At 66.9% G+C, this 44,269-nt stretch carries 55 protein-coding genes, 1 tRNA gene and 1 pseudogene (1 of these 57 only partly in view); 5 read left to right on the forward strand and 52 right to left on the reverse strand.

Annotated features, from left to right (window positions below):
* On the forward strand, positions 1-209 hold the end of the coding sequence (locus CJ014_RS11875) for an ABC transporter ATP-binding protein (RefSeq protein WP_100080698.1). It extends 793 nt beyond the left edge of the window; 209 of the gene's 1,002 nt are visible here — the last part of the coding sequence; its start codon lies beyond the left edge, outside the window; its stop codon occupies positions 207-209.
* A 16-nt stretch (positions 210-225) separates the two neighbouring features.
* On the opposite strand, the gene gor is transcribed toward CJ014_RS11875, so the two are convergent.
* From gor to CJ014_RS27835, 3 genes are all read right to left on the reverse strand, one after another.
* On the reverse strand, positions 226-1,593 hold the full coding sequence (gene gor, locus CJ014_RS11880; protein ID WP_100080699.1) for a glutathione-disulfide reductase: 1,368 nt from the start codon (positions 1,591-1,593) through the stop codon (positions 226-228).
* 70 nt (positions 1,594-1,663) lie between these two features.
* On the reverse strand, positions 1,664-2,170 hold the full coding sequence (locus CJ014_RS11885; RefSeq protein ID WP_100080700.1) for a DUF2059 domain-containing protein: 507 nt from the start codon (positions 2,168-2,170) through the stop codon (positions 1,664-1,666).
* A 69-nt stretch (positions 2,171-2,239) separates the two neighbouring features.
* Positions 2,240-2,377: a hypothetical protein gene (locus CJ014_RS27835; protein WP_165790823.1), complete on the reverse strand. Its 138-nt coding sequence runs from the start codon at positions 2,375-2,377 to the stop codon at positions 2,240-2,242.
* Positions 2,378-2,482: 105 nt separating this feature from the next.
* On the opposite strand from CJ014_RS27835, the gene gph reads away from it, so the two are divergent.
* Positions 2,483-3,151, forward strand: a complete 669-nt coding sequence (gene gph / locus CJ014_RS11890) for a phosphoglycolate phosphatase (protein ID WP_100080701.1) — start codon at positions 2,483-2,485, stop codon at positions 3,149-3,151.
* Between the two features lie 17 nt (positions 3,152-3,168).
* On the opposite strand, the gene CJ014_RS11895 is transcribed toward gph, so the two are convergent.
* Together CJ014_RS11895 and CJ014_RS11900 are read right to left on the reverse strand one after the other, a co-directional pair.
* Positions 3,169-3,807: a DUF6766 family protein gene (locus tag CJ014_RS11895; protein WP_100080702.1), complete on the reverse strand. Its 639-nt coding sequence runs from the start codon at positions 3,805-3,807 to the stop codon at positions 3,169-3,171.
* 134 nt (positions 3,808-3,941) lie between these two features.
* Positions 3,942-4,427 (reverse strand): MgtC/SapB family protein, encoded by a 486-nt coding sequence (locus CJ014_RS11900; RefSeq protein WP_100080703.1) that lies wholly within the window; start codon positions 4,425-4,427, stop codon positions 3,942-3,944.
* A gap of 204 nt (positions 4,428-4,631) precedes the next feature.
* Between CJ014_RS11900 and CJ014_RS11905 the strand changes: the two genes are divergently transcribed.
* Positions 4,632-5,429, forward strand: a complete 798-nt coding sequence (locus CJ014_RS11905) for a HesA/MoeB/ThiF family protein (RefSeq protein ID WP_100080751.1) — start codon at positions 4,632-4,634, stop codon at positions 5,427-5,429.
* A 186-nt stretch (positions 5,430-5,615) separates the two neighbouring features.
* A complete protein-coding gene (locus CJ014_RS11910) occupies positions 5,616-6,338 on the forward strand; it encodes an HAD family hydrolase (RefSeq protein ID WP_100080704.1) in 723 nt (240 codons plus the stop codon).
* 113 nt (positions 6,339-6,451) lie between these two features.
* Here the strand turns inward: CJ014_RS11910 and moaA are convergent, their stop codons facing one another.
* From moaA to CJ014_RS11965, 11 genes are all read right to left on the reverse strand, one after another.
* Entirely contained in the window at positions 6,452-7,450 is a 999-nt protein-coding gene (moaA, locus tag CJ014_RS11915; protein ID WP_100080705.1) for a GTP 3',8-cyclase MoaA, read from the reverse strand.
* 66 nt (positions 7,451-7,516) lie between these two features.
* The gene (locus CJ014_RS11920) at positions 7,517-9,112 is read right to left on the reverse strand and encodes a helix-turn-helix domain-containing protein (RefSeq protein ID WP_165790824.1); all 1,596 of its coding nucleotides are present in this window, start codon (positions 9,110-9,112) and stop codon (positions 7,517-7,519) included.
* 380 nt (positions 9,113-9,492) lie between these two features.
* Positions 9,493-10,803, reverse strand: coding sequence for a DVU_1553 family AMP-dependent CoA ligase (locus tag CJ014_RS11925; RefSeq protein WP_100080707.1), 1,311 nt, complete (start codon positions 10,801-10,803; stop codon positions 9,493-9,495).
* Complete coding sequence (gene trsS, locus CJ014_RS11930; protein ID WP_100080708.1) at positions 10,800-12,194, reverse strand: radical SAM (seleno)protein TrsS; 1,395 nt, start codon at positions 12,192-12,194, stop codon at positions 10,800-10,802. Before trsS ends, CJ014_RS11925 begins: the two co-directional genes overlap by 4 nt.
* A 2-nt stretch (positions 12,195-12,196) precedes the next feature.
* Positions 12,197-13,357: a DVU_1551 family NTP transferase gene (locus CJ014_RS11935; RefSeq protein ID WP_100080709.1), complete on the reverse strand. Its 1,161-nt coding sequence runs from the start codon at positions 13,355-13,357 to the stop codon at positions 12,197-12,199.
* Complete coding sequence (locus CJ014_RS27840; RefSeq protein WP_100080710.1) at positions 13,354-13,809, reverse strand: DVU_1555 family C-GCAxxG-C-C protein; 456 nt, start codon at positions 13,807-13,809, stop codon at positions 13,354-13,356. Before CJ014_RS27840 ends, CJ014_RS11935 begins: the two co-directional genes overlap by 4 nt.
* Positions 13,806-14,480 (reverse strand): DVU_1556 family methyltransferase, encoded by a 675-nt coding sequence (trsM, locus tag CJ014_RS11945; protein ID WP_100080711.1) that lies wholly within the window; start codon positions 14,478-14,480, stop codon positions 13,806-13,808. Before trsM ends, CJ014_RS27840 begins: the two co-directional genes overlap by 4 nt.
* Entirely contained in the window at positions 14,480-14,692 is a 213-nt protein-coding gene (locus CJ014_RS11950; protein ID WP_100080712.1) for a DVU_1557 family redox protein, read from the reverse strand. The genes trsM and CJ014_RS11950 overlap by 1 nt, the downstream gene beginning before the upstream one ends.
* Positions 14,689-17,013, reverse strand: a complete 2,325-nt coding sequence (locus CJ014_RS11955) for a pyridine nucleotide-disulfide oxidoreductase/dicluster-binding protein (protein ID WP_165790825.1) — start codon at positions 17,011-17,013, stop codon at positions 14,689-14,691. Before CJ014_RS11955 ends, CJ014_RS11950 begins: the two co-directional genes overlap by 4 nt.
* 112 nt (positions 17,014-17,125) lie before the next feature.
* On the reverse strand, positions 17,126-19,891 hold the full coding sequence (locus CJ014_RS11960; RefSeq protein WP_100080714.1) for a molybdopterin-dependent aldehyde oxidoreductase: 2,766 nt from the start codon (positions 19,889-19,891) through the stop codon (positions 17,126-17,128).
* Between the two features lie 41 nt (positions 19,892-19,932).
* On the reverse strand, positions 19,933-20,781 hold the full coding sequence (locus CJ014_RS11965) for an XdhC family protein (RefSeq protein WP_100080715.1): 849 nt from the start codon (positions 20,779-20,781) through the stop codon (positions 19,933-19,935).
* Positions 20,782-20,858: 77 nt separating this feature from the next.
* Here CJ014_RS11965 and CJ014_RS27845 point away from each other — a divergent pair, with 77 nt between their 5' ends.
* The gene (locus tag CJ014_RS27845; protein WP_165790826.1) at positions 20,859-21,032 is read left to right on the forward strand and encodes a hypothetical protein; all 174 of its coding nucleotides are present in this window, start codon (positions 20,859-20,861) and stop codon (positions 21,030-21,032) included.
* 88 nt (positions 21,033-21,120) lie between these two features.
* Here the strand turns inward: CJ014_RS27845 and CJ014_RS11970 are convergent, their stop codons facing one another.
* The 36 genes and pseudogenes from CJ014_RS11970 to CJ014_RS12145 form a co-directional block, all read right to left on the reverse strand.
* Entirely contained in the window at positions 21,121-22,308 is a 1,188-nt protein-coding gene (locus tag CJ014_RS11970; RefSeq protein WP_100080716.1) for an FprA family A-type flavoprotein, read from the reverse strand.
* A 38-nt stretch (positions 22,309-22,346) separates the two neighbouring features.
* A complete protein-coding gene (locus CJ014_RS11975; RefSeq protein ID WP_100080717.1) occupies positions 22,347-23,396 on the reverse strand; it encodes a methyltransferase domain-containing protein in 1,050 nt (349 codons plus the stop codon).
* A gap of 199 nt (positions 23,397-23,595) precedes the next feature.
* Positions 23,596-23,904: a HigA family addiction module antitoxin gene (locus CJ014_RS11980; protein ID WP_100080718.1), complete on the reverse strand. Its 309-nt coding sequence runs from the start codon at positions 23,902-23,904 to the stop codon at positions 23,596-23,598.
* Between the two features lie 10 nt (positions 23,905-23,914).
* Positions 23,915-24,085 (reverse strand): annotated as a pseudogene (locus CJ014_RS11985) (type II toxin-antitoxin system RelE/ParE family toxin); the annotation flags it as partial.
* A gap of 83 nt (positions 24,086-24,168) precedes the next feature.
* Positions 24,169-24,243 (reverse strand) — tRNA-Val (locus CJ014_RS11990).
* A 212-nt stretch (positions 24,244-24,455) separates the two neighbouring features.
* Positions 24,456-25,421 (reverse strand): hypothetical protein, encoded by a 966-nt coding sequence (locus tag CJ014_RS11995; protein ID WP_100080720.1) that lies wholly within the window; start codon positions 25,419-25,421, stop codon positions 24,456-24,458.
* 221 nt (positions 25,422-25,642) lie between these two features.
* The gene (locus tag CJ014_RS12000) at positions 25,643-26,959 is read right to left on the reverse strand and encodes a replication-associated recombination protein A (protein WP_100080721.1); all 1,317 of its coding nucleotides are present in this window, start codon (positions 26,957-26,959) and stop codon (positions 25,643-25,645) included.
* The gene (locus tag CJ014_RS12005; protein WP_100080722.1) at positions 26,956-28,380 is read right to left on the reverse strand and encodes a DegQ family serine endoprotease; all 1,425 of its coding nucleotides are present in this window, start codon (positions 28,378-28,380) and stop codon (positions 26,956-26,958) included. Before CJ014_RS12005 ends, CJ014_RS12000 begins: the two co-directional genes overlap by 4 nt.
* Before the next feature lie 131 nt (positions 28,381-28,511).
* Positions 28,512-28,946: a 50S ribosomal protein L17 gene (rplQ, locus tag CJ014_RS12010; protein WP_100080723.1), complete on the reverse strand. Its 435-nt coding sequence runs from the start codon at positions 28,944-28,946 to the stop codon at positions 28,512-28,514.
* Positions 28,947-29,039: 93 nt separating this feature from the next.
* Positions 29,040-30,062: a DNA-directed RNA polymerase subunit alpha gene (locus tag CJ014_RS12015; RefSeq protein ID WP_026791927.1), complete on the reverse strand. Its 1,023-nt coding sequence runs from the start codon at positions 30,060-30,062 to the stop codon at positions 29,040-29,042.
* Positions 30,063-30,174: 112 nt separating this feature from the next.
* Positions 30,175-30,567, reverse strand: coding sequence for a 30S ribosomal protein S11 (gene rpsK / locus CJ014_RS12020; protein ID WP_026782401.1), 393 nt, complete (start codon positions 30,565-30,567; stop codon positions 30,175-30,177).
* Positions 30,568-30,819: 252 nt separating this feature from the next.
* Positions 30,820-31,188 (reverse strand): 30S ribosomal protein S13, encoded by a 369-nt coding sequence (gene rpsM / locus CJ014_RS12025; protein WP_100080724.1) that lies wholly within the window; start codon positions 31,186-31,188, stop codon positions 30,820-30,822.
* A gap of 323 nt (positions 31,189-31,511) precedes the next feature.
* Complete coding sequence (locus CJ014_RS12030) at positions 31,512-32,090, reverse strand: adenylate kinase (protein WP_100080725.1); 579 nt, start codon at positions 32,088-32,090, stop codon at positions 31,512-31,514.
* On the reverse strand, positions 32,087-33,421 hold the full coding sequence (gene secY / locus CJ014_RS12035) for a preprotein translocase subunit SecY (protein ID WP_100080726.1): 1,335 nt from the start codon (positions 33,419-33,421) through the stop codon (positions 32,087-32,089). Before secY ends, CJ014_RS12030 begins: the two co-directional genes overlap by 4 nt.
* Positions 33,422-33,804: 383 nt before the next feature.
* Complete coding sequence (gene rplO, locus CJ014_RS12040) at positions 33,805-34,272, reverse strand: 50S ribosomal protein L15 (protein ID WP_100080727.1); 468 nt, start codon at positions 34,270-34,272, stop codon at positions 33,805-33,807.
* Between the two features lie 28 nt (positions 34,273-34,300).
* Complete coding sequence (gene rpmD, locus CJ014_RS12045) at positions 34,301-34,504, reverse strand: 50S ribosomal protein L30 (RefSeq protein ID WP_100080728.1); 204 nt, start codon at positions 34,502-34,504, stop codon at positions 34,301-34,303.
* Positions 34,505-34,570: 66 nt separating this feature from the next.
* The gene (rpsE, locus tag CJ014_RS12050; RefSeq protein ID WP_100080729.1) at positions 34,571-35,149 is read right to left on the reverse strand and encodes a 30S ribosomal protein S5; all 579 of its coding nucleotides are present in this window, start codon (positions 35,147-35,149) and stop codon (positions 34,571-34,573) included.
* A 30-nt stretch (positions 35,150-35,179) separates the two neighbouring features.
* On the reverse strand, positions 35,180-35,539 hold the full coding sequence (gene rplR / locus CJ014_RS12055; RefSeq protein ID WP_026782408.1) for a 50S ribosomal protein L18: 360 nt from the start codon (positions 35,537-35,539) through the stop codon (positions 35,180-35,182).
* Positions 35,540-35,549: 10 nt separating this feature from the next.
* On the reverse strand, positions 35,550-36,086 hold the full coding sequence (gene rplF, locus CJ014_RS12060; protein WP_100080730.1) for a 50S ribosomal protein L6: 537 nt from the start codon (positions 36,084-36,086) through the stop codon (positions 35,550-35,552).
* 27 nt (positions 36,087-36,113) lie between these two features.
* Positions 36,114-36,509: a 30S ribosomal protein S8 gene (gene rpsH / locus CJ014_RS12065; protein ID WP_100080731.1), complete on the reverse strand. Its 396-nt coding sequence runs from the start codon at positions 36,507-36,509 to the stop codon at positions 36,114-36,116.
* A gap of 13 nt (positions 36,510-36,522) precedes the next feature.
* Positions 36,523-36,828, reverse strand: a complete 306-nt coding sequence (gene rpsN, locus CJ014_RS12070) for a 30S ribosomal protein S14 (protein WP_100080732.1) — start codon at positions 36,826-36,828, stop codon at positions 36,523-36,525.
* Between the two features lie 20 nt (positions 36,829-36,848).
* The gene (gene rplE / locus CJ014_RS12075) at positions 36,849-37,406 is read right to left on the reverse strand and encodes a 50S ribosomal protein L5 (RefSeq protein ID WP_100080733.1); all 558 of its coding nucleotides are present in this window, start codon (positions 37,404-37,406) and stop codon (positions 36,849-36,851) included.
* Entirely contained in the window at positions 37,399-37,716 is a 318-nt protein-coding gene (gene rplX, locus CJ014_RS12080; protein ID WP_100080734.1) for a 50S ribosomal protein L24, read from the reverse strand. The genes rplE and rplX overlap by 8 nt, the downstream gene beginning before the upstream one ends.
* A 2-nt stretch (positions 37,717-37,718) precedes the next feature.
* The gene (gene rplN / locus CJ014_RS12085; protein ID WP_026782414.1) at positions 37,719-38,087 is read right to left on the reverse strand and encodes a 50S ribosomal protein L14; all 369 of its coding nucleotides are present in this window, start codon (positions 38,085-38,087) and stop codon (positions 37,719-37,721) included.
* A gap of 527 nt (positions 38,088-38,614) precedes the next feature.
* A complete protein-coding gene (gene rpsQ / locus CJ014_RS12090; RefSeq protein WP_100080735.1) occupies positions 38,615-38,857 on the reverse strand; it encodes a 30S ribosomal protein S17 in 243 nt (80 codons plus the stop codon).
* A gap of 11 nt (positions 38,858-38,868) precedes the next feature.
* A complete protein-coding gene (gene rpmC, locus CJ014_RS12095; RefSeq protein WP_026791941.1) occupies positions 38,869-39,069 on the reverse strand; it encodes a 50S ribosomal protein L29 in 201 nt (66 codons plus the stop codon).
* A 90-nt stretch (positions 39,070-39,159) separates the two neighbouring features.
* Positions 39,160-39,573, reverse strand: a complete 414-nt coding sequence (gene rplP, locus CJ014_RS12100; protein ID WP_100080736.1) for a 50S ribosomal protein L16 — start codon at positions 39,571-39,573, stop codon at positions 39,160-39,162.
* 22 nt (positions 39,574-39,595) lie between these two features.
* Positions 39,596-40,381 carry a 30S ribosomal protein S3 gene (gene rpsC / locus CJ014_RS12105; RefSeq protein ID WP_100080737.1) on the reverse strand — a complete coding sequence of 262 codons (786 nt, stop codon included), beginning with the start codon at positions 40,379-40,381 and terminating at the stop codon, positions 39,596-39,598.
* Complete coding sequence (gene rplV, locus CJ014_RS12110; RefSeq protein WP_036789942.1) at positions 40,381-40,761, reverse strand: 50S ribosomal protein L22; 381 nt, start codon at positions 40,759-40,761, stop codon at positions 40,381-40,383. The genes rpsC and rplV overlap by 1 nt, the downstream gene beginning before the upstream one ends.
* A gap of 2 nt (positions 40,762-40,763) precedes the next feature.
* Positions 40,764-41,042, reverse strand: a complete 279-nt coding sequence (gene rpsS, locus CJ014_RS12115) for a 30S ribosomal protein S19 (RefSeq protein WP_026791945.1) — start codon at positions 41,040-41,042, stop codon at positions 40,764-40,766.
* Between the two features lie 15 nt (positions 41,043-41,057).
* Entirely contained in the window at positions 41,058-41,897 is an 840-nt protein-coding gene (gene rplB, locus CJ014_RS12120; protein WP_100080738.1) for a 50S ribosomal protein L2, read from the reverse strand.
* Positions 41,898-41,916: 19 nt separating this feature from the next.
* Positions 41,917-42,210 carry a 50S ribosomal protein L23 gene (locus tag CJ014_RS12125; RefSeq protein ID WP_100080739.1) on the reverse strand — a complete coding sequence of 98 codons (294 nt, stop codon included), beginning with the start codon at positions 42,208-42,210 and terminating at the stop codon, positions 41,917-41,919.
* Complete coding sequence (gene rplD / locus CJ014_RS12130) at positions 42,207-42,827, reverse strand: 50S ribosomal protein L4 (RefSeq protein ID WP_100080740.1); 621 nt, start codon at positions 42,825-42,827, stop codon at positions 42,207-42,209. The genes CJ014_RS12125 and rplD overlap by 4 nt, the downstream gene beginning before the upstream one ends.
* The gene (gene rplC / locus CJ014_RS12135; protein WP_100080741.1) at positions 42,827-43,534 is read right to left on the reverse strand and encodes a 50S ribosomal protein L3; all 708 of its coding nucleotides are present in this window, start codon (positions 43,532-43,534) and stop codon (positions 42,827-42,829) included. The genes rplD and rplC overlap by 1 nt, the downstream gene beginning before the upstream one ends.
* A gap of 29 nt (positions 43,535-43,563) precedes the next feature.
* On the reverse strand, positions 43,564-43,872 hold the full coding sequence (gene rpsJ / locus CJ014_RS12140) for a 30S ribosomal protein S10 (protein WP_026782425.1): 309 nt from the start codon (positions 43,870-43,872) through the stop codon (positions 43,564-43,566).
* Between the two features lie 65 nt (positions 43,873-43,937).
* The coding region (locus CJ014_RS12145; RefSeq protein ID WP_483428688.1) for an elongation factor Tu at positions 43,938-44,269 on the reverse strand (332 nt) is incomplete at its 5' end.

Genomic DNA, 44,269 nt, shown 5'->3' on the forward strand with positions numbered 1-44,269 from the left:
CCACCGAGGGCCGCTTCAAGGGCAAGGTGATCCACGCCGAGCATCTCGGCGCCGACACCAATCTCTACCTAGAAACCGAGACGGCCGGCCTCGTCACCGTGCGGCTGTTCGGCGAGCATCGCTACGCGCCCGACGACATCGTCTACGCGACGCCGGACCCGGCCAAGATCCACCGCTTCGACGCGAACGGCAAGACGATCGTCGGCTGACGAGCGATAATACCGCCTACCTGTGCCGCGCCGACGGCGTCCGCAGCGTCACCAGTTCCTCGGCGGCGGTGGGATGGACGGCCATGGTGCGATCGAAGTCGCGCTTCGTGGCGCCCATGGTCATCGCGATGCCGATGGTCTGGATCATCTCGCCGGCTTCCGGACCCATGACGTGGACGCCGAGCACCCGGTCGGTAATGGCGTCGACCACCACCTTCATGAAGGTGCGCTCGTCGCGGCCGGCGAGGATGTTGCGCATCGGCCGGAACTCGGCCTTGTAGATGTCCACCGCCTTGTAGGCGGCGCAGGCCGCTTCCTCCGACAGGCCGACGGTGCCGACCTCCGGCGTGGTGAAAATCGCCGTCGGGATGGTCGAGTGGTCGGCGAAGCTCTCCTTGCCGCCGAACACCGTGTCGGCGAAGGCGTGCCCCTCGCGGATCGCCACCGGCGTCAACTGGGCCCGGTTGGTGACGTCGCCCACCGCATAGATGGAGGGCACCGATGTCTCCGACAGCGCGTTGACGACGATGGCGCCGTCCTGGTCGAGCGCCACGCCCAGGTCCTCGAGGCCCAGCCCGGTGGTGTTGGGCCGGCGGCCGGTGGCGGCGAGGACGAGGTCGGTGTCGAGGTCGGCGCCGTCGACGAGTTGCACGGCGAGACCGGCGGCCGTCCTGTCGATCCGTTGCACCTGCACGCCGGTCCGCACGTCGATGCCGCGCGCCCTCAGCGCGTCGGCGAGCTTGTCCCGGACCTCGCGATCGAAGCCGCGCAGCACCTGCTCACCGCGGTAGAGCACGGTGGCGGTGACGCCGAGACCGTTGAGGATGGAGGCGAATTCGAGGGCGATGTAGCCGCCGCCCACCACCACCGCCTTTTCCGGCAGGGTCGGCAGGTCGAACATGTCGGTCGAGGTGACGGCGTGTTCCATGCCGGGAGTTTCCGGCAGCACCGGACGGTTGCCGGTGGCGATCAGAATGCGGCCGGCCGTCACTTTCCGTCCCCCTGCCACGAGGCGGATCTCGTTGGGACCGGTGATGACGGCGCGGTCGCGGATCAGCTCGGCGCCGGACCGCTGGAGATTGCCGGCGTAGATGCCTTCGAGCCGGGTGATCTCCCGCTCCTTGGCCTCCCGCAGCGCCGTCCAGTCGAAGCTCCGGTCGCCGACCGTCCAGCCGAAACCGCCGGCGTCGTCGAATTCGCCGGCAAAGCGGGAGGCATAGACCAGGAGCTTCTTCGGCACGCAGCCGCGGATGACGCAGGTGCCGCCGATGCGCGATTCCTCGGCGATGGCGACGCGGGCGCCATAGCCGGCGGAAATGCGAGCGGCGCGGACCCCGCCGGAGCCCGCGCCGATGACGAAGAGATCATAGTCGAAGGATGCCATCACCAACCGCCGTATCGAGGAACCAACGTCCTCATATCACGACATCGGCCGGTGGTGGCAATCGCATCGCCTAGAAGTTATAGCCGCGCTTGTTGAGCTCGTCCCGCGACCGGGTGACGATCTCGGTGGAGATGGCGTCGCGCCAGATGCCGGCCGAGCGCATCGAATCCTGGATGATCACCGGCGCCAGCTGGCCGTATTTCTCGCCGATGGGCGACTTGAAGAAGGCGGTGATCTGCTTGAGCTCGTCCTCGCTGAACCGGCCGGCCCAGACGCGCTCGAGTTCGCGATCGAGCTCGGGGCGACGCTTGGCAAGGTCGAGAGCGACGGCGCTCACCACTTCCTCGATGTCCTTGGCGGCGCCGGGGTTGGAGCGCTGGAACAGCGCCTTGGTCTGCTCGGCGAGCGCCAGAAGAATTTCGTTGAACTGCTCGGAGGCGTGGGCCGCGGCGATGGTCTCGCGGGCCGCAGCGATGTGGGACTCGGTGAAGTCCTCAGAAAGTGCCGGAGACGCCAGCGCGGCGATCACCATGGCCGCCGCCAGCGGGCGGCGGAGAAGGTTCAGGGTCCGGTGCATAAACAAATCTCCGATATCGACTTCGTCGTTGGCTTCGTTGGTGGTTTCATTGGTCCCGGGGGCAAGCCTTCACGACAATCCGCCACGGCGCCAACGCAACTCCATCATGGAATCGTTGGCGGTGCCGATCGCCCCGAAAGCGCCGTCGCCCCAGCCTGTGAAACCGAATTCTGGCAAAATGATGCGCCCGCCGCGATCGAGCCCCATTTCCCCGAAACGGTCCCCGCTGGTTTGCCGCAATATGGGTCCTGCCGCAAGCCCGTCGGCATGCTAAATCCTTTGCCGCGGTGCGTATGAAAAGCGGGGTGGGCGATGCGTCCGGTGGTGGTTTTCGATCTCGATGGCACGCTTCTCGACACGGCGCCCGATCTTCTGCGGGCGCTCAACCGCATCCTCGGCGACGAAGGCCTTGCCGCCGTCGAGCGCGCCGACGTGACGGACCTGTTCGGCCATGGCGCGCGGGCGCTGATCGGCGAGGGGTTCCGCCTGGCCAATCGGCCGCTCGACGCCGTCCGGCTGCCCGAACTGGTCGAGCGATTCGTCGCTGTCTACGCCGCGGAGATCGCGTCGGAGACGCGCCCCTACCCCGGCCTCGTCGACGCCCTCGCCCGCCTGTCCCGTCGCGGTTTCGGCTTCGCCGTCTGCACCAACAAGCGGGAGGTTCTGAGCCACGCGGTGCTCGAAGGCACAGGTCTTTCTTCGCTGTTCGCCGCGGTGGTCGGCGGCGATAGCCTGCCCGAGCACAAGCCGCATCCGCGCCCGCTCCTCGAAGCGATCGCCCGTGCCGGCGGAACGCCGGAGGCGGCGGTGATGGTCGGCGACAGCGAAACCGACATCGCCACCGCCCGGGCGGCCGGCGTGCCGGCCATCGCCGTCGATTTCGGCTATGGCGGACGGCCGGCAACCGAGTTCGGCGCCGATCTGGTCATCGGCCACTATGACGAACTGGACCAGGCGATAGAGGCGCTGCTGCCGAGCTGAACACCTGCCCGAGCGGGCTATTCGCCGGTTTCGGCGTTTGTCGCGCCGACCGGCTTCGATTCCGGCGAGCCCTTCTGGCGGAGGAAGATCGACAGGACGACCAGCACGGCGGTCGACAGAAACTCCGACTGCCAGTTCTGGAAGGATTCGAACCACAACTGGGCATCGAGGAAATAGGCGCCCATCGACCGGGGCGCCGCGCCATGCCGCAGCGCCTCCTCGTTGGCCGCGGCAAAGCTCGCCGACCAGTGCAGGATGAACGACAGCACGAACAGCGCGGCAAGCGCCAGGCCCAGCCCGTTGGTGTACAGCCACGACAGGATGGGATGGCGCTGCCTGAGATCGGCCGGCAGTTCGTCGTTCGGCCGGTCGGGATCGTCGGGATCCCGCGATTCCGACGAGCCGCGCTGGAACAGCATCGCCGTCAGGATGACGTAGGCCGACATCTGCAGGAACTCGCTTTCCCAGTTCTCGAACAGCGCCGACAGGAAAGCGCCGCTGCCGAGATAGGCGAGAAGGCCGATGGCCGGCGCGCCGTGCTCGGTAAGTTCCTGGTTGTGGTGCGCATGACCGGTCCAGATCATGCCGGCAACGCTGACCAGGAACATCGCCATCAGCGCGACCGTCAGTCCGTTGTCGCGGAAAAAGATTCTCACGATGCTCCCCTTCTCCAGCGCTCAATGGTCGGCGGATCGACTTGGCGGCCGGCGTCCGTTCCCACGCCCGGAAGAAACGCCGGCCCGTCCGTTGCGTTCCGATCGGGCCCCGCATTGCCGGTGCCCGCAGCCGCTCATTCGTCCTTGAGGCCGGTGGCATATTGCAGGTGGCGCAGCAGCCAGAGGATGACGACGCCGGCGAAACTGGCCAACAGCGCGACGGACCATACTCCGAGGCCGCAGGCCAGCCCGATGGCTCCGGAGAGCCACATGCTGGCGCCGGTCGTCAGCCCTTTCACATCGCCCTTGGTGAAGACGATGACGCCGGCCGCCAGAAAGGTGATTCCCGCCGTGACGGCTTCCACCAGCCGGATCGGATCGAACCGCATGACGGCAGTGTCGTCCGCCAGCGTCTCCATCATGTAGATCGTGATCATGCAGAAGGTGGCGACGGCCAGCCCGACCAGCATGTTGGTCCTGAGGCCGGCCGGATTTTTTTGCGCTCCCCTTTCGAGCCCGATCAGGCCGCACAACAGGGCGGCGCCGATCGTTCTGATCAACAGGATTTCCATCGGCAGCGGGAACTCGAAGTCGAATTCCTCGATAAGGCTTTGCGGCATCGTCCTTCTCCAGGTTCTCCGACAAACAAGTTCCCGAACGGGGAAAGGTTCCAGACCCGTGGCCTTCGCCCCTCAAGACGCTGGAAACCGCTGCGCCGATACGCGATGATCCCCTCGCCGACCGGCCGCCAATTCGGCAATCGGAGCGATCGCTTCGATCCGGCCGCCACCGCGGACCGAGAGGTCCCATCGAGGACGCCGCCCATGACCTCGCCTCTGAGCCAGGACGAAATCCGCCGCTACTCGCGCCATCTGCTGCTGCGGGACGTCGGCGGGCCCGGTCAGCAAAAGCTCAAGGCGGCCCGGGTGCTGTGCATCGGGGCCGGCGGGCTCGGCTCCCCCGTCATCGAATATCTGGCCGCCGCCGGCGTCGGCACGCTCGGCCTCGTCGACGACGACGTGGTGTCGCTGTCCAATTTGCAGCGGCAGGTGGTCCATTCCACCGCCAGCCTCGGCCGGCCCAAGGTCGAGAGCGCCGCCGAGCGCGTCGCGGCCCTGAACCCCAACGTGGCGACGGAGCTGTTTCCGGTTCGTCTCGATGGCGGCAACATCGCCGAGATCGTCGGGCGCTTCGATATCGTCGTCGACGGCACCGACAATTTTCCGACGCGCTTCCTGGTGGCGGACACCGCCTACGCGCTGCAAAAGCCGCTCGTTTCGGCGGCGGTGCAGGAGTTCTACGGCTCGGTGACGACGCTTCGGCCCTATCTGCCGGACGACGACGGCCAGCCCGCACCGAGCTGGCGCTGCCTGATGCCGCGCGAGCCGGAGGGCGACGTGCCGACCTGCGAGCAGGTCGGAATTCTCGGCGCGGTGGTCGGCGTGCTCGGCACCCTCGCGGCCTGCGAGGTGCTGAAGCTGATCACCGGCGTCGGCAAGCCGCTGATCGGCCGCCTGCTGATGGTCGACATCCGCGACATGCGGATCGACACCATCGGCTATCGGCGCCGGCCGGACACGGTGACGCCCGCACTGCCAGGCCGGCGGGCGGAAGCGGGATAGCCCGCCGACCGGAAATCGGTCTCCGGCGCGGCCGGGCGACGCCTTTTTCTCCGACATCGACCATATGGGCAGCGCGCCTGTCGCCCAGGTGACTGAGACCGTCCCTCACGATGTGGTTTTCTCCGACAGGGAGCCGGCCCGGGCAGTCGTCCGTGCCCGCCCGAGGAGGCACCGAGGGCCCTTGGGATGTCCGTCACATCGAATATGCCGTCCCTGAGATCCGGTGCGCAATCGCTGGCCGGCCTCAGGGCCCTGGCCGCCGACTACGACGGCACCCTTGCCGAACACGGCCGGATGAGCGCCGATACCGAGGCGGCGCTGCGGTCGCTGCGCGGCGTCGGCTTCCGGCTGATCCTGGTGTCCGGCCGCCGGCTCGAGAACATCAGGAAGCTCTGCGACGCGCTCGATCTGTTCGACGCGGTTATCCTGGAAAACGGCGCCGTCTCCTTCTGCCCGGCGACCGGGATCGAGCGGTTGATCGCGCCGCCGGTCGACGAGCGGTTCCTCGCCGACGCGGCGCAGGCGCTTCCGGGCCAACCGCTGTTCGTCGGACGGTCGATGGCGGCCACCGGCGCCGAGAACGCGGCCCGCGTCGAGCTGGTCATCGCGCGCGGCGGCTATGACCTCCACGTCGTCGGCTGCGGCGGCCGGGTGCTGGTCCTGCCGGCGGGGATCGACAAGGACAGCGGCCTTTCCCACGCCCTCGCCGGCCTCGGGCTGCGGCGGGATCAGGTGGTGGCGGTCGGCGACGAGGAAAACGACGTCGAGCTGTTCAGAGGCTGCGGCCTGACGGCCGCCGTCGGCAACGCCGCGCCGAGACTGAAGGCGACCGCCGACCTGGTGCTGCCGGGGGAGTGCGGGCAAAGCGTCCGCCATCTCGTCGACATGCTGCTCGCGCGCGCCGCCTGAAGCACTAGAGCGTTTCCGTGTTTCATGGAAACGCAGAAACGCTCTATCTTCTTGAATTGGCGCATTTTCTTCACGCGAACCGGTTTCCACTTCGCTCGAAAATGCTCTCGACCTCAGCCGCCCAGAACCGACATCGGCCGTTCGAGGGCCGGCTCGCCGTGGCGCCGGATTGCGAAATCATGCCCCTTCGGCTTGCGCAGGATGGCGCGATCGATCGCCGCATTCAGAGTGTCGTCGCTTTCCGAGCCGCGAAGCGCCGCGCGGAGATCGGCGCCGCCACGCTCGCCGAGGCAGGTGTAGAGCCGGCCGGTGGCGCTGACGCGGATGCGGTTGCAGCTTTCGCAGAAATTGTGGCTCATCGGCGTGATGAAGCCGATCAGGCCGCCCGTTTCGCGGACGCGCGCATAGCGAGCCGGTCCGCCGGTGCGGTCGTCGACATCGATGAGCGTCCAGCGCTTTGCCATGCGGCGGCGCAGGTCGCCAAGCGGCAGGTACTGGTCGGCCCTGTCGACGTCGAGATGACCGAGCGGCATGGTCTCGATCAGCGTCAGATCCATGCCCCGCCCATGGGCGAAGGCGATCAGGCCGTCGATCTCGCGTTCGGTGACGCCGCGGAGAGCCACGGCGTTGAGCTTGACCTTGAGGCCGGCCGCCTGGGCGGCCGCGATGCCGGCAAGGGTTCCGGCGAGATCGCCGTGCCGGGTGATGGCCGCGTAGCGGGCCGGGTCGAGCGTATCGAGCGACACGTTGACCCGCCGCACGCCCGCGGCGGCCAAATCCGGGGCGAAGCGGGCGAGCCGCGTGCCGTTGGTGGTCAGCGTCAGCTCGCGCAGGGCGCCGCTGGCGAGGTGGCGCGACAGGCCCTGGAAGAGCTGCAGGATGTCCTTGCGCAGCAGCGGCTCGCCGCCGGTGATGCGGATCTTGTCGACGCCGCGTCCGATCAACGCCGACGCCAGCCGGTCGAGCTCCTCGAAGCTGAGCAGCTCGTGCCGGGGCAGGAAGACGACGTCGTCGGTCATGCAGTAGACGCAGCGAAGGTCGCAGCGATCGGTCACCGACAGGCGGAGATAGCGGATGGCTCGGCCGTAGCCGTCGGTCAGGAAAGCACTCATGATCGTTGCTGGTACGCCTCGAACCTGATGTTCGGACCGGCCTGTTGCCGCCGGGCGGGATATGCCTCAGCGCAGAACGCGCAGTTCCTCCTTGAGATTTTCGATATCCGGGATGACGAAGGTGCGCGGCGACGGCCGCTGGACATCGCCCGTCCGGATCAGCTCGGCCAACACCGTCGACACCGACTGGCGCGCCGCGCCGATGGCCATGGCGAGGTCGTCGCCATGCGGCGCGGCGTCGATGACGACTCCGGTCGAGGTTTGGCGACCGTCGTGCTCGGCCATCTCGCAGAGATAGCGGATCAATCGATAGCGCACGCTGCGGAAGGCCATCTCGCCGACCATGGTGAGCGACCGGTTCAGCATCTTCTCGACCGCCGGCAGAATGCACATGCCGAACTCGGGATGGTCGCGGGTTAGCCGCCGGAACGCCGCGCGCGGGATCACGGCCGCCTCGCCTTCCTTGCGCACCTCGACCACCATCTCCGGCTGAAGCGGCACGGCGTCGCCGGGCCCGAGGGTGAACAGCGTCAGCTCCTTGCCCTCGTGCGAAGCGAAGCAGCGGTAGCGGCCCGACGCGACCACGAGGATGGCCTCGCCGGTGTCGTCCATCAGGTTGGCGCCGTAAACGAGATGGCCGACTTTCATCTTGCGCAGCTTCGGGCCGCCCTCGATTTGCAGGGTCTCGAGCACGACATGCGGCAGCGCGTCGCCGCCGGCCGGCTCGGCGAGCACCGGCCGCGCCGGTTGCCGCTCGATCGCCCGCCCCGGCTCCGTGCCGCCTTGCACCTTGCGGGGCATCTGCAGGCGGGCGAAGAAGGTCGAGCCGTGGGCGGACTGCACCACGCATTCGTCGGCCGACGCCTGCCGCGTGACGCTGGCGTGCTGCACCGAGAACAACTGCCGGAAATGCATGACGCCGATTGCCGACCAGCTGAGGCCGATCAGCTCCACGGCCATGCGGTTGGCACCGACCAGACGGTCGTTGTCGAAGGCCAGCAAGCCCTCGTTGGGGCCGCCGAGCAGGCGGGGATTGGAATGCAGGTGCATCTGCTCGAAGCGTCCATACCGCCGCTCGAACAGGCGTCGTTCGATTTCGTTGGCCGCCCGCTTCAACAGCGGCAGCGAATAGTCGTGGGCGACCGTCACCGACGTCGAAAGATCGATGATGCCGGCCAGCGCGCCGCACGGATCGATGATCGGCACCGCCGAGCAACTGATGTCGGTGTTGCCGTTGCAGAAATGCTCGGCTCCGATCACCGACAGGGCGAAGCGTTCGGACAGGGCCGTGCCGATGGCATTGGTGCCCATCGCCTGTTCCGACCAGTCGCCGCCGGCGCACAGGCCGAGCCGCTCCGCTTCGTCGCTGAAGGTGTTGTCGCCGAGGCGAACCAGCACCACGCCGTTGGGGTCGGTCAGCACCACGACGCCGCCTAGCGGCTGCGTTTCGCGGCAGAGCGTGACGATCTCGCCCCAGGCGGAAACCAGCAGCTCCTCGTTGCGCTCCCGCAACTCCTTGAGGGCGGTTTCCGTCAGCCGCGTCTCGCGCCGTCGCGACGCACCGTTGGCAAGGCCATGCAGGCTGCTGCGCTCCCAGGAGCGCAGGATCGGCAGCGGCACGCCCTCGGGCAGGATGCCGTCGGCCATGAACTTCGAACGCACGGCCAGCAACCGTCCCTGATCGGGAAGGGGGCCGGGGCGCGCGCTGCGCTCATGTCGTCCGGACATGCTTCGGCAAGTGCCGCAGGCGGCCGGCCCGCCCGTCGGAATGGCGCATGTATCGGCTTCAAGCCGTTGAGGCAGGACCATTTCAGCACCCTCCAGGTGCATCCACCGCTGAAGTTTCAAAGACATGCTTCGCGGTTTTACGGGCGAAGCCATCCCGGACAAGCCACCCGGCGGCGAGGCCGAACTTCAGCTAAAGGTGGGCTTTCCTGTCATGGATTCGATCATATGCCCTGCCGAACTAAATCGTTATGATCTTTCAGTCGATATAACCGTAAACTATATAACGATCTTGATTGTTGTTTTATTTCAGACATTTAATCCTCCCCGCAGACCACCGTCACCCTGCGCTTGCGGCAGAGGGAAAACGGCGGGCCGGAAACCCGTTCGACGGCCAGGTCAATTCCCGCCGCTTGCAGCCACGGACCGACAATCGGGTGGCGAAGCAGCGCCGCCCGAACATCGACGATCGTGCGTGGGGCGGCCGCCATGACGCCGACGGCAAGGCGGGCGCCTCGGCCGGTTCTCAGCTCGACCGAGAAGTCGATCACGCCATCGACCGCGAAGATCGCGTCGTCGATGATCGCCGCCGGCAGGCGCCCTCCCCCTCCGGCGACGATCGGCTCGCCGATCCGCCCGCCGAGGCGCAACCGGCGGAGTACCGAGCCGCAGCGGCACCGATCGTCGATGACGCAGCCGCGGTCGCCGGTGCGATAGCGGATGAGAGGCAGGCCGCGGCGGCGCAAGGTGGTGACGACGATCTCGCCCTCCTGGCCGGCCGGCAGCGCCCGCCCGCTGCTCCCGTCGACGACTTCGAGATACAGATCGGTTTCCCGGACATGCAGGCCGTCGTGCGCCTCGCAGGCGAGCGCGCCGCCATAGCCGGTCTCGGTCATGCCCCAGTGTTCGAACGCTTCGGCGCCCCAGACGACGGCGAGCGCCGCCTTGAAGCTTGGCGAGACGCTGTCGGCGCTGACCAGCGCCGTCTCGATCCTGAGCGGCGGTCCGCCATCGGCCTCCATGCGCCGGGCGGCGGCGCCAAGCGTCACCGGCATGCCGGCGATCGCCGCCGGCCGCAGTTCGCGCAAGGCGTCGACCATCCTATCCAGCGAGCCGGCGACGGGCAGCGCCACCGGAAAGGCGCCGAGACGGGTCAATCCGCGCATCAGGAGATCGCCGACACTGTCCGGCCGCTGGGCGGGAAAGGCCACCGCCACCGAGCTGCCCGGACGCACGATGGTCGCCATGCCGTGCTCGAAATAGGCGACGGTCGCCTCGATGTCGGCTTCGGTGAAGAACAGGCGCTTCTGCCGGCCCAAGGTGCCCGACGTCGGGATGGTCACCAGTCGCACCGCGTCGCGCATCGGCAAGGCGATGAGCGACGGATCGCCGCGCACGAGGTCGTCGGCCGTCGTCAGCGGCAGTCGCGCGAGGTCGCGGAGATCGACAAGTTCGCAGGGTTCCGGCCAGCCGGTTCGCAGCCGATAGAAAGGGCTTTGGGAGCGCGCATAGGCGATCGTCTCGTTCAGGCAGCGAAGCTGATAGGCGTCGATGTCGTCGCGGGTCGGCAGGCGTGCGACGCCGATCGTCCGCCCCACCCAGGCATCGAGCGTTCCGGACCCGTTCATGCCGACGGCTCGCGGTAAAGCGACCGTCCCCCGAGGTCGGTCAGGTTGTAGGCGCAGAACGGAATGACGCGACCGTCCGGCTTCGCCACGTGGATATGGCATTGGCGCAGGCGATCGAGGTCGAGCGTCCAGGCATCCTGGAAGGCCATGCCGGACAGCGACAGGCGCCGGCTCTGCCGCTCCAGAAAAGCGTCGAAGGCTTCGAGACCGGCGGCCGGGGTTTCCGCCTGCGGCATCGTCGTCCACTGTCCAGCAACATAGCGCTGGGCGCGCACCACCTCCGGCGAACGCCACGCCACGGCGCCGCAGCATTCCGTTCCGCTCGGCCCCTCTTCGCTGCCGGAACCGCAACAGCCGGCCGCCGGCTCCGGATCGGAGCGCAAACCACCGGAGCGATCGACGGCGAAGCGGCCACTGAACGAGCAGAAGGGATTTTCCGCCGAACCGGGGCGGAAGTCCTCGAGCCCGATGGCGCCGCCGCCATATTCGATCAGCGCCTGCATCACCTCCGGCAGGGTTATGCGGTCCTCGTCCCGCGGAGCGCCGGGATGCCGCCCGAAATAGGACACCGGCTGGAAATGCACCGCCCGCACCGTCGGCATCTCGTCCCTGGCGAAATCGACGATGGCGCCGATCTCGCCCGTATTGACGCCGGGAACCAGCGTCGGCACCAGCACGACGCCGACACCGGCGGCCCGCGCGCCGGCGATGGCGAGGCGCTTCTCCGCAAGAAGGTTCCGGCCGCGCAGCTTTCGATAGACGGCATCGCTGACGCCATCGAACTGCAGGAAGACGCAGTCGAGCCCGGCGTCGACGAGCGCGGCGAGATAGTCGGGCTCGCGGCCGATCCTGAGGCCGTTGGTGTTGATCTGGACGAAATCGAAGCCCTTGGCCCGCACCAGCGCGACGATCTCCGGCAAATCGTCGCGGACGGTCGGCTCGCCGCCCGACAACTGGATATGCACCTGGCCGCTGCCCGCCCTCAGCCTGTCGAGGGCGACAGCGATTTCGTCGATCGGCATGTCCGTGCCATGCCGGCCGGCCGAGGCGAAGCAAACCGGGCAGACGAGGTCGCAACGCGACGTCACCTCGACCAGCACGCAGCAGCCTTGCTGGCGATGGTCGGCGCAGAGCCCGCAATCCCTCGGGCAGCCCTCGGCGATATCGGTGGCGACGCTGAACGGCCGCGACGTGGCGCGACGGCTGCGGGACCACATCTCGTAGCTGCGAAGGCCGCGCCAGATCGGCGTCACGACGCGGCCGTGCGCCGGGCAGGTCTTGTCGAGATAAACCGTGTCGCCGACCGCGAAGCGCTCGGCCGGAATGGTCCCGAGGCATTCGGGGCAGACGCTGCGGGTGCGTCCGAGGGACAGGCGGACGGGGCCGGTCATCGTCAGTCCCCCACCGGTGCTACGGGACTGCCGGCGGCCGGCATGTGGCCGAGCGGTCCGATCACCGCCTCGACGGCGGCGAGCACGGCGGCGACGGCGGCCCGGCGGCGCAACGCCCCGGCCAGGGCGGCGGGATTGCCGGCAAATGCCGTCAAGGCCGGCGCGAAGCGCTCTTCAAGGCCGACGCGCCGTTCGCCCCTGATCAGCTTGTCGGCAAGAAACACCAGGTGGCGTTCGTCGATCGGCTGTCCCGGCTCGAACGCCATCTCCATGTGGGCGGCGACGATTTCGGCAGCATCGGCAAAGCCGAACCCGGCGACATGCCGGGCGCCCGCCGCCGCGTGGTCGGGCTCGCCCTTGGCGATGTCGTGAAGCAGCGCGCCGGCCCTGATGGCATCGACATCGATCGGCACCCCGTTGGCGACCAGCCGGCCGGCGATCTCGACGGCCAGCCGCGCCACGGCGGCGCAATGGCGGCGGGTCGGCTCCGGCGTGCCGGCGGCCTCCAGCATCGCCTCGCATTCCGCCAGGTCGGGGTGGCGGCGGTGCGGCAGCGATGCGGCAAGGCGGCGGTAGTCCTCGGAATAGTCCATGTCGCGCAACACGCCGCTGTCGATGACCGGGACGGATCGAGCGTCCTGCCGGTGCTGTCCGATAATGTCGCGCAGCGTCGCCTCGGGCGGCGCGGCGAGGATTTCGGCAAACAGGCGCCGGTGAATGAATGGCGGATGTCCGCACCGACCGCGAAAGGTCGGGCGGAGAACGGCCGCTTCCCCGTCCCCGGCGCTTGCGGCGATCCGGGCCAGGGTGGCGGCCCTGACGAGCGGCACGTCAACCGGCAGGATCATCGCTCCGCCGACCCTGTCGGGCAACGCGGCGATGCCGGCCTTGACGCTCGACATCATGCCGTCGGCGAAGGCGGCATTGACCACCGCCACCGCGCCGCGGGCCTCGACGGCCGGCACCATGCGCGCCGCCTCGTTGCCGACGACGACGTAGGTCTCCCCGATGGCGGCCTCGGCGATGGTCGACATCACGTGCCCGAGCACGGTGTCGTCGCCAAACGGCAGCAGCGGCTTGAACGCGCCCATGCGCGACGACCAGCCGGCCGCCAGCACCACGACGGCCATGTTCGGCGGCAGGGACTCGATCGGGTCGTTCACGGCTTCTCCTCCGGCGGCACCGCCGCAATATCGACGCCGTGATCGGCGAGCGTTTCCCTGATCTTGTCCCAGGCGGCGATGATCAGCGCCGGACAGCGTTGCCGTTTCAGCGTCTCGTCGAACTTCATGATCTCCGCGCAGTCGATGCCGCCATATTGGCCGGTGGCGGCGGCGTTGAACCAGCCGGCGAAATCGTCGAGCATGGCCCCCAGTTCGGGATGCTCGCGCTCGCCGTCGCCGCCCCGTCCGGCGTAATAGCCGATGACGCAACAGCCGGCCGACAGCGCGCCGCAATTGAAGCCCTGCCCCATGCCCAGGGCCAGGCCCGACATGGCCCGGACCAGGCCGGGATCGTCGCGCCCCTGCGCCTCGAGGGCAAGCCGCATCAGGATGTGGCTGCACTTGAAGTCGTCGAGCAGCAATTCGGCGACGCGGAAGGACTCCTCGCTCATGGGTTCGCCCTCCCTGTCGGTGGCGCCGGTTCGGCGGATCGCGACGCAACGAACAGCCGATAGCGCGGCCGGCCGGCCACTTGTGCGGCGCGGTCGCCCCACAACGCGTCGAGCGAACCGTAACGGAAGATGAAGCGCGCGACAAAGCCGGCGAACACGTCCGACCTGTCTTCGTCGTGGAGAATGACGAAACCGGCGGCCACGATGTCCTCGCGGAGATCGTCCCGCCCGTCGCGGCCCGGCCAGTCGACGTCGGCGAGCAGCAAGCGTCCATCCGGCCTCAGCACCCGGGCCCACTCGGCGAGCGCCGCGCGGCGATCCGGCATCAGCGACAGGCTGCATTCGGAGAGCACGGCGTCGAAGCCGGCATCGGCGAACGGCAGGCGGACGCCGTCGCCATGGAACAGCGCCGAGACGGCGCGCGAAGCGGCGATCGCCAACGCTCTCTCGTCGAGATCGATGCCGATGCCGACAAAGCCGTGCCTTTCAAGCCAGACGAGGCTGTCGCCGGCGCCGCAGCCGACATCGAGCACCGAGGCGCCGAGGGGCAGGCCCGACCGCGCGAACAGCTCCCTGACGATCGCCCCGTCGCCGGGCCGCAGCCACTTACCGTCGGCGCCCTCGACGCAACCGCAGCCGAACAGACCCGGGAGGACGGAGGATTTCGCCATCACTTGTCCTCCAGCGCCTGCTCGACCTTGAGCATGCGGCCGTAGGCGAGATCCTCGGAGACATAGACGAAGCCGCAAGACGGACAGCAAGGCAGCTCGACCGGGAAGGTCTGGCCGAGGTAGCTCGCCTCGACCTTGCGCATTTCCAGCGGCTTGTCGCAGCGGGCACAGATCAAATCGGGGACCGGGATGCCACCGGAAACGCCGGTCATGGCTTCACCTCGACCTGCATGCGGTGGCCGTAGGCGCGATGAACGACAAAGCCGGCGTCGGTCGGCTGGTATTCGACCCAGGTGGTAACCGTGCCGATGCGGCCGGAGGCGGTGAGATGGCCGCTCGCCCGGTCCTTCAGCGCGCGTCCGGTGCGCTCAGCCTCGGCGATCACCTCGGCGATATCGTCGATGAGCAGCAGCTTGCGCTCGATGTCGGCCCGGACGGCGTCGGTCATGACGAGTGGGATGGGAACGGGATCGCTCATGCTTTCTCCCCAGAGGTCGCGCAGCAGGCGCCGGCGCAGCCGTTGGCGATTGTCGCGGCGCCCGGAAAAGCCGGGATCGGGGCGTGCCGCCGGATCGTCGGCGTCGGGGAAGACCAGGTCAATGAGATGAAGGGCGCGCTTGCCGCGCCGGGCGAAATTGTCGCGGCACATGGCGCAATAGGCGAGATAATCGTCGTCGCTCTCCTCGATCCGCCGGTCGACGAAGGCGTTGCCGACCTCGGGATTGGCGAAGGAGGCAAGGCCGCCATAGCCGCAGCAGGTGGTCTTCTCGGCGCCGGTCAGTTCGCGGACCTCGGCGCCCAGCGACGCGGCGATCGACCGCACCGCCGCCTGAACTGCATGGGCATGCCGGCCGGTGCAGGGATCGTGGATGGCGAGCGGTCCGGCGACGGGTCTCGGCGCCACGACGTCCGGCAGGCCGACGGCGACAAGCTCCGTCCACAGCGAGGCGACGGGAATGTCCGGCAGGAATTCGCCGATCTGCTTCAGGCAGGTCGAGCAGGCGGTGACGACGCGCGGCCGCCCCTGCTCCTCCCAGACGGTGCGAAGGTGATCGAGCACCTCCCGGTGCAGCGCCAGGCGCCCCGACCAGTGCGCCGGCGCGCCGCAGCAGTCGAGCATGAAGCCGACCCCGCCGGGAAGACGCTCCGAGAGATGGCGGTAGACCGCCTCGACCTGGCGCGGCGCCGAGGCCGGCAACTGGCAGCCGGGAAAGAACAGCACGGCGCTCCGGTCGTGGCCCGGCTGGTGGCGGATGAAGGCCACCTCGTCCGAGCGGCTGAAGGCCATGTCGCGCAGCGCGAAATCGTGATGCGAGGCGGGCATATGGCCGCGCTCGACCATGCTCCGGCGGGCGTCGAGGCAGACCTCGCCCATGGCGAGATCGTTGGGGCAGAGCGTCTCGCACAGCCCGCACAGGGCGCAACTGTCGATCATCCGGTTGGACTTGCGATTGCCCATGATGATCGAGTCGTTGTTGTAGATCTCGCGCACCGCCCGCTTGGGATAGGTCTTGTAGTGGGCGAGATAGGGGCAGGCCTTGACGCATTCGAGGCAGTGGCAGGGGAAACAGCGCGCCGCCTCGGCGATTGCTTCGGCATGTCCATAGCCGGCGGCCGGATCGGCCGCCTCGACCGGCGGCATGGCGGCGTGGCTGCCGACCTCGACGTAGAGACAGCTCCCCGCCGCCTCGCCGCCCCGGCTGGCGGTGAGCGACGCCCCTTGCAGGAAGCGGTCGATCGAGCCGGCCGCCCGGCGGCCGTCCGCCGCCGAGCCGATCGCCGACCAGCCCTCCTCCGAGCCGTCGTGCAGGCCGCTGGCGAACACCTTGGGGTGCGAGGTGGCGCGCGTTTCGCGGTCGACCTCGATGCGGCCGCTGGCGTTGAGCCGGAGCGTGGCGGCGAAGGCACTCGCCGGTCCCGGTCCGGATGCCATCAGCACGGCGTCGTGGTCGGCGATCAGGGCGTCGAGCGACAGGGAAGCGTCGCCGCCGATCCGTTGCCGGCAACGGATGTCGACGCCGAGCTTTATGAGCGCGCCGACGTCCGCCTCGATCGCCGAGGGCGGCAATACCGCCGGCCGGTAGTCGCGGTGGAGGCGGTCGAGCGGCTGGGCGTCCGCCTCGAAGACGGTGACGGCGTGTCCCTTCATGACGAGGTCGAAGGCGGCGGTCAGCCCGGCGAGGCCGGCGCCGACGACGGCGACGGCCTTCGGCTTGCGCGCCCGCTGGGCGGAGCGGCGGACGGTCGGATAGGCTTCCTCGACCAGCGCCCGTTCGAGCGCGCCGATGCGGACGGCGCCGCCGGCCTCCGCCCGCCGGCAGACGGTCTCGCAAGGATGCTCGCAGATATGGGCGACGATCGCCGGGAAAGGCACGACGCGGGCATAGAGGGCGATGGCGCCGGTAAAATCGCCGGCGGCCATCTTCTCGGCCATGGCGCGCGCGTCGACATGCAGCGGACAGGCGGCGCTGCAGGCCGGCGGCTGCTCCTCGATGCACAATGCTTCCCAGGCCTTGACCTGATCGCCATCCATGATGGTCTCGATGCGCCGTTCTCGTCTCGAATTGGCTACGGGCGGCCCGGGAGAAGGACGGGCCGCCCGCATTTTCGGGGAGTGGGCGGGAGGGCTCCCCGGTTGTCGGACCTCAGTTGTGCTGAAGCTCGGATTCGGCGACCGGCTTGCCGGCCTTGGCCTCGATCCCCATCAGGATCACCTCCGGCAGGGCGGGAACGCGGAACACCCGCACGCCGCAGGCGTCGTTGATGGCGTTGAGGATGGCCGGATGCGGCGCGGTGAGCGGCGCCTCGCCGACGCCGGCCGCCCCGAACGGCCCGAGTTCGCGCGGCGTTTCGAGATAGAGGATCTCGATGTCGTCGGGCACGTCCTTCGGATAGGGGATGCCGCAGTCCTTGAGGTTGGTGTGCAGCTCCAGATCCTCGAAGTCCTCGGTCAGGGCGAGACCGATGCCCTGGGCGAGGCCGCCGTAGATCTGGCCGTCCACCGTCGCCTTGTTGATGATGGTGCCGACGTCGACCGACGTGGTGAACTTGACCACCTTGGTCTCGCCGGTCTCGAGATCGACCTCCACCTCCGGCAGGAACACCTCGTACATGTAGATCGGGAACGGGCTGCCCTGGGCGGTGTCGGGCGAGCAGTCGGTGCAGGCGGCCGCCACCCATTTGCCGTCGTAGGCGAGCGGGATGTTCTCGGCGACCATCTCCTGGTAGGTGCGGTAGCCGCCGTCCGGCTTCTTCATGGCGGCGAGCATCATCTCGGCGGAAACGCGGATGGCGTTGCCGGAGAAGACGTTGGAGCGGCTGCCGCCGGCCGGGCCGCCGTTCGGGCCGAAGGTATCGGCCATGACCAGCCCGACGTCCTCCGGCTTGGCGCCGGCCGCACGCAACACCTCATGGGCGATGGTCCGCGCGCCGAGGTCGGCGCCCTGGCCGTGGTCCTCCCAACCCGAATGGACGATGAAGCCGGTCGGCGTCATCTCGACGCGGGCCTCCGAGCTGTCGGGGCCGTCGAGACCGCAGCCGTAGATTCCGAGCGATACGCCGACGCCGCGCTTCCTGTCGGCATGGGCGGCGTTGAACTCGGCGCAACGCTGCCTGGCCTCGTGATACTTCGGCCGGAGCATGTCGAACAGTTGCGGCAGCACCAGCACTTCCGGCTTCTGGCCGGTCGGGGTGGTCGAGGTCTCGTTGTAGAGGTTCTTGTAGCGGAACTCGAAGGGATCCTCGCCCATCTTCTCGGCCAGCATGTCGATGGCGATTTCCGAGGCGAGGAAGGACTGCGGCGAGCCGTAGGCGCGGAAGGCCGAGCCCCAGGCATGGTTGGTCGCCACCGTCCGGCCCCTGCCGCGGATGTTGTCGAGGTGGTAGCCGGCGCCGGTGAACTGGGCCTGGCGCAAGGTCACCAGGTCGCCGAACTCCGAATAGGGGCCGTGATCCAGCCACCAGTCGGTTTCCATGGCGGTGAGCTTGCCGTTCCTGTCGCAGGCCAGGCGGATGTTGATGTTGGCCGGGCTGCGTTTTCCCGTGTAGGTGATGTTCTGGTACTGGTCGTAGACCAGCGATACCGGCTTTTTGGTCACCAGCGCGGCGACGCCGAGCAGCGCCTCCATGGTCGGCGAGAACTTGTAGCCGAAGGTGCCGCCGGTCGGGTTCTGGATCAGCCGGAGCTTTTCGGGCGGGATGCCGAGGCCCGGACAGATCATGGCGTGGTGCAGATGCACGCCGATCGACTTCGACAGGATGGTCAGCACGCCGTCGTCGTCGACGAAGGCTTCGCCGCAGTCCGGCTCCAGATGCAGATGCGGCTGGCGCGAGCAGTAGGTGGTGATGTCGACGAGCGCGGCGGCGCTGGCCATCAGCGGCCCGGTGTCGGCGCCCTTGACGACGCCCTGCTCGTAATAGGCGTTGGGTACGCCGGGGTGGATTTCCAGGGCATCGGGCGCCAGGGCCGCGAAGCCGGACATGTAGGCCGGCAATACCTCGAGGTCGACCTTGACCTTCCTGGCGGCGGCGCGGGCATGCGCCTCGGTATCGGCGGCGACGATGGCGATGGCGTCGCCGAACTGGAAGATCTTCTCCTTGCACAGGATCGGACGATCCCAGCCGTCGCCCTTGTTGGTCGGGAAGGTGATGAGGCCGGTGATGGCGTTCTTGCCGCCGACGTCCTTCCAGGTGATGACCCGCTCGACGCCCGGCATCTTCTCGGCTTCCGCCGTGTCGATGTCCTTGATGAGGGCGTGGCTCACCTCGGCCTGCACCAGCGCGAGGCGCAGCGTGCCAGACGGCATCTTGAGCGCGACGTCGGCGCCGAAGTCCCAGGTGCCCGTGACCTTGGCGACGGCGGACGGACGGATATATTCGGTGCCGAGGATGGAGCCGTCCTCCTTGGGCTTCGGCATGATGTCGTAGATGGTCTTCTCGCCGCGCATGATGGCGGCGGCATCCATCACCGAGTCGATCAGCGGCTTGTAGCCGGTGCAGCGGCAGAGGTTGCGGTTGCGGTGGAACCAGGCGCGCACCTCCTCGCGGGTCGGGTTGAGGTTCCTGTCCAGCAGCGCCTTGGCCGACATGATGAAGCCGGGCGAGCAGACGCCGCACTGGGCGCTGCCGTGGGCCATCCAGGCGACCTGCAGCGGATGGAGATTCTCGGGCGTGCCGATGCCTTCGATGGTGACGATCCTGGCACTGGCGGCGAGCTTCTCCATCGGCGTCACGCAGGCGCGGACGGGCTTGCCGTCGATCAGCACGGTGCACGAGCCGCACTGGCCATTGTCGCAGCAGACCTTGCAGCCGGTGAGCATCATCTGTTCGCGCAGCACGTCGGCGAGCGAACGCTTCGGATCGGCAATGACCCAGCGCTCCACGCCATTCACGTTGAGGGAAATGCGTTTCATGTCTTCCTCCTAGGCCGTCTTGTCGGTTCCGGCGCCGGTGTTCAGCCGACGGCGGCGAGAGGCGCCGCCTCCTCCACGGACCCACACCAGTCCATGGTCCGCGTCAGCGGGCAGGCCTTGCCGGCGCCCCGGATGTGGGTGATCATTTCGGCGGTCACCGAAACCGCGATCTCCTCGGGCCCCTCGGCGCCGATCTCGAGGCCGACCGGGGCGTGGACGCGGCCGAACGCTTCCGGGGCGAAGCCGGCGGCAACGAGATTGTTGTAGACGGTGAGCACCTTGCGCTTCGAACCGATCATGCCGATGTAGCCGGCCGGCGTGCCGAGCGACCAGGCAAGCGCCTCCTGATCGAGGGCGTGGCCGCGCATGGCAATGAACACCAGCGACGAGGCGTTGGGCGACAGATGGGCCGTGGTCTCGGCGAGCGGTCCGGCATGGGTGCCGGCGGCGGCGGGGAAGCGCTCGGGATTGGCGAACTCGGCGCGGTCGTCGACGACCACCGTCTCGAAGCCCAGCGTCCGGCAGATCACTTCGGTCATCAGGCCGACGTGACCGCCGCCGAAAATGTAGACGGTCCGGTTGGGCATGATCGCCTCGATGTAGAATTGCAGATTGCCGCCGCAGATCATGCCGAGATCGAGCGTCGGGTTCTTGTGGAGGTCGATGGCCAGCATCTGCGACAGGCCGGTTGCGATGACCTCGCGGGCGACCATGATCGCCCTGCCCTCGGCCGCGCCGCCGCCGACCGTGCCGGCGATCGTCCCGTCCTCCCGCACCAGCATCTTGGCCGCCGTCGCCGACGGCGTCGATCCCGACTGGGTGACGATGGACACCAGCGCCGCACGGCGGCCGGCATCGCGCTCCCGAATGAGTTCCTTGTAGATGTCCATGTCGTCCTCCGGCGGTCTGCAGGACGCGGCACTCCCGGACGGCCCCTCCTCCCAAGGGGCGGCGCCGGGCGTCGTCCATGCTGGCCAGAGTCAGCCATCTCCAGGGCGAAATCTGTCCGATGCAGGACTCGCGGCATGAAAATCGCTGTCGCCTGCACGACGGTCTGGCCGGTTCGAACGGGGATCAAGGGAGCGCGATGGCGGAAAACCGCCAGTTGCCGGCGTTCCGGCCCGAGCAGGTCACCGGATGAGTAGGAGCACGCATGGAGAAGTCGCCGCCGCAACCGGTCGACGACCTCCCGGCTCCGCGTTTCCATCGGTCCTGCGGCGGCGGCGCGATCAGGCCGCCACCGGCCGGGCGGCGTGCGCGGCGGCGATGTCGTCGGCGAGACGGTCGAGCTCGGCGAAGCCGGCTTCGCGCGGCAGGCCCTTGACCATCACCGGATCGAAGAAGGTGGCGTTCAGCTTCGGCAGCATCGACCGGATGACCTCCGGCAGGTTGCCTTCCCAGCCGAAGGAACCAATCACCGCCGCGTACCTGGCCTTGAGGCCGAGCACGTTGGCGAGCAGGGCCGCGTAGGCGACGCCCGGATGCGGCCCCGACAGCACCGTCGGCGATGCGAACACCACGGTCGACGCCTCGACCAGGCTCATGGCAAATTCGCCGGTGTCGAGATCGACGACGTTGATCGGCTTGACGGCGATGCCGCGTTCCACCAGCCGGTCGGCGAGGTAGGCGACCATCAGCGCCGTGCTTTCATACATCGACACATAGGGGATGACGACGAAGGGCCTGGGCTCGTCGGAGGCCCAGGATCGATAGAGGTCGAGGATGAAAGGCGGACGGGCGTAGACCGGCCCGTGGCTGGGCGCGATGAAGTCGAGCCTGAGCCCGCCGACCTTTTCGACGGCCTCCTTCGAAAAGGAGCGGTAGGGCATCATGATCTCGGCATAGTAGCGCTTGGCCGCCGTCTCGACCCGCGCCTCGTCGTCGGCATAGAGGTCGGTGGTGGCGAGGTGCGCGCCGAGGAAGTCGCAGGTGAAGGCGATGCGCGATTCCGGAACGTAGGTCACCATGGTGTCGGGCCAGTGGACCCAGGGCGTCATCAGGAACTGCAGCGTCCTGTCGCCGAGCGACAGGCTATGGCCGTCGCCGACGGTTATGAAGGCTTCGCGCTCGACCGGCAGCGTATCCATGATGAAGCGCTTGCACTTGGCGTTGGTCACCACCTTGGCCTCGGGGAAAAGCTCCAGGACGGCCGGGATGGAGCCCGAGTGATCCTGCTCGGCGTGGTTGGCGACGATATAGTCGATCCGCCCGATGCCGGATTTCCGGATGGCGGCGATGAACTCGGCCGTCTTCGGCGGATAGATGGTGTCGATCAGCGCCGTCTTTTCGCTGCCTTCGACGAGATAGGCGTTGTAGGTCGTGCCTTCCGGCAAGGGGACCAGCTCATCGAAGAGCTCGCGGTCCCAATCGATCGCCCGGTACGAGTGGATGCCATCAGTTATCTTCTGCGGGATCATCTCAGCGACCTTTCATTCGGCGGCGGGATAGGACGGGCTCAGCAACAGCCCGAAGTCGGCGCCACCTCGGTCCGGGCGCCCGCCCCGGATGGGGCGCAGTCGAACCGGCCGAAATGGCTGGTCCGGTCACCATCGACGCGGAAATGCCGCCCGAAGCGGCTTTCGCCGACCATGGCGGCCGTGTTGCCGCAGACCAACATTGGCTTGCCGGCGATGAAGCGATGATGATCGTCGAGGACGAAGGCGGCGGGCGCGTCCGGCATGGTGCCGAGATAGGTCGCCACCTGACCGTAGTCCTCGCAGCAGTCCTCGAGACCGTCGAGCTTGAAGGCCCGGACCGTCATCGACCAGAAGGTGGTCGGACCGACCAGGAGTTCGGCGTAGGGGTGGCCGATGGCGATCGCCCGTTTGGCGAGCAGCCGGAAATCCAGCCAGCCGGTCGCCGCCATCAGGCGGCGGAAGTCTTCCACGTAGAGCGCGCCGCCCAGACACTCGGCCACCAGCAGCGGGTCGGCCGCGACCTCGGCCGGCAGGCGGCGGCTGGCGAAGACGTCGGAGAACAGCAACTCGCCGCCCGGCTTCAGCACCCGCCGGATTTCGGCAAATACCCTTGCCTTGTCGATGGATAGGTTGAGGGCGCAGTTGGAGATCACCACGTCCACCGATCCGTCGGCGATGCCGATGGCCGAAAGATCCTCGAACCGGCCTTCGAGGAAGCCGACGTTGGACGCCCGATGGCCGAAGATGCGGGCCTGTTCGGCCTGATGGGCGCGGCCGACCGCCAGTTGCCCGGGGGTCATATCGACGCCGATCGACCGGCCGCTTTCTCCGACCAGAGCCGACAGCATGAAAACGTCGCGGCCGCTGCCGCACCCGAGGTCGAGCACCGTCAGGCCGTCGACGTCGTCCGGCATCGGCGAGCCGCAGCCGTAGAACCGGTTCACCACCTCGGGGTGGATCGTCTCCAGAATCGACCGCAACCTCGGCGACATCCGGTCGGTGGAACAGCAGGCGCCGGTTTTGAGATCGCCCTTCCCGGTCAATCGGGTTCCGTAATAGTCGCGAACGGCCGCCGCCATCTCCTCCATCACGACCTCCACTGCCGCCCCGGCCGCCAAATGCCGGAGAGCTCCAGCCGAGATCATCGCGCCGGAACGGAAGCGGGTCTGTCACGAAGAGGACAAGGCACGAAAATGACCTGTCGGCGACGCGACTCGGCCCTTTCGGTGCGATGCCTGAAAACAAAAAGGCTTAGCCGATATCAGCCCCGACCCCCGGGCAAATGCCTCATGCCACCCTGAGCGTCGGGATCGCCGATACGTCGACCTCGTGCTCGGCCGTCCAGGCATCGTGGGCGGCCTGCATGCGCAGCCAGACGCCGGCACCATCCCCGAACAGCTTGCCGAGGCGGGCCGCCACCTGGGGCGACACCGGCTTGCGCTCACGAATAATGTCGTAGAGCTGCTGACGGGAAATGCCGAGCAGGGAGGCAATCTCCACCTTGGTCTTGCCGGTCGCGGGGATGATCTCGTCCAGCAGCGCGCCCGGATGGCTCGGGCACCGGTCGGCGCCTCGCTTGGCGATGTACTCGGTCATGTCGAACCTCTCAGTGGTACTGCTCGAAATCGACGCGGGCGGCATCCTCTCCGTCGAACTCGAAGGTGATGCACCACGGCCCGTTGACGTGGACCGTGTAGCGGGTTGGATTGAAGCCGTTCAGGGCATGAAAGCCGAACCCAGGCAGGTTCATGTCTTCCGGTCGTTGCGCGGCGTCAAGAGAGCGAGAATCGTTTGCCCCACAAGACAAAGGCCAGACTGGTGTCTGGCCTGTCCAACGCCGTGAAATGTCCAGCGTTCAAATGGTGGGCGCGACAGGGATCGAACCTGTGACCCCTTCGGTGTGAACGAAGTGCTCTCCCGCTGAGCTACGCGCCCGAACCGTCATGCGGTGGTGGCGCGATATAAGGGCCCTCGGCGGGGCAAGTCAAGGCGTCATGGAAACGAAAATTCGATCGTCCCGAGGCGGGTGGCGGGAGAGGTCGGGCACCGCCGGCAAGGCGATGCGGCCGCAAAAATTTCGCGGCGCCCGGCGGGATCTCCGGGCGCCGCGCGCAGGGCGCTGCGTAGGGGAAGCGCTCTCGACCGGGTCAGGCAGCGGTGTCGAGCAAAGTACGCAGCGAAGGATGTATGTCCGGACTTTCCTCGGACAGGAACTTGAGAAGCGCCCTTTCGTTGGCGTGGATCACGCCGTCGCGGCCGATACGGTCGGCCAGCCATTTCACTTCCTCCGAGGTGACCGCCTCCGCCTCGCGGATGCGGCTCTCGTCGGCCTCGATCGGCTTCGAGGATGCGTCGTCTGGCTGACGCCAGGCTGACCAGACGCCGCGAAGGCCGTTGGAGAGCATGCTCGACAGCATGTCGCCGAACAGGGCGGTGACGCCGCCGGACGGCGCGTCGAGCCAGGCGTCGCGGCCGAGCGTCTCCTCGCGCGACAGCAGCGTGTAGCCGCGCGCGGCCATCAGGAAGGAGGCGATCGCCTTGACGAACAGGTCGGACCAGGCGGGATCGTTTTCCGCCTCGCGGCTGCGGTCGTTAAGGTCGAACAGCACCTCCGCTTCCTCGCGGCTGATGCCGACCGACCGCTCGTTGCCGAAGGCGTAGAGGATGGAGCGCAGGCGTTCGACGTCGGCGGCGGAGATGACGCCCCCCTCGCCGTCATCAGTGCCGGCCAGCACCGACCGCGACACCTCGGCGAGCGCGAAGGCGGAGAGCTCGGCCGGCACGGAATCGGCGCGGCGCATGATGTTGACCAGGAGGTCGACCTCGAGGTCGGTGGTGATGCCGTCGGCCGACAGCACGCCGATCAGCCAGCGGGCCATCTCCTCGCTGACGTGGCCGCTCGGGGCCGTCTGCAGGGCGACGTAGTCGGTCAGGGCCTCGATATAGAGCTGGCGGCCGGCCGCCGTCGGGAAGCCTTCCTCGGCGGCGAGGCGGCAAAGGCGGCGGACCTCGCCGCTGTCGATCCCGCCATCGGCGTAGACGGCGGCGCGCAGCCGGGCGACCGCGTCGAGCGGCGCGGCGTCGGGCGCTGTCGTCTTTTCGCTGTCGCTCATTGTCCCCGGCTCCCGGTGGCTTCGCTTCAGGCAGGAAGCTACACCACAATTCCGACTTCGAGCTTAAGGGAACGGGTTAAAAAACCATTGAAGACAGATGGTTAACGGCGGAACTCCGCGAATTCCGACGTTCCTCGGCGCCATAACGCCGCCGGGAGGGCCGAATCGGGCTCAAAGGCCGCGACCGGTCGTCGGGCGGGCGTCAACGTTAACGCGCCCGTTCAGCTCTCGCCGCCCTGCCGCTCGCGGCGCAGGCGCGCCCAGTAGTCGAGCCGCTTCCTGAGCTCGCGCTCGAAGCCGCGCTCGACCGGACGGTAGAAGGACCGCCGCCCCATCTTTTCCGGGAAGTAGTCCTGGCCGGAGAAGGCGTCCGGCTCGTCATGGTCGTAGCGGTAGCCCGACCCGTAGCCCTCGCCCTTCATCAGCTTGGTCGGCGCGTTGAGGATATGGCGCGGCGGCACCAGGCTGCCGAACTCCTTGGCCGCCGCCATCGCCGTCTTGAAGGCGGTGTAGACGGCATTGGACTTGGGCGCCGTCGCCACGTAGACGACAGCCTCGGCGATGGCGAGCTCGCCCTCGGGAGAGCCGAGCATCTCGTAGGCGCCCTGGGCGGCGATGCAGACGGACAGCGCCTGCGGATCGGCGAGGCCGATATCCTCGGCGGCCATGCGGATCACCCGGCGGATAAGGTAGAGCGGGTCCTCGCCGGCGTCGAGCATGCGGCAGAAATAGTAGAGCGCCGCGTCGGGATCGGAGCCGCGCACCGACTTGTGCAGCGCCGAGATCAGGTTGTAATGGCCGTCCTGCGCCTTGTCGTAGACCGGCGCCCGCCGCTGGACGATCTCCTGCAGCGTCTTGGCGTCGAACACCTCGTCCTCGCCGGCGGCGCGCCAGACGTCCTCGGCGAGCGTCAGCGCGGCGCGGCCGTCGCCGTCGGCCATCCTGACGAGCGCCGCCCTCGCCTCGGCGTCGAGCGGCAGCGGCTTGCCGGTCACCGCCTCGGCGCGGTCGAGCAACTGGCCGATCGACGCCTCGTCGTGCGGCTTGAACACCAGCACATGGGCGCGCGACAAGAGGGCCGCGTTGAGCTCGAAGGACGGGTTCTCGGTGGTGGCGCCGATCAGCGTCACCGTTCCGTCTTCCATCACCGGCAGGAAGCTGTCCTGCTGGGCACGGTTGAAGCGGTGGATCTCGTCGATGAACAGCAGCGTGCCGCGGCCGAGCGCCCGCCGCTGGCGGGCGGCGTCGAACAGCTTCTTGAGATCGGCGACGCCGGTGAAGATGGCCGACGCCTGCTCGAAGGCGAGATTGGTCTCATGCGCCAGCAGGCGGGCGACCGTGGTCTTGCCCGAGCCGGGCGGTCCCCAGAGAATCAGCGAGCCGAGCGAGCCGGAGGCCAGCATGCGGGTGATGGTGCCGTTCGGCCCGACCAAGTGATCCTGGCCGACCACTTCCGACAGGCTGGCCGGGCGCAGGCGATCGGCCAGCGGCCGGCCGGCCCGATCATCCGTGGTGCCGAGGCCGAACAGGTCGCTCATCGGAAAGCCATGCGCAGGATCTGGCCGTTGCGGTCGATGGCGACGCGCCAGAACATCGGGTCGGAGCCGGCGGCGGCGGCCAAGACCTTGGTGGTGGTGATGTCGTTGCCGTTGACCGACAGTACGATGTCGCCCCGCTGCAGGCCGATGCGGTCGGCCGGCGAGCCCGAGGCGACGGCGGTGATGACGACGCCGGTCTGGCCGCGATAGGTGAGGCCGATCTCGGCGGCAACGGCGGGAGACACGTTGGCAACGGTCGCGCCCTGGAACGGCGACCGCGCGTCGATGGTCAGCGTTTGGCGCGGCGTCGTCTCCGGCGCCGTCGTCAGCTTCACCGGCACCTCGATCAGCTTGCCGGCCCGGTTGACGGTGAGCTTGGCCACGTTGCCGACGCCCTTGGTGGCGAGACGGTAATTGAAGACGCGCGGATCGCTGACCTCGACGCCGTCGACGGCGACCACCAGGTCGCCGGCATCGAGGCCGGCCTCCTCGGCCGGGCTGTTGCGCAGGATGGAGGTGATCAGCACGCCCGAGGGACGATCGAGGCCGAGGCTTTCGGCGATATCGGAGGTCACCGGCTGCAATTCGGCGCCGATCCAGGGCAGTTCCACGGCCGAGCCGCCGCGCCGGGCCGAATCGACGAACACCTTCACCATGTTGGAGGGAATGGCGAAGCCGATGCCGTTGGAGCCGCCGCCGCGGCTGAAGATGGCCGTGTTGATGCCGACCAGCTTGCCGTCCATGTCGACCAGCGCGCCGCCGGAATTGCCGGGGTTGATGGCGGCGTCGGTCTGGATGAAGAACTGGTAGTCGGAGATGCCGACCTGGCTGCGGGCCAGCGCCGAGACGATGCCCTGCGTCACCGTCTGGCCGACGCCGAACGGATTGCCGATCGCCAGCACCAGGTCGCCCACCTGAAGCTGGTCGGAATCGGCGAGCGGCAGCGTCGGCAGGTCGCCCTTGGGGCTGCGCATCTTCAACACGGCGAGATCGAGCTGCTCGTCCTTCAGCACCACGTCGCACTCGAACTCGCGCCGGTCGGCGAGCGCCACCTTCACCTCGTCGCCGTCCTCGATGACGTGGTTGTTGGTGACGATCAGCCCGGAGGGATCGACGATGACGCCGGAGCCGAGCGATTGCTGGTGCCGCTCGCGCTGCCCGCCGATGCCGGGAATGCTGCCGCCGAAGAACTGGCGAAAGAACGGGTCGTCCATCAGCGGCGACGACGCCACCTTGACGGTCTTGGTCGAATAGACGTTGACCACGGCCGGGCCGGCCACCTTGGCGATCGGGGCGAAGGACAGCTTGACCTCGGCCTCGGAGGCCGGCACCGCCCGCTCGGCCGCCGTCGCCGCGCCCAGGGACACGCAGGCCGCGAGGCCGAAAGTCAGAATGAGGCGGAACAGTCCGTTGGGTCGCATCGCGTATCTCCGGGGCGCATGTTCGACATGCCGTCTTTTACGCCGTCGAATATGGCAACGGAAGGACGCCCAAACAACAAGGGGCGACCCGACGGGCCGCCCCTTGCTCAACTTTCGGCAAAGCCGGCCGATCAGGCGGCGGCCGTCTCGGCCTCGACCGGCTCGGCGGCCTGGCGGGCCTTGTCGGCGGCGCCCTTGGCGGCGACGTCGCGATCGACGAACTCGATCACCGCGACCGCGGCCGAGTCGCCATGGCGGAAGCCGGCCTTCAGCACGCGGGTGTAGCCGCCGGCGCGGGCCTTGTAGCGGGGGCCGAGCACGTCGAACAGCTTCTTGGCGGCGATCTCGTTGTTCTGCAGCTCGGAAGCGAGCTGACGACGAGCGGCGAGGTCGCCCTTCTTGGCGATGGTCACCAGCTTCTCGACGATCGGACGCAGGTCCTTGGCCTTCGGCAGGGTGGTGACGATCTGCTCATGCTCGACGAGCGAGATGGCGAGGTTGGCGAGCATCGCCTTGCGATGGCTCTGAGTGCGGTTGAACCGACGGCCCGCATTACCGTGACGCATGGCCTACTCCTATTTGTCTTTCGCGCGGCTCACGCCGGGCAGGTTTTGTTTCGAACGAGCCGGAGAGCCACGCCCTCCGGCGAGCTTTTCGGCTCAGTAGTTGTGGTCTTCGTAGCGCTTGGCCAGGTCTTCGATATTCTCGGGCGGCCAGTTCGGGACTTCCATGCCGAGATGCAACCCCATCTGCGCCAGCACTTCCTTGATCTCGTTGAGCGACTTGCGGCCGAAATTCGGCGTGCGGAGCATTTCCGCCTCGCTCTTCTGGATCAGATCGCCGATGTAGACGATGTTGTCGTTCTTCAGGCAGTTGGCCGAACGGACCGACAGCTCGAGCTCGTCCACCTTCTTGAGCAGCGCCGGATTGAAGGCGAGCTCGGGAACGGTCTCGACCTTGGTGTCCTTCTGCGGCTCCTCGAAGTTGACGAAGATCGCCAGCTGGTCCTGGAGGATGCGGGCGGCGTAGGCGACGGCGTCCTCGGGCTTCACCGAGCCGTCGGTCTCGACGGTCAGCGTCAGCTTGTCGAGGTCGAGATCCTGGCCCTCGCGGGTGTTCTCGACCTTGTAGGACACCTTGCGCACCGGCGAGTAGAGGCTGTCGACCGGGATGAGACCGATCGGAGCGTCCTCGGGACGGTTGCGGTCGGCCGGCACGTAGCCCTTGCCGGTGTCGACGGTGAACTCCATGCGGATCTCGGCGCCCTCGTCGAGGGTGCAGAGGACCAGCTCGGGGTTCAGGATCTCGATGTCGCCGACGGTCTGGATGTCGCCGGCGGTGACGACGCCCGGACCCTGCTTGCGCACGACCATCCGCTTCGGGCCCTGGCCCTGCATGCGGACGGCGATTTCCTTGATGTTGAGGATGATGTCGGTAACATCCTCGCGCACACCGCCGATCGAGGAGAACTCGTGCAGCACGCCGTCGATCTGAACCGCCGTCACCGCCGCACCCTGCAGCGAGGACAAGAGGACACGACGGAGCGCGTTGCCGAGCGTCAGGCCGAAGCCGCGCTCGAGCGGCGAGGCGACGACGGTCGCGAAGCGCTTCGGATCGCGGCTCGGGATGACCTCGAGCTTGTTCGGCTTCTTGAGCTCTTGCCAGTTCTTCTGGATGCTCACGTTGATACCCTTTCATGTGAAGCGGTTCGCCGCGGGCCGCATCCCCCGCAGAACCACCGCCTTGACGGGCCATGCCCGGCGCCTTCGGCCACCGGGCGTTCGCGGATGAGCGTCAGACGCGGCGACGCTTGCGCGGACGGCAGCCGTTGTGCGGGATCGGGGTAACGTCGCGGATGGAGCTCACCAGGAAACCGGCGGCCTGCAGAGCGCGCAGCGCCGATTCACGGCCGGAGCCCGGACCGCAGACTTCGACTTCCAGGGTCTTGACGCCATGCTCGGACGCCTTGCGGGCGGCATCCTCGGCGGCCATCTGGGCGGCATACGGGGTCGACTTGCGCGAACCCTTGAAGCCCATGGTGCCGGCCGACGACCAGGAGATGGTGTTGCCCTGCGCGTCGGTGATGGTGATCATCGTGTTGTTGAAGGTGGAATTCACGTGGGCGATGCCGGACGTGATGTTCTTGCGTTCGCGACGGCGGACGCGGCCTGCGGCTTCCTTGGCCATGCTCTCAACTCTCTCGTTTCGATCTCGTCACCGCCGTAATGCCAGCGGCTACACCGGAGCGCACGCCTCTACAAGAAACCTCGCGCACCGGAACGACTAAGGACAAGGGCACCCTGCCCTTGCCCGGAACGGCGAACGATCCTGCCGGACCTTCCACCATGGACAAAGCGCCGACCGCGATCGCTCGCGGAACCGGCGCCATGTCCGAGCCTTTTCGCCGGACCGGCATAGGGCCGGACCGACGAAACGGAATTACTTCTTCTTGCCGGCGATCGCCTTGGCCGGACCCTTGCGGGTACGGGCGTTGGTGTGCGTGCGCTGGCCGCGGACCGGCAGGCCCTTGCGGTGACGCAGACCGCGATAGCAGCCGAGGTCCATGAGGCGCTTGATGTTCATCGCGGTCTCACGGCGGAGGTCGCCCTCGACGACGTAGTCGCGGTCGATCACTTCGCGGATCTGCAGCACTTCGGCGTCCGAAAGTTCGTTGACGCGCTTGGCCTGATCGATGCCGACCTTCTCCAGGATCTCCCCGGCGAACCTCGGGCCGATGCCATGGATATACTGCAGCGCGATCAGGGCGCGCTTGGCGGTGGGAATATTGACGCCAGCGATACGGGCCACTTCACTTCACTCCTGTCGTCGCGACCCTGTTGGATCGCTCCCTCCCCCGATCGAGCCGTGGAGGTCGGTGTCTTGACGGCGGCCCGATGAGGCGGCGCCGGCCGGGTTGTTTTTCGCGAGGCCCCATGGCGCTCGATCCACATGGACAAGCGCCTACGGGCCATCGCACGAAGAACCCGTGGATAGGTGGCGGTTCATAGCCGGAACCGGCCTCTCCGTCAACCTTTCGGACACGGGTTTATCGCCGAAATCGCCGCCGGAACGCCCGGTCGGCGACCGATCGCCCGGCAGCGGAACCCATAGGTCCCCGCCGGGCGTCCGTCTCACTCGAGGGCGGCACGAATCGCGCCGGCGACCTCTTCGATGGGCGCCATGCCGTCGACCGGCTTCAGAAGGCCGCTCCTGGCATAGAAGGGGGTCAGCGCCGCGGTCAGCGCCCGGAACTCTTCGAGGCGCTTGCGGAACACTTCCGGATTGTCGTCCTTGCGCACCGGCTGGCCGGCCGCCCTGGCCTCCTCGGCGCGGCGAACGATCCGGTCGACGAGCTTTTCCTCGTCGACCTTGAACTCGATCACCGCGTCGAGCTTCAGCTTCTTGTCGGCGAGCAGCCTGTCCAGCGCCTCGGCCTGGGCCACGGTGCGCGGGAAGCCGTCCAGCACGAAGCCGTTTTTAGCATCCGGCTCTTCAATGCGGTCGGAAACGATGCCGATGACGATCTCGTCGGACACCAGCTGGCCGGCGTCCATGACGGCCTTGGCCTTCTTGCCGATCTCGGTGCCGGCGGCAACGGCCGCGCGCAGCATGTCACCGGTCGATAGCTGGACGATGCCGTAGCGGTCGACCAGCTTCTGCGCCTGCGTTCCCTTGCCGGCGCCCGGCGGTCCGAGAAGAATCAGCCTCATCTACGCTTCCCCCGAAGTTTACTCTTCTTGATCAGCCCCTCGTACTGATGGGCGAGGAGGTGCCCCTGGATCTGGGACACGGTATCCATGGTGACCGAGACGACGATCAGCAGCGACGTGCCGCCGAAGTAGAACGGAACACCGGTGGTGGAGATCAGGAACTCAGGCAGCAGGCAGACGACGACGAGGTAGATGGCACCGAGGACGTTGATGCGGGTCAGGACATAGTCGATGTAGGAGGCGGTGCGTTCGCCCGGCCGGATGCCGGGGATGAAGCCGCCCTGCTTCTTGAGGTTTTCGGCCGTGTCGGTCGGATTGAACACGATGGCCGTGTAGAAGAAGGCGAAGAAGACGATCATCGCCGCGTAGGACAGCATGTAGAGCGGCTGTCCGTGGGCCATCAGCGTGCCGAAGGTCTGCAGCCAGCCGCCGGCGGCATTGGTGCCGGCGAAGCCGGTGATGGTGCCGGGGATCAGCAGGATCGACGAGGCGAAAATCGGCGGGATGACGCCGGAGGTATTGAGCTTCAGCGGCAGGTGGCTCGATTCGCCCTGGAACATCTTGTTGCCGACCTGGCGCTTCGGATACTGGATCAGCAGCCGGCGCTGGGCGCGCTCGAAGAACACGATGCCGCCGATGACCGCCACGGCCAGCACCAGCACGGCGAGGATGATCGGCGTGGCGAGGGCGCCCTGACGGCCGAGCTCCAGCATGCCGACCAGGGCGTGCGGCAGGTTGGCGATGATGCCGGCGAAGATGATCAGCGACGTGCCCTGGCCGATGCCGCGGGAGGTGATCTGCTCGCCGAGCCACAGCAGGAACATCGTGCCGCCCATCAGCGACAGCACGGTGGAGATGATGAAGGTCGGTCCCGGATTGAGAACGATCGAGCCCTGCCCCTCCAGGCCGACGGCGATGCCGTAGGACTGGACGGCGGCCAGCAGCACCGTCAGGTAGCGGGTGTACTGGTTGATCTTCTTGCGGCCCGACTCGCCTTCCTTCTTGACCGCTTCCAGCGCCGGGATGACCGAGGTCAGCAGCTGGATGATGATCGAGGCGGAAATGTAGGGCATGATGCCCAGGGCGAAGATGGCCATGCGGCCGACGGCGCCGCCGGAGAACATGTTGAACAGGCCGAGAATGCCCTGGCTCTGCTGCTTGAAGGCATCGGCGAGCGCCTGCAGGTTGATGCCCGGCAGCGGAATGTAGGTGCCGAGGCGATACACCAGAAGCGCGCCAAGGGTGAACCAAATCCGCTTCTTGAGCTCTTCCGCCTTGGCGAGCGCGCCGAAATTCAGATTTGCAGCGAGTTGTTCTGCCGCAGAGGCCATGTCTCACTCCGCCCGAATGGGGAACTCCGGGGCGCACCGCCCCGCCTGCCGCGAGACCGTTCCACCCGTCATGCCGCCGGCCCTAGATCATCGTGCGTCCTTGCGGACGCAGGATGACGATCTAGTTCCTTGTTGTCGCATCGGATTGTCCGAAAACCGGATTCCACTTTTCGGTCCGATGCTCTAGCGCCTTCGAGCGATTCGATGAAGCGCCTTGTTCCGGTTTCGGACCGCCGCAGCGCGGCAAACCGCGCAAGGGCTAAATCCGGACCGTCCGCTATATAGACCCAAGTCGCGGACGAAATAAGCCCCCGGGAGACACCGAATCCCACGTGTCGCGAAAACGATCACGTGAAGACGGCCTCACCCCGGGGGCGTTGTCATTACGCCTTGGCGGCCACCGAAACGGTGACCTTGCCGCCGGCCGCCTCGACCGCCGCGATCGCAGGCGCCGAAGCGCCGACGACCTCGAAGGTCAGCGCCGACTTGATCTCACCGCCGAGAACCCGCACGCCGTCCAGCGGACGGCGCAGCAGGCCAGCGGCCACCAGCGCTTCGACGGTGACCGGAGCCTTGGCGTCGAGCTTGCCGGCGTCGACGGCGGCCTGGACCTTCGTCAGGCTGATCTCATTGAGATCGAGGGCGAAGATGTTCTTGAAGCCGCGCTTCGGCAGGCGGCGATGCAGCGGCATCTGGCCGCCTTCAAAGCCGGCGATGGCAACGCCCGACCGCGAGGTCTGGCCCTTGACGCCGCGACCCGAGGTCTTGCCCTTGCCCGAACCGATACCGCGGCCGACGCGCATGCGCGGCTTGTTCGCGCCTTCGTTATCCTTGAGCTCGTTGAGCTTCATTTCATCGATCCTTTCGACCGGCGGTATCTCAGGCCTCGTCCACGACGCGGATGAGGTGCTGGACCTTCGCGATCATGCCGCGGACGGCCGGAGTGTCCTCCAGCGTCGACGTGCGATGCAGCTTGTTGAGACCGAGGCCGATCAGCGTGGCGCGCTGCTCGGCGGGACGGCGGGCGGGGCTGTAGATCTGCTCGACCGTGACGGTCTTGCTCGACTTCTTGTTGGTCGACATGGTTTTCACCTTACGAAAGCCAGTTTACGAATGAGGAGGGAGGTTGGCCTCCCCCCGTTCGATCCATCAGCCTTCGGCCGACGCCGCAGCTTCCGGGTCGATGTCGCGACGGCGGGACTGCAAGGCCGAAACCTTGAGACCGCGACGGGCGGCAACCGACCGCGGGCTATCCTCGTTCGCCAGGGCGGAGAAGGTAGCGCGGATCATGTTGTAGGGGTTGGACGAGCCGAGCGACTTCGCCACCACGTCCTGGACGCCGAGCGTCTCGAACACGGCGCGCATCGGACCGCCGGCGATGATGCCGGTACCGGCCGGCGCGGTGCGCACGTAGACGCGGCCGGCGCCCCAGCGCCCGGCGACGTCGTGGTGCAGCGTACGGCCTTCCTTGAGCGGCACGCGCACGAGGGCCCGCTTGGCGGCTTCCGTCGCCTTGCGGATGGCCTCGGGCACTTCGCGCGCCTTGCCGTGGCCGTAGCCGACCCGGCCCTTCTGGTCGCCGACGACGACGAGCGCGGCGAAGCCGAAGCGACGACCACCCTTCACCACCTTGGCGACGCGGTTGATATGGACCAGGCGATCGACGAACTCGCTGTCGCGCTCTTCGTTGCGATCCCGGTCCCGGTTATTGCGTTCACGTTCAGCCATTGTCTTTATCTCTCTCGATCGGGACCGGCCTTAGAAGTCGAGTCCGCCCTCACGGGCGGCATCCGCGAGCGCCTTGATGCGGCCGTGGTACAGGAACTGACCACGATCGAAGATGACCGAGGTCACCCCCGCCGCCTTGGCGCGTTCTGCGATGAGCTTGCCGACCACGGCGGCCGCGGCCACGTTGGCCCCGGTCTTCAGAGTGTCGCGGACGTCCTTGTCGAGGGTCGACGCGGACGCCAGGGTGCGACCCTGAACGTCATCGATAACCTGAGCATAAATGTGCAGCGACGAGCGATGCACGGAAAGCCGGAGGCGACCGTTGGCCGCCGCCTTGATCGCGCGGCGCACGCGGGCGCGGCGGCGATCGTTGCCGGTGAGGTGAGCCATGATCGTCCCCTTACTTCTTCTTGCCTTCCTTGCGGACGATGAACTCGCCCGCGTACTTCACGCCCTTGCCCTTGTAGGGCTCCGGCGGGCGGTACTTGCGGATTTCGGCGGCGACCTGACCGACACGCTGGGCGTCGATGCCGGAGACGACGATTTCCGTCGGCTTCGGAACGGCGATCGCGATGCCCTCGGGCACCGGATAGGCGATGTCGTGGCTGTAGCCCAGCGAAAGCTGCAGGGTCTTGCCCTGGAGCGCCGCCTTGTAGCCAACGCCGGAAATCTCGAGCCGCCTCTCGAAGCCGACCGTCACACCCTTGATCAGGTTGGCGATCTGCGTGCGGGACATGCCCCAGCTGGCGCGGGCCAGCTTGGTCTCGTCCTTCGGCTCGATCTTGATGGAGCCGTCATCCGCCTTAGTGACGTTGACGTGCTCGTTCAGAGCGAACTTGAGCGTGCCTTTCGGTCCCTTGACCGAAACGGTCTGCCCAGCGATGTCGGCCGTGACCCCCGAAGGGACCGGAACAGCCTTCTTGCCAATGCGCGACATGGTTTTTAACCCGTTTCCAGTCGAAGGTTAGAAGACGCGGCAGAGAACTTCGCCGCCGACGTTCTGCTCGCGGGCGTCGTGGTCGGCCATCACACCGCGGGGGGTGCTGAGGATCGACACGCCGAGGCCGTTGGCAACTCGGGGGAGGTTCTTCACCGAAGCGTAGACGCGGCGGCCCGGCTTGGAGACGCGCTCGATGGTACGGATGACGCCAAGGCCATCGTAGTACTTGAGCTCGATCTCGAACTCGCTACGGCCCTCGGCATCGACCTCGGCGTAGCCACGCAGGAAGCCCTCGGCGACCAGGACATCGAGGACGTTCTTGCGCAGCTTGGAAGCCGGCGTCGACACCTTCGACATCTTGCGCATCTGGGCATTACGAATGCGGGTGAGCATATCACCCAAAGGATCGGTCATCGGCATGGGACCGCTCTCCTTACCAGCTCGACTTCACAAGGCCCGGGATGAGACCGAGCGACCCCAGCTCACGCAGGGCGATACGGCTCATCTTGAGCTTGCGATAATAAGACCGCGGGCGGCCGGTGACTTCGCAGCGGTTGCGGATGCGCACCGCCGACGAGTTGCGCGGAAGCTCGGCGAGCTTCAGGCGGGCAGCGAACTGCTCCTCGATGGTCAGCGACTTGTCGCTCGCGACAGCCTTGAGGGCCTCACGCTTGGCGGAGAACTGCTTCACCAGCTTCTGGCGACGCTTGTTCTTCTCGATGGCGCTCTTCTTAGCCATTTAAATCCGAACCCTTCTCGTCACTGCCGGAACGGGAAATTGAAGGCCTTGAGAAGCGCGCGCGCCTCGTCGTCGGTCTTCGCCGTGGTGCAGACGATGATGTCCATGCCCCAGACCTGCTCGACCTTGTCGTACTCGATCTCGGGGAAAACGATGTGCTCCTTGATGCCCATGGCATAGTTGCCGCGGCCATCGAAGGACTTCGGGTTCAGACCACGGAAGTCACGCACGCGCGGCAGCGCGATGGTGATGAGGCGGTCGAGGAACTCGTACATGCGCTGACGGCGGAGCGTCACCTTGGCACCGATGTTCATGCCCTCGCGCAGCTTGAAGGTGGCGATGGACTTGCGGGCCTTGGTGATCACCGGCTTCTGGCCGGCGATGAGGGTCAGGTCGCCGACGGCCGAATTGATCTTCTTGCCGTCCGCGACGGTCTCGCCGACGCCCATGTTCAGGACGATCTTGTCGAGAACCGGGACTTCCATCGTGTTCTTGTAACCGAACTGGTCGATGAGAGCCTTGCGGATCGTCTCGTCGTAGGTGCGCTTGAGGCGCGGAATGTAGACCGCATCAGCCATCGATCACATCTCCGGAACGCTTGGCGAAGCGGACCTTGCGGCCGTCGTCGAGCAGCTTGAAACCAACGCGGGTCGGCTTGCCGTCCTGGGGATCGGCAACGGCGAGGTTCGAGAGGTCGAGCGCCGCTTCCTTGGCGACGATGCCCCCCTCGGACTTGGCCGACTGGCGCTGATGATGGCGAACGATGTTGACGCCGCGGACAACGGCGCGATTCTCGGACGGACGGACCTCGATGACCTCACCGGTCTTGCCCTTGTCCTTGCCAGCGAGAACCACGACCTTGTCGCCCTTCTTGATCTTGGCGGCCATGGTTACAGAACCTCCGGGGCGAGCGAGATGATCTTCATGTGGTTCTTGGCGCGCAGTTCGCGCGGAACCGGTCCGAAGATACGGGTCCCGATCGGCTCTTTCTGGTTGTTGATGAGAACGGCGGCATTCTTGTCGAAACGAATGACCGAACCGTCCGTGCGCCGGATGTCCTTGGCCGTGCGGACCACGACCGCCTTCATCACGTCGCCCTTCTTCACGCGACCACGAGGGATGGCTTCCTTGATGGAGACGACAATGATGTCGCCCACCGAGGCATACCGCCGCTTCGCGCCGCCGAGCACTTTGATGCACATAACACGACGTGCGCCGGAATTGTCCGCCACGTCGAGGTTGGTTTGCATCTGAATCATGACTTGGCCGCCTTATCTTTGATGCATGCACCCACCGGCGCCGGATGGCGCAGGCAGGCAGCGACTTTGTTTTGGAACTCGGGAAATAGGGGTACGGCGTGCCGGACCCTTAGATTCGAGTTCATCCCAGTCCCAGGCCGTATCCGCAGCCCGGGAGGCCCGGCCCCTACCCTGCCGCCTCGTGAGGCGGCGGGAAACAAGGCCGGATGTCTCGCTTTCGCCGTCAAGTCGCGGCGCCCTCGGGCTGCCTCGACGAAACAATCCGAAACGGAACGGCACAGGCTGCCATTCCGTTCTGAAATCAGCGTCTGCCGCATAAGCCTCTCCGGGTCGGAAGTCAATGACCCGGGGACGCTAATTCGGGGCAATCGCCGAAAGGCGACTGCGCCTTTGTTGTTTCACCTCAGTCGCCGGCGGGCCTCCGGCCCTTGGCTTCCGCTCCGCTAAACGCATTTCGAGGCTCACCCGCCTCGAAATGCCGCTCCGCGCGGCGCCGGTCGGCGCCGGAAACTCTTTCTCTCGTCCGCTCAGCTGGCGCTGGCGGTGGCGAGCACAACCCAGCGCTTGGTCTTGGAAATGGGCTTGCTTTCCTCGATGGAAACCACGTCCCCGACCTTGTACTGGTTCGCCTCGTCATGCGCCTGGTAGTTCTTGGTCCGGCGCACGGTCTTCTTGAGCACCGGATGGGTGAAGCGACGCTCCACCTTCACTACGACCGTCTTGTCGGTCTTGTCGCTGACGACGACGCCTTGCAGGATGCGCTTCGGCAACTCGTCTCTCCTTAAGCGTTCGCAGTCGCGCGCTTGTCGCGCAGAACCGTCTGGATGCGGGCGATGTCGCGACGCACGACCCGCACGCGGGACGTATTCTCAAGCTGGCCCGTCGCCTTCTGGAAGCGCAGATTGAACTGCTCTTTCTTCAGCTTGGCCAGCTCGTCCTCGAGCTGGTCGGGCGTCATGGCCCGAACGTCGTTCGCCTTCATCGTTTTCTCGTCCTAACAGTAGGGCCGGTCTTCCGATCGGCGCCCGCTTGCCGGGAGGTCGTCGACCTCACGGGCGGGCGCCCCTGCGGATCACTCGGCGATGCGCTGAATGAAGCGCGTCTTGATCGGAAGTTTGGCCGCGCCGAGACGGAGCGCCTCGCGGGCGACCTCCTCGGGCACGCCGTCGAGCTCGAACATGATCCGGCCGGGCTTGATGCGGACGCACCAGAACTCCGGCGAACCCTTGCCCTTGCCCATGCGGACCTCGGTCGGCTTGGAGGTGACCGGAACGTCCGGGAACACGCGGATCCAGACACGGCCGATACGCTTCATCTGGCGGGTGATCGCGCGGCGGGCCGCCTCGATCTGCCGCGCGGTGACGCGCTCGGGCTCCATGGCCTTGAGGCCGTAGGCGCCGAAGTTCAGCTCGGTGCCGCCCTTCGAAGCGCCGTGGATGCGGCCCTTGAACTGCTTGCGGAATTTGGTGCGCTTCGGTTGAAGCATCTTCCTTCTCCCAAAACTCTAGTTAGCGCGCACCATCGGCGTCGCGGTCACGACCACGGCCGCGGCCGCGGCCTTCACGGTCGCCACGGGGATTGTCGCGGTCCCGGCGGCGGTCGCCGCCCGAACGCTCGCCGTCATTGCCGCCCTCAAGCGCCCGACGCTCGGAAGCGAGCGGGTCGTGCTCCAGGATCTCACCCTTGAACACCCAGACCTTGAGGCCGTTGGTGCCGTAGGCGGTGTGGGCGGTGGCAATGCCGTAATCGATGTCCGCACGGAGCGTATGCAGGGGCACGCGGCCCTCGCGGTACCACTCCAGGCGGGCGATTTCGGCGCCGCCGAGACGACCACCGGCGTTGATGCGGATGCCCTCGGCACCGAGACGCATCGCCGACTGGACCGAACGCTTCATCGCACGGCGGAAGGCCACGCGGCGCTCGAGCTGCTGGGCGATCGACGCGGCGATCAGCGTCGCGTCGGTCTCGGGCTTGCGCACCTCGACGATGTTGAGATGCACTTCCGAGGTGGTGAACTTGGCGATCTGCTTGCGCAGCTTCTCGATGTCGGCGCCCTTCTTGCCGATCACCACGCCCGGACGAGCCGAGTGGATGGTGACGCGGCACTTCTTGTGCGGACGCTCGATCACGATCTTGGCCACCGCCGCCGCCTTCAGTTCCTCGAAGAGGAAGTTGCGGATGGCGAGGTCCTCGTGCAGCAGCGCGCCGTACTCGGTCTTGCCGGCGAACCAGCGCGAGTCCCAGGTCCGGTTGATGCCGAGACGCAGACCGATCGGATTGACTTTATGACCCATCAGGCGGTCTCCTCGACTTCGCGAACCACGATCGTGAGGTTCGCAAACGGCTTCTGGATTTGACCGACGCGACCACGGGCCCGCGGCGAGAAGCGCTTCATGACGAGGCCCTTGCTCACGAAGGCTTCCTTGACGACGAGCGCGTCGACGTCGAGGTCGTGGTTGTTCTCGGCATTGGCGATCGCCGACTCCAGCGTCTTCTTCACGTCGCCGGCGATACGCTTGCGCGAGAAGGTGAGATCGGCCAGCGCCGTATTGACCTTCTTGCCGCGGATCAGAGCCGCGACAAGGTTGAGCTTCTGCGGCGAGACGCGAAGATTGCGGGTCACCGCCTGCGCCTCGGTGTCGGCGAGCGTGCGTTCACGCTTCGGCTTACCCATGGTTACTTCCTCTTCGCCTTCTTGTCCGAGCCATGGCCATAGTAGGTACGGGTCGGCGCGAACTCGCCGAACTTGTGACCCACCATGTCCTCGTTCACGGACACCGGGATGTGCTTCTGGCCGTTGTAGACGCCGAACGTCAGTCCGACGAAATTCGGCAGGATCGTGGAGCGGCGGCTCCAGATCTTGATGACTTCATTGCGGCCGCTGGCGCGACTGACTTCCGCCTTCTTGAGGAGGTAGCCGTCGACGAACGGGCCTTTCCAAACCGAACGAGTCACGGTCGTTCCTCTCTCTTACTGCGACTTCTTGCGCGCGTGGCGGCTACGGACGATGAACTTGTCCGTGGACTTGTTCGACCTCGTCTTCTTGCCCTTGGTCGGCTTGCCCCACGGGGTGACCGGATGACGGCCACCCGAGGTGCGGCCTTCACCACCGCCGTGCGGATGGTCGATCGGGTTCATGGCGACGCCGCGGTTGACCGGGCGCTTGCCCAGCCAGCGGTTGCGGCCGGCCTTGCCGATCGACACGTTGGCGTGGTCGGGGTTCGACACGGCGCCGATGGTGGCAAAGCAGGTGCCGAGCACCTTGCGCTGCTCGCCGGAGTTGAGACGCAGGACGGTGTAGCCCTGGTCGCGGCCGACGATCTGCGCGTAGGAACCGGCCGAACGGGCGATCTGGCCGCCCTTGCCGGGCTTCAGCTCGACATTGTGGACGAGCGTGCCGACCGGAATGGCCGACAGCTGCATCGCATTGCCGGGCTTCACGTCGGCGGCGGCCGCGGCGACGACGGTGTCGCCGACGGCCAGGCGCTGCGGGGCCAGGATATAGCTCAGCTCGCCGTCCTCGTACTTGATGAGGGCGATGAAGCCGGTGCGGTTGGGATCGTACTCCAGGCGCTCGACCACGGCGTTGACGCCGAGCTTGCGACGCTTGAAGTCGATGATGCGATAGGAGCGCTTGTGACCGCCGCCGCGATGGTAGGCGGTGATCCGGCCGAGGTTGTTGCGACCGCCGGTCTTGCTGAGACCTTCGGTCAACGCCTTCACCGGCGCGCCCTTGTGAAGCTCGGAGCGATCGACGAGGACCAGCTGGCGCTGGCCCGGGGTCGTCGGCTTGTAATATTTGAGTGCCATAATCGTCCTGCCGCTCGGATCAGAGGCCCGTCGTGATGTCGATCGAATGGCCCTCTTCGAGGGTCACGATCGCTTTCTTCACGTCGGACTGGGTGCCGATGATGCCCCGGAAGCGCTTCGTCTTGCCCTTGCGCACGAGCGTGTTGACGCTCTTGACCTTCACCGAGAAGAGCTGCTCGACGGCAGCCTTGATCTCGGGCTTGGTCGCGGTCCTGGCAACGTTGAAGACCACCTTGTTGTTCTCAGCCTGGATGGTCGCCTTTTCGGTGACCACCGGCGTGCGGATGATGTCGTAGTGCTTCAGATTGGTCATTTGAACCGCTCCTCGAGCGCCGACACGGCCGCCTTGGTCAGAACCAGCGTGTCACGACGCAGAATGTCGTAGACGTTGATGCCCTGCACGGGCAGCACGTCGATCTGCGGAATGGCACGGGCCGCCAGGCGGAACTGATCCTGCGGGTTGGCTCCGTCGATGATCAGCGCGTTGGTGAGGCCGAGCGCGGCGAGCTTCGTCTTCAGGGCCTTCGTCTTGGCCTCGGCGGCGACCGCCTCGTCCAGGACGACGATGTTGGCACCCTTGGCCTTGGCCGACAGGGCGAGCTTCAGGCCGAGGGCCCGAACCTTCTTGGGCAGGTCGTGCTCATGGCTGCGCACCACGGGACCGAAGGCCTTGCCGCCGCCACGGAACTGCGGAGCCGCCTTGTTGCCGTGACGGGCGCCGCCGGTGCCCTTCTGCCGGTACATCTTCTTGCCGGTCTTGGTGATCTCTGTACGGGTCAGAGTCTTGTGCGTACCGGCCTGGCGCTTGGCGAGCTGCCAGCGCACGACGCGCTGCAGGATGTCGGCGCGCGGATCGAGACCGAAGATCTCGTCCGAAAGCGCGACCGTCCCGGCAACAGCGCCATCGAGGGTCTTGACTTCGAGTTCCATCACTCACCTGCCTCCGCGGTCGCAGCGGGCGCCGCCTTGCGGAACTTGCCCGGGGTGGGAACACCTTCCGGAAGCTTCTTCTTGACCGCGTCGCGGACGAGGATCCAGCCGCCCTTGGCACCGGGGACCGCGCCCTCGACCAGGATCAGACCGCGATCGGCATCGGTGCGCACGATCTTGAGGTTCTGCGTGGTCACGCGCTCGTCGCCGAGATGGCCAGGCATCTTCTTGTTCTTGAAGACCTTGCCCGGATCCTGGCGCTGGCCGGTCGAACCCAGCACGCGGTGCGAGACCGAGTTGCCGTGGGTGGCGCGGCCGCCGTGGAAGTTCCAGCGCTTCATGGCGCCGGCGAAGCCCTTACCGATAGAGGTACCGGTAACGTCGACGAACTGGCCGGCGACGAAGTGATCGGCCGTCAGTTCGGCGCCCACCTCGATGAGGTTCTCGGGGGACACCCGGAACTCGGCGAGCTCGCGCTTCGGCTCGACCTGCGCCACGGCAAAGTGGCCGCGCATCGCCTTCGAGACATTCTTGACCTTGACCGTACCGGCGCCCAACTGGACCGCGGTATAGCCGTTCTTTTCTTCGGTACGGTGAGCGACCACCTGGCAGTTCTCAAGCTTGAGAACCGTCACGGGAACATGCTCGCCTGCGTCGTTGTAGACGCGGGTCATGCCGACCTTCTGTGCAATGACACCTGAGCGCATAGCGTTCTCTCTCAACCCGGCTCTTGTTCTCAGAGCTTGATCTCGACGTCCACGCCGGCCGCGAGGTCGAGCTTCATCAGCGCGTCCACGGTCTGCGGGGTCGGATCGATGATGTCCAGGAGGCGCTTGTGGGTGCGCATCTCGAACTGTTCGCGGCTCTTCTTGTCGATATGGGGCGAGCGGTTGACCGTGAACTTCTCGATTCGCGTCGGAAGCGGAACCGGGCCCCGGACCTGCGCGCCCGTGCGCTTGGCCGTGTTGACGATCTCGCGCGTCGAGGCATCGAGGATACGATGATCGAACGCTTTGAGACGGATACGGATATTCTGACCGTTCATTTCTCTACCTCTGGAGGAGACGCGGGCGGAGCGAACCCCGCCCCGTATCACCTCGAAACGATCAATTACTCGACGATCGAAGCGACGACGCCGGCGCCGACGGTGCGGCCACCTTCACGGATGGCGAAGCGGAGCTTCTCCTCCATGGCGATCGGAACGATCAGCTGGACGTTCATCGTCACGTTGTCGCCCGGCATCACCATCTCGACGCCCTCGTTCAGCGTCACCACGCCGGTCACGTCCGTCGTGCGGAAGTAGAACTGCGGCCGGTAGTTGGTGAAGAACGGCGTGTGACGGCCACCCTCTTCCTTGGTCAGGATGTAGGCCTCGGCCTTGAACTTGGTGTGCGGGTTCACCGAAGCCGGCTTGCACAGCACCTGGCCGCGCTCGACGTCCT

It is taken from the genome of Pleomorphomonas carboxyditropha, from assembly GCF_002770725.1.
Classification (GTDB): domain Bacteria; phylum Pseudomonadota; class Alphaproteobacteria; order Rhizobiales; family Pleomorphomonadaceae; genus Pleomorphomonas; species Pleomorphomonas carboxyditropha.

Excerpts from the sequence above, each read along its gene's own strand:
- gor (WP_100080699.1), bottom strand. The coding sequence starts at position 1,593 with ATGGCATCCTTCGACTATGATCTCTTCGTCATCGGCGCGGGCTCCGGC.
- CJ014_RS11885 (WP_100080700.1), bottom strand. The coding sequence starts at position 2,170 with ATGCACCGGACCCTGAACCTTCTCCGCCGCCCGCTGGCGGCGGCCATG.
- CJ014_RS27835 (WP_165790823.1), bottom strand. The coding sequence starts at position 2,377 with ATGGGGCTCGATCGCGGCGGGCGCATCATTTTGCCAGAATTCGGTTTC.
- gph (WP_100080701.1), top strand. The coding sequence starts at position 2,483 with ATGCGTCCGGTGGTGGTTTTCGATCTCGATGGCACGCTTCTCGACACG.
- CJ014_RS11900 (WP_100080703.1), bottom strand. The coding sequence starts at position 4,427 with ATGCCGCAAAGCCTTATCGAGGAATTCGACTTCGAGTTCCCGCTGCCG.
- CJ014_RS11905 (WP_100080751.1), top strand. The coding sequence starts at position 4,632 with ATGACCTCGCCTCTGAGCCAGGACGAAATCCGCCGCTACTCGCGCCAT.
- CJ014_RS11910 (WP_100080704.1), top strand. The coding sequence starts at position 5,616 with ATGTCCGTCACATCGAATATGCCGTCCCTGAGATCCGGTGCGCAATCG.
- moaA (WP_100080705.1), bottom strand. The coding sequence starts at position 7,450 with ATGAGTGCTTTCCTGACCGACGGCTACGGCCGAGCCATCCGCTATCTC.
- CJ014_RS11925 (WP_100080707.1), bottom strand. The coding sequence starts at position 10,803 with ATGAACGGGTCCGGAACGCTCGATGCCTGGGTGGGGCGGACGATCGGC.
- trsS (WP_100080708.1), bottom strand. The coding sequence starts at position 12,194 with ATGACCGGCCCCGTCCGCCTGTCCCTCGGACGCACCCGCAGCGTCTGC.
- CJ014_RS27840 (WP_100080710.1), bottom strand. The coding sequence starts at position 13,809 with ATGAGCGAGGAGTCCTTCCGCGTCGCCGAATTGCTGCTCGACGACTTC.
- trsM (WP_100080711.1), bottom strand. The coding sequence starts at position 14,480 with ATGGCGAAATCCTCCGTCCTCCCGGGTCTGTTCGGCTGCGGTTGCGTC.
- CJ014_RS11950 (WP_100080712.1), bottom strand. The coding sequence starts at position 14,692 with ATGACCGGCGTTTCCGGTGGCATCCCGGTCCCCGATTTGATCTGTGCC.
- CJ014_RS11955 (WP_165790825.1), bottom strand. The coding sequence starts at position 17,013 with ATGGATGGCGATCAGGTCAAGGCCTGGGAAGCATTGTGCATCGAGGAG.
- CJ014_RS11960 (WP_100080714.1), bottom strand. The coding sequence starts at position 19,891 with ATGAAACGCATTTCCCTCAACGTGAATGGCGTGGAGCGCTGGGTCATT.
- CJ014_RS11965 (WP_100080715.1), bottom strand. The coding sequence starts at position 20,781 with ATGGACATCTACAAGGAACTCATTCGGGAGCGCGATGCCGGCCGCCGT.
- CJ014_RS27845 (WP_165790826.1), top strand. The coding sequence starts at position 20,859 with ATGCTGGCCAGAGTCAGCCATCTCCAGGGCGAAATCTGTCCGATGCAG.
- CJ014_RS11970 (WP_100080716.1), bottom strand. The coding sequence starts at position 22,308 with ATGATCCCGCAGAAGATAACTGATGGCATCCACTCGTACCGGGCGATC.
- CJ014_RS11975 (WP_100080717.1), bottom strand. The coding sequence starts at position 23,396 with ATGGAGGAGATGGCGGCGGCCGTTCGCGACTATTACGGAACCCGATTG.
- CJ014_RS11980 (WP_100080718.1), bottom strand. The coding sequence starts at position 23,904 with ATGACCGAGTACATCGCCAAGCGAGGCGCCGACCGGTGCCCGAGCCAT.
- CJ014_RS11995 (WP_100080720.1), bottom strand. The coding sequence starts at position 25,421 with ATGAGCGACAGCGAAAAGACGACAGCGCCCGACGCCGCGCCGCTCGAC.
- CJ014_RS12000 (WP_100080721.1), bottom strand. The coding sequence starts at position 26,959 with ATGAGCGACCTGTTCGGCCTCGGCACCACGGATGATCGGGCCGGCCGG.
- CJ014_RS12005 (WP_100080722.1), bottom strand. The coding sequence starts at position 28,380 with ATGCGACCCAACGGACTGTTCCGCCTCATTCTGACTTTCGGCCTCGCG.
- rplQ (WP_100080723.1), bottom strand. The coding sequence starts at position 28,946 with ATGCGTCACGGTAATGCGGGCCGTCGGTTCAACCGCACTCAGAGCCAT.
- rpsK (WP_026782401.1), bottom strand. The coding sequence starts at position 30,567 with ATGGCCAAGGAAGCCGCAGGCCGCGTCCGCCGTCGCGAACGCAAGAAC.
- CJ014_RS12030 (WP_100080725.1), bottom strand. The coding sequence starts at position 32,090 with ATGAGGCTGATTCTTCTCGGACCGCCGGGCGCCGGCAAGGGAACGCAG.
- secY (WP_100080726.1), bottom strand. The coding sequence starts at position 33,421 with ATGGCCTCTGCGGCAGAACAACTCGCTGCAAATCTGAATTTCGGCGCG.
- rplO (WP_100080727.1), bottom strand. The coding sequence starts at position 34,272 with ATGAAGCTCAACGAGCTCAAGGATAACGAAGGCGCGAACAAGCCGCGC.
- rpmD (WP_100080728.1), bottom strand. The coding sequence starts at position 34,504 with ATGTCGACCAACAAGAAGTCGAGCAAGACCGTCACGGTCGAGCAGATC.
- rpsE (WP_100080729.1), bottom strand. The coding sequence starts at position 35,149 with ATGGCTGAACGTGAACGCAATAACCGGGACCGGGATCGCAACGAAGAG.
- rplR (WP_026782408.1), bottom strand. The coding sequence starts at position 35,539 with ATGGCTCACCTCACCGGCAACGATCGCCGCCGCGCCCGCGTGCGCCGC.
- rplF (WP_100080730.1), bottom strand. The coding sequence starts at position 36,086 with ATGTCGCGCATTGGCAAGAAGGCTGTTCCGGTCCCTTCGGGGGTCACG.
- rpsH (WP_100080731.1), bottom strand. The coding sequence starts at position 36,509 with ATGCCGATGACCGATCCTTTGGGTGATATGCTCACCCGCATTCGTAAT.
- rpsN (WP_100080732.1), bottom strand. The coding sequence starts at position 36,828 with ATGGCTAAGAAGAGCGCCATCGAGAAGAACAAGCGTCGCCAGAAGCTG.
- rplE (WP_100080733.1), bottom strand. The coding sequence starts at position 37,406 with ATGGCTGATGCGGTCTACATTCCGCGCCTCAAGCGCACCTACGACGAG.
- rplX (WP_100080734.1), bottom strand. The coding sequence starts at position 37,716 with ATGGCCGCCAAGATCAAGAAGGGCGACAAGGTCGTGGTTCTCGCTGGC.
- rplN (WP_026782414.1), bottom strand. The coding sequence starts at position 38,087 with ATGATTCAGATGCAAACCAACCTCGACGTGGCGGACAATTCCGGCGCA.
- rpmC (WP_026791941.1), bottom strand. The coding sequence starts at position 39,069 with ATGAAGGCGAACGACGTTCGGGCCATGACGCCCGACCAGCTCGAGGAC.
- rplP (WP_100080736.1), bottom strand. The coding sequence starts at position 39,573 with ATGCTTCAACCGAAGCGCACCAAATTCCGCAAGCAGTTCAAGGGCCGC.
- rpsC (WP_100080737.1), bottom strand. The coding sequence starts at position 40,381 with ATGGGTCATAAAGTCAATCCGATCGGTCTGCGTCTCGGCATCAACCGG.
- rplV (WP_036789942.1), bottom strand. The coding sequence starts at position 40,761 with ATGGGTAAGCCGAAGCGTGAACGCACGCTCGCCGACACCGAGGCGCAG.
- rplB (WP_100080738.1), bottom strand. The coding sequence starts at position 41,897 with ATGGCACTCAAATATTACAAGCCGACGACCCCGGGCCAGCGCCAGCTG.
- CJ014_RS12125 (WP_100080739.1), bottom strand. The coding sequence starts at position 42,210 with ATGACCAATCTGAAGCACTACGACATCATCCGCACGCCGGTGGTCACC.
- rplD (WP_100080740.1), bottom strand. The coding sequence starts at position 42,827 with ATGGAACTCGAAGTCAAGACCCTCGATGGCGCTGTTGCCGGGACGGTC.
- rplC (WP_100080741.1), bottom strand. The coding sequence starts at position 43,534 with ATGCGCTCAGGTGTCATTGCACAGAAGGTCGGCATGACCCGCGTCTAC.
- rpsJ (WP_026782425.1), bottom strand. The coding sequence starts at position 43,872 with ATGAACGGTCAGAATATCCGTATCCGTCTCAAAGCGTTCGATCATCGT.